Genomic DNA, 57,671 nt, shown 5'->3' with positions numbered 1-57,671 from the left:
TCGCACGGCTTCTTCAGCGGTATTCACCTTGTACATTCTTCAAGACCTTCAATTTGGGGAGGACTAAGCTTTCGAGCCTGGCCGCGACGCGCTCGCAGAGCGGTTCGGATGCGCGATTGGCTCTCGCATCATCGGATGAGCGCATTTCAAAGGTGGAGGATCAGGCGAAGCGACCGCCCGACCCTCCACCGTTGCATCACCGGGTGCCCGGCATCGGATAGTCAGCATCGTTCAGAACCCAGCCGGGCTTGAGCGAAAAGTCCATACGCGGCGGGCAGAAGATATCGACCAGATCGTTATTGCCGTCGCTGCTGGCGCGCGTCGTGTGAATGACCGGCGGCGGGATGACCAGCACCGACGGCGAGCCGACATCGATAGCCTTGTCATCGCGCCAGTCCCCCATATCGGTCGTCCAGGCCCAGCGCAGGTAATGGGTAAAGCTGCCACCGAGTGCCAGCGAGCACTGTTCGAAATCGTCATGATGATGCGGTGACATTTTTGCCGGATCGCGCGGTCCGACCTGTGAGGGAAGCGCGTTCACCATGAATGTCGTGCAGCGGAAGATCCGCCCGAAACGACCGGGCTCGTCTGGAACGTTCAGCGAATATTGGCGAACCTTCCAGCCACCCACCGGTTCGGGCCAGGGCTCGAATGCCGGAATGTGCTGACGCGGCGTATCATAGGCATCGGCATTGGGGCAGGCCTTGACCAGATCCTTTGAGGCGATCGTGAAAAGCCGGGCCAGCTTGCCGCCGGCCGGCAATACGATCCGGCTGTCGCCCGGCGGTATGAACGTGACGGAGTAACCTGCAACCTCGACCTTTTCGTTACCCCACTCGACAACGGCCCTGTCTGCCGGATTGGCGAGATAAAGGACGTATTCGTCGGCCTGTCCCTTGCGCTCCAGAACGGCACCTTCTTTTGTCTCGGAATAGGCGAGAACGAAATTGCAGCCCCTGACATACCAGGTTCGGCTTCCGTCGCGCTCTTCCTGCGGCGCCGTGTCATAAAAGGTCGCCAGTTGCTCTTCTGCAATCAAACCCGTTGCGGGCGGCTTTGCCGCTGCAGCGAAGAGATCGGCGCGCGGGTCCTTGTCCTTGTACATGGTTCACTCCTTCTCTGTTTTTGCTGTAGCCATCATCTGGGTCGCGGATTTGCGCAGAAGCGCCTGATCGGAACCGCAGACGAAAACGCTCACGCCGCTGGCGTGCCATTTGGCGATATGTCCGGCGTCGCCGACGAACAGGCCGATGGCCACGCCGGCCTTTTTGCCAGCCGCAATGATCTGCTCGATGGCAGCGTCCAGTTCCGGCGAGGGATAGGATACCCCCATCGATTGTGACAGGTCCGCCGGACCGATGAACAGAAGATCGACATCCGGTTCGCCGGCGATCTCATCGAGATGGGCGAGCGCGGATTCGTCCTCGATCTGCACCATCACGACGCTCTCCGCGTCGCATTTGGCACGATAGTCGGCGATGCCGATGCCGCCGTAATTGCCGGCGCGGGGAGATGGCGAGAGGCCGCGTTTGCCGCGGGAGAAACGGACGGCATCGCAGACGGCGCGGGCGCCATCGGCATTGACCACATGGGGCACCATAACTCCGGCCAGGCCAAGGTCGAGCAGGGGCGAAATCCAGTCGACCGAGGCTCCCCAGCGGCGCGAGAGCAGGGGCAGCCCGATTGCCTTGCCGGCAAGCGCCATCATATCCACTTGCGCGATACCGATCGGCGCATGTTCCTGGTCGATCACCCCGAAATCCAGCTTTGCATGACCGAGGATTTCGATCACATGGGGAGAGGGAGTCTTGATGAAGGATCCGACCAGCAGCTCCCCGGCGCGTATCCTTGTTCGCAGATTCGAAGTCATTGTTTTCCTCCGTGAGTTTCAGGTGCGGCAATTCTCGATGACGAGGGCAATCCCCTGCCCGTTGCCGATGCACATGGTGACGAGTCCATAACGTCCACCGATGCGCTCCAGCTCGTAGAGAGCCTTGACGGTCAGGATGATGCCGGTTGCCCCCAGCGGGTGCCCGAGCGCGATCGCGCCGCCGTTCGGATTGACTTTTTCTAGGGGAAGATCGAGCAGCCTGTTCACGGCAATCGCCTGTGCGGCAAATGCCTCGTTCGATTCGATCACATCGATCTGGTCGAGATTGATGCCGCAACGCTGCAGAGCCAGCGGCACCGCGTGCGCAGGACCGATCCCCATGATTTCCGGTGGAACGCCTGCGACCGCCCAGGAGAGCAGCTTGCCGCGGGGGCGAAGACCGCGGGCCGCAACTTCGGCCCCGCTTGCCAGCACGACGGCTGCCGCACCATCGTTGATGCCGCTCGCATTTCCAGCCGTCACAGTGCCATCATTGCGGAAGGTCGGTCGCAACGCGGCAAGGCCGTCGAGCGTCGTGTCCCGGCGCGGAGCCTCATCTTCCGTAACGCTCTGCACGCCTTTTCGCGTCTTGACCGTAAGCGGAACGATCTGCGACTCAAAGCGCTGTTCGGTAATGGCCCGGACTGCCTTTTGCTGACTGTCCAGTGCGAAGGCATCCTGCTCGCCGCGGCTGATTTCATACTTGGCCGCGATATTTTCCGCGGTAATCCCCATTCCCCCGCAACCGAACGGATCGGTCAATGATCCGAGAAGCCAGTCGGTCAACGCCGCGTCACCCATCTTCTGGCCCTTGCGATGGTTGGCGATCGAATAAGGTGCGCTGCTCATGACTTCAGAGCCTGCAGCAAGCGAAATGCTGCTCTCGCCGGCCCGGATTATCGATGCCGCCGTGGCAATCGCTTGGGCACCAGACCCGCAGAGCCGGTTGAGCGTAAGTCCGGGTGCCGATGTCGGGAGGCCACTTTCGATGCCGATGACGCGCCCGAGATAAAGATCACGAGGCGAGTTCGGGATGACGTTGCCAGCGACGGCATTATCGATGTCCTGCGCCGCAACGCCCGACCTTTCAATTGCCGATTTTGCGGCAAGCGCGCCGAGTTCGGCTGGGGTGAACGTGCTCAAGGCGCCGCCGAACGTACCGATTGCGGTACGTGCGCCATCAAGGATGAATATGTCCTGTTCCATTTCTAACTCCACTCAGAGGTGACGAAGCAAGCTCGTCTCGAATGCGAATGCGCCATGATCATCAGCTCTTCGCCCATGCCCCGGCCTCGACCAGAGACAGAGGGTCGGCCGGATAAAGCGAGCGATTGACGGGAAGCCTGGCGATATCGAGAACCTGTTTCGCCCAGAGCGACAGATGTGCCTGGCGGTCCTCATCGCTCATGCGGGGGGCGCCGTAGCAGACGAAGGATGGGGCGACTTCGAAGCCCATATATTCCAGGGCGCCGCGCTTGATCGGGCGCAGCAGCTGCTCGATCGGCCCATAGACGCCATCGTCGCTGAAGCGGGCGGGCGTTCCGCCGGTGGTGACGGACATGATCGCATGTCGGCCGCGGAAGAGACCCGTGTCAAAACGATAGCCGTCCACATAGGCAAATCCGTAGGCAAGAACCCGTTCGAGCCAGCCCTTCAGGATTGCAGGCGGGCCTCCCCACCAGAGCGGGAATTGGAAGATGATGACATCGGCGGCGGCAAGCTTTGCCTGTTCCCGTGCGATTTCGGGGACAAAGGATCGATTGCGGACGGCATTGGTTTGTTCGTTCTGGTAGTGGAAGCAATCGGCGTCCGCACGCGCGGTGAAATCGCTGGGTCCCGACGATGCGCCGAAATTCTCGGCATAAAGATCAGAAAGCGAAACATCATGCCCGGCGGCGCGCAGAGCGGTGGTCGCACTTTCCGTCAGGGCGTGGTTGAAGGAGCTTTGTTCCGGGTGAGCGGTGACGATCAGTATATTTCGGTTTTCAAGTATCATGGTGGTCACGCATTTCAGCTGAAGTGTTGAGATCACACCGGTCGCGCGCCGCCGGTTCCCAACGACGTGAGGCCGTTGGGAGGTGTCGGTTCGACGATTGACGGGTTGTCAGAGTTTACTTCGTGGCCGGTGCTACGGGCGTCGCATCGGTTTTTGTATCGACCGCAGTAAGATCCCGACCGTTGGTCTCCGGCAGAATGGCGACGGCAAGCAACACGAAGACGTAGGCCGACATTGCCGTTACACCCATTGCTGTATGCAACGGCATCAGATCAGCGGATGCCAGCATGCCGACGATGGCCGGATAGAATGCACCTGCCGCCCTGCCGAAATTGTAGCTGAAGGCCTGTCCGTTGGCGCGGATGACGCTCGGGAAAAGTTCGGTAAAGTAAGGCCCGAGGGCGCTGTAGATGCCGAGCAGCGAGAAGCCGAGCAGGAAGATGAGCAGCAGAGATACAGCTCCCATTTCCGGCACGAAAAGGAATAACGGGATGATGATCCAGTTCAGAATGGTGAAGACGAAGAAGCTGAGCCGGCGTCCGATGGAGTCGCATAGATAGGCCGCGGTGATATATCCCACGAACGAGCCAAAAGTCAGCACGAAGACATAATAACCGACCATGACCGACGAGATCTGGTAACTGTTCTTCAGGAAGGACGGCAACCACATGACGATCGAAAACGCACCGCCTTGAACCCCGAGCGCAAGCAGCGAGCACAGGATCGTCGTCTTCAGGTAGCGGGGTGCGAAGATGACCAACGGGTTGACCGTTTCGCCACTTGCACGCTGTGCCTTCTTGGCGTTCAAGAAAACTTCCGGTTCTTCGACGCCACGCAATGCCCAGAAAACCCAGACAGCGGGAAGTGCGCCGATCCAGAACATCCAGCGCCAGGCGTTGGACGGCTCAATGGTCGCAAATAGCACCGACGACAGAATAGCGGCAAAACCGTATCCGAGTGCGTAGGCGCTCTGGACACTGCCGACAGCCTTGCCGCGATAGGCGGGACGAATAACCTCACCCATCAGAACCGCGCCAGCCGCCCATTCGCCGCCGAAGCCGATGCCGGACAGGATGCGGGCGATGAGAAGCTGTTCATAAGAATTGGCAAAGCCGCTCGCGATGGTGAAGATGGTGAACCATACGATGGCGATCTTCATCACCTTGACGCGACCGATGCGGTCGCAAAGAATCCCCGCACCCCAACCGCCGACAGCAGAAGAGATCAACGCGGACGTGCCGAGCCAGCCGGCCTCCGCATTCGTGATCGACCAGATCGCAACAAGCGTCGGGATCAGGAAACTGAAGAGCTGGGTGTCGAGCGCATCGGTCGCCCAACCGGCGAAACACGCATAGAACGTTTTTCGTTCTTTGCTGTTAAGCTCATGATACCATTTTAGCATTTTTCCCTCCAAAAAAGCTGCTTCGGGTTCCCGGCCCAAAGCAGACAGCGCGAATAATTTTGAATGCGAACTCAGGCCACTCCCGTGACCTGAGCGCAATTACCAGATGGTCAGCCAGTCAGTCCGAGGACGCTCGCTGCGTTGGTTGCCACCATGTCGTGGATCTGTGCGTCCGAGTAGCCCAGCCTGATGCAGGCGAGGACGCCATTGCGGAAGCCTTCGATCGGGCTGAACGTGCCGACCTGCCCGAGATCGGAGCACAGGATTGTCCGTTCTACGCCGACGATGTCGATATGCGCCTTGAGTTCGTCTTCCGTCCGCGTCTGGAATTTCGAGCCGTTCAGGAAGAATGCCAGGGAATGTTCGACATAGGCGCCCATCTCGGCGATTTCGCGTGCGTCGTCCAGGGAGGCCCCGACGATGTCTTCCGGGTGTGTGAAGATGAGATGCTCGACCCCGCGCTTGAGCGCCTCGGCGAAAACCACTTTCGTTTCGGAAACGTGGATGTGGCCGCTGGCCAGCGCCATGCCGGTTGCTGCGACGACATCGAGAACATCAAGAACTGCGTCGAGAAGCTTGCCGTTGGCATCGAAGAGCGGGACTGCCGTGGCAGGGCGTATTTTCTGAGTCGAAGCCGGATGGACCCAACCCGATGACTTTTCCCACTTCAGATGATTTTCTGCTGCAAGCGTCGGCAGCCAGACGATCTTTCCACCCATCGCAGCCGTATGCTCGACGGCATAGGGATTGAAGCCGCCAACCACGTTGTTCAACGCGATGCCCGAGTAAATCTTCGTCGATAGTTCGGGATGGTGCTTGCGGATCATCTCCGCGGGAACGACGCCGGAATAATCGTGATCCTTGGTAACGGCAGCAACGAAACCGGCCTCGGAGAGTTGCCGCGCCAGTTCCAGATGATCGACCGCCCGGGGAGCGATCGACGGGCCGCTGTGAACATGAGGATCGACCCCACCACGCAGTATTTCGCTAACGCGTGCGTCAAGCTCCAAAGTCGTTGAAGACGTTTCAGTCATGTCTATTCCTCCATTCTCCTCTGGCAGCACACCCACGTCGCCAGCTTGATTGCCGTTCTCCCTGGCAAGTCCTCAAGACACCTGCAGCGACCACTGAGGTCGGTCACCACTTCTCTCGATTGTTCCGCTGAACGAAACGTTGTTCTGATTTATTCGCTTTTCGCACCCATTCGTCAAGCGGCCGGTTGAACGAAGCCCGCGCGTCAAACGGACGCAACCGGCAAAAATTTTGGGATTTTCCGACAAAAGCGAGGCTTGCGGTTTATTAAATTAGAAGCCAAATCTCTTGATTTTTCAGAACTTTGTTCTTACCAATCCGGATATAGGCGTGGGTTTCTACTCCCATGGGCGAGAGTAGATATGGATCTTTTGATGACGTCTTCGGAAGATGTGGCAGGTCACAAAGGCGACCCGATGGGGATGTTCTGGAACGGTCGCCCGGAGAAATTGCTATCGTCTCGTTGCCAGGCGAGGCACTATCCGCAACCAGGTCTCTCGGCCGGATTTTATGGCTGATACTGACGCACCGGCTCGTATCAGGTACATTTTCACCTGATGTCCTACGGCTCCGAAGCGCGAAGTCGTTTCGTGGCTCTTTTGTTATTTTATGGACGTATGCATGAATTTTAGAGGCAGGATAACGGTAAATGACTGATACTGAAGAGAAAAATTCAGATGGCCTCCAGTCCGTCATCCTTACCATGAGCATCATCGAGCAAGTCGTTCGCACGCCCAAAGGTGTAGGGGTGACGAATCTCGCCAATGCGTTGGGGACGAGCAAAAGCCGCATCCACCGCCATTTGCAGACACTCGTTCAACAGGGGTATGTGTTTCAGCAAGACGATTCCGAGCGGTATGAGGTGGGCTCGCGGCTATTGTCTCTCGGTCAGTCGGTCTTCGACAATATGGGACTAATTCGCGCCGCCAACGATCCGCTTCTCGATCTTCGGGATGCATTGGGGCACTCCGCCGTTGCATCCCAATTGACACCCGAAGGCATGCTGGTCATCGCGACTGTCCCCGGGAGAGCGTCGATCGAGATCGGCGTTCGGGTAGGTTCGATCCTGTCGTTTCACGGCTCTGCTCAGGGCAAGGTCGCAACAGCCTTTTCCTCACAGGCTTTCCAAGCGCGCGTGCTGAGAAATCGGCTGGAGCTTTTCACGCCTGAAACGATCGTCTCGCCGACCATTCTGGCGGAAGAGTTTGAAGTCATCAGGCGGCAGGGCTGGGCAGTTGCGCCCAATCAGGCGGCGCTCGGTTTGAACACGCTCGCCAGCCCCATATTCAACGCGTCCGGCATGGTCTGTGGCGCGGTGGGTATTGTCGATATGATCCAGTTTGTCGGCGAAGTCCCGTCGAACGAACATATCGAAAGGACCAAAACGACAGCCGAACGAATTTCGCGGCTTTTGGGTTATTCGGGCTAAAACAGTTTCCAGCACAAACGCGGGATCAGCACGACTGCCGCCGCGCAGTGAAGGTTCACCCCGGATCTCGATTGTCACCGGGGTGTATGTCAAGCGTGATATGCCGCTCACATAGGCGGCACGACGCCATTGGTGCCGACCACGACGCGGGAGCTGGAGATCGTGCCATCCGCAGCCTTTTCGGAAGGAATGAACACGGTCGCGCCGCTTTTGAGATCTGCAACGGCAGCCGTGGCAAACGTCACGACCGGCGTGCCGTCGGGAATCGCGATCTTCTTTTCTCCACCCTTGTAGGTCACGGTGAGCGTATGGCCATCGACCGACTTGACGGCGTTGGCGACCGTGGCATTTGTCATCGAACTGTTGGGCTTCAGATCCCACGCATAGCTGCCTTCACCCGTGCCTTTCATGGCTGCGGGGAAAATCAGCACTTCAAGGGCACCGTTACCGCCATCGGTCGTCGGCAGGGATGCGATACCGACGAAATCGCCTTCCTTGATGTCGTTGACGGATGCCTTCGCCACGCTGGAAATCTTCCAACCGTCCTTGAGCATGATCTTGGCGTCCGTGCCTTCGCGGGTCTTCACGGACAGAATCGAACCATCGAGGCTATCGACCGTGCCGCGGACGCGGATCTGGTCAGCTGCTTGGGCGGAAAAACCGATCGCCGCCGCGATCAGCATGCCTGCGACCAAAGAGAACCCGTTTTTGGATATGGAGGACATATGCTCTTCCTTTTTAAAGTCCCTGACGTATCAGTGCCGACGGATGCGGGATGAAAATCCGCCGGTTTCCACAGAGCAAAACCTTCGCGGCCTGCCCCGCGAACTCTCAGATTCCGGCGTACCACTCGTAACCGCGGTCTTCCCAGAAGCCGCCATTGCCGCCGTAAAGACTGGCCAGATCAGCGACGGCTTCGATGCGCATGAGGTATTTGGCCTGTTTGTAGCCAAGCTGCCGCGCGACCCTCAGGCGAAGTGGCGCGCCATGCGCGACTTCCAGATCACGGCCGTTCATCGCATGGGCGAGAATGGTTTGCGGATGGAAGGCATCGACGAGATCGATGCTTTCGTAATACCAGCCGCTTCCGTCGAGCGTTTTTTCGAATTCGTCGGCACAATGGAAGACGATATAACGCGCCTCCGGCTTGAGACCGACCTGCTGCAACAGCGATCCCAGCGGCACGCCGGTCCATTGACCGATCGCACTCCAGCCCTCAACGCAGTCGTGCCGCGTGATCTGGGTGCGCGACGGCATTGCCTTGAGAGCCGCAAGCGATAGCTTCGTCGGCCGCTCCACAAGCCCACCGACTTCAAGCTGCCATGTCGAGAACTGCCGGCTGAGCAGGTCCTGATATTGCGCGCCGTCAGGCATGCTCGTGCCATTGGCGCGAAAAGTCGGCGAGATATCGGCCATGCCGAACTCGCGCGCCAGCGTGTCGTCGCCGATCAGCGCGCGTTGCGTCTTCATGGTCAGGCCTTCCGCGATCTTCAGGATCGACTGGACTTTCGGGCTTTCGACAAGGGCGTCGCAACCACTGAGGCCGAGCGCGGAGGCGGTGAGCGTCGAACCGATCAGAAACCGGCGGCGGGTGATGATACGGCTCATGGCTGGACCTCCGTCCGATCTTCAATGTCTATGGAATAGCGGCCGGTGATCATCGAGCGCATGTTGTTGAACACGCCCGAGACGAGGACCATCGCGACATGTACGACAACGAAGGCGACGAGCGCGAAGGCAGTGATGAAATGCAGCGTCCGGGCCGATTGCCGGCCGCCGAAGACATCGAGCATCCAAGGCGCGAAGGCATTGAAGCCAGGCGACATGGTGAGGCCCGTCGCGATCATCACCGGTAAAGCCAGGAATATGACGAGAAGATAAGTGAGTTTCTGCAGCGCATTGTAATGGCGGGCCTTCTCACCCTTGGGAAACCGCAAGCGGGCATGATCGACGATCTCGTCTCGAAGGTGGCCCGGCGTGAGCTCGTCCCGCGCAGGCAGAAGGTCCCGGCGGAAATGGCGGGCGACAAAGCCATAGGCCATGTAGATCAGGCCATTGATGACGAACAACCAGGCAAAGAAGAAGTGCCATCGCCGGCCGGTTGCGAGATCCTGGTAGCTGGGCAAGGTGATCCAGGCCGGAAAACCCCGTGCTGTCGCCTGTCCATCGACGGTCGAAACGCCAAGCATACCGGTCGTATTAAAGGAAAAGCTGCCGATCCGGGTAACACCCTTGATGGCATCGCCGTCCTCTGCTGCTTCCATCGACAGAACGGAGGGATCGTTGTCGGCGCCATATTGGCCCCAGTACAGCGCCGGATGCGCGTTGAAGATCTGCAGGCCGCTGAACAGCAATACCGTCATGCAAAGGACGTTGAGCCAGTGCGACAGGCGCACCGTCAGGCTGTGCCGGCGAATGAACACCCGCTTTCCGCCAGGCCTGACGTTTCGTGTTTCGATAGTTGCCATGAGTTCAACTCCGCGCAGATGCTTTTAATCCTGTACGGCGGCGCCCTCGCCCGAGTTTCAACTGCAAGGGCGCCACCCGTTCATTTCATCGCATCGCAGTGCTTCATCATGTTGGACTTCTTCATGCTGTCCTTCTCCATGCCCGCTTTGTGCATGCAGTCGGCTTTGCTGCCCATCTTGGTGCTGCCCATTTTCATGCTGTCGGTCTTCATCATTTCCGATTTCATGCTATTCGGCTTGCTCATGCTGTCCGTGCTGGTCTGCGCACTGGCGCTACCGGAGATGCAGAGGCCGACAAGGATTGCGCCAACACCGGTGGCGAATAGACGAATGGTCATGATTGTTCTCCCAGTTGTACGTGCCCACTGCCTTTTTCGACGAGGGTCACGCAGGGCTCATTCGCCACCGGCTGAGATTGGTTACGGCCATCCATCCACTATCACGCCCATGTGATTGCCGCAGTTTCCTCGCTTTTATTGCAACCGACGTGTAACGGTTTCACCGCGCTGGCGTATGAGCCCTTGAAGACATGAAGCAACTGACTGAGACCGAGCTGAAAGCACTGATGCTCTTGTCCCTTGATGGCGACGAGGTGGCTTATCGCTGCCTGCTCGACATGCTGAGGCACCTTCTCGTGAGCTATTATGGTCGACGCCTGAGCCGTTCGGCGCCTGCCGATGTGGATGACCTGGTGCAGGACACGTTGCTGGCGCTGCACCAGCGCAGGATCACCTATGACCGCGGACGGCCGTTCACCGCCTGGTTCTTCACGATCGCCAGGCACAAGCTGGTGGATCACTATCGTCGGTCGGATGACAAGGCACATCTTGGCATGGAGATGCTGGAGGAGATTGCCGGCGGATATAGTGAAGATGCCGTCTCCGCCAGAATGGACGTCAACCGGCTGCTGGAGAGCCTGCCTGCATGGCAGGGCGAGATGATCCGGCGGGTCAGACTGGAGGGCCATTCGGTATCGGACACGGCAGCGAAAAGCGGGCGCAGCGAGGCTGTCGTCAAGATCAGTGTGTTCAGAGGCATACAGGCGATAGCAGCCAAACTGAAAGGCGAGAGTAGTGACCGATGATTTGATCGACCGGCTCGCAACCGATCTGAAACCAGTCCGCCCCGGAGCGTTGGGACGATTGCTGGCATGCACCCTGCTGCCCGGTCTTATCCTTTCGGCCGCCCTGATTTTACTCGGACATGGGCTGAGGCCTGACCTGGCGCAGGCTCTTCCCACACCGGCATTCTGGGTGAAGTCGATTTATCCGCTCGCCCTGGCATTGATTGGGCTCTGCGCGCTCATGGTCGTCGCCCGACCCGGCGGCGTACCACGAAACGCTGGTTTTGCGTCCCTGTTGATTTATCTGGCCCTTGCGTCGCTCGGCCTCTGGCAATTGCGCCTCTCGCCGTCGAGCGACTATCCGAACCTGATATTCGGCATCTCATATTGGCTCTGCCCATTCATCATCCTCGTCGCGGCCATCCCGGTTTATGGGGCGATCATCCTGTTCCTGCGCCGCGGTGCGCCGACACATATCCGCCTGACCGGCTTCGTCGCGGGTTTGACCGCAGGCGCCATCGGCGCCTGGACATATTCATGGGGCTGCATCGAGAACGGCCTGCCATTCGTTGCTATCTGGTACACATCCGGCATCATTCTAACCGGGCTGATCGGCATGCTGTTGTCGCGCCGGCTGCTTCACTGGTGAGGATCATGGAGCTCGCCTGGCCGCCAATCGCGACCTGACGAGAAGGCAAAATCCGAAGTCTTCATCGAAAGCCTTCTCCTTCCCGATTTCGCCGATGGCCATCGGATGGATGGAACGCCAGATATGCAGCCATGAAAACACAGGTTTTTCATTGGCGCATCCGGTCCGTTATACGCTAAATCTCGCATGGACCTATGCTGGAGATTGATAAATGCGGCGTGATGAAATTGGAGATCTTCTGGCCTTCATGGCCGTTGCCGAAGAACGGAGTTTCACCCGCGCTGCCGCAAGGATGGGTACGTCCCAATCATCTCTCAGTCACACCATCCGGCGCATTGAGGAAAGAATGGGGGTGCGTCTGCTCACCCGGACGACGCGCAATGTCGCCCCGACGGATGCAGGAGAGCAACTGCTCGAAACATTGCGACCGGCATTTGACGACATCGAAACACGCGTCGATGTGATAAGCGCACTCGGAGCCAAACCGGCTGGAACAATTCGCCTGACATCGAGCCGGCAGGCCGCGGTCGGCATCGTCATGCCCGCCGCCAGCCGGTTGATGGCCGAATATCCGGACATCAATATCGAAATCTCGGTGGACCAGAAATTCACCGACATCGTCTCCGAACGTTACGATGCGGGTGTCCGGCTCGGCGAACGGGTGGAGAAGGACATGGTCGCCGTGCGAATAGGCCCTGAATTGCGGATGGCCGTCGCGGGGGCGCCCGGCTATTTCGAAAAACGAGGCAAGCCCCTGTCACCGCATGATCTGATGCAGCATGTCTGCATAAATCTTCGACTTCCCACGCTTGGCGGGCTCTACATCTGGGAATTTGAAAAGGATGACAGACCGCTCAACGTACGCGTTCAGGGGCAGTTTACCTGTAACGATGTGCCCATGCTGGTCGAGGCGGCCGTGAACGGCCTGGGACTCGTCTGCCTGCCAGACGATCAGTTCGGCTCATTGTTCGATGATGGCCGTCTGGAACACGTGCTTGAAGACTGGTGCCCCCCGTTCCCCGGATACCATCTCTACTATCCCAGCCGTCGACAGGTATCCCCAGCTTTCAGATTGCTGATCGAAGCATTGCGTTATCGCGACTAGATGTCGCTCTGTCGGTTTACCTTTGCATTCGCTCCGGGTTTCATCACCGATAAAGCGAAAGTTCCAGAAATTTTGGCAGTGCAGCAAAGAAACTTCCGGGCTTGGCGTTAAAATAGAATAGCAAATCCATAGAAGTTTGCCGCAAGTGGATAGGTTGATGGTCATCGAACAACGGCGAGACCGGACCCATGACGCGCTATCGGACACTTATTGCTTTCAGCCTCGGGCTTTTGGCGACGACGACATTTGCAACGGCCGGCCTTGCCGCAGATGCCCCCGCCAAGGGTGGCACGCTCGTCTATCTCGAGCAGCAGGCCCATACCAACCTTTACCCGCCGGCCGGCGGCTTTTATCCGAATGGCGGCGTCCTCAACCAGGTCACCGACAAGCTGACCTACCAGAACCCGAAGACGCTGGAGATCGAGCCCTGGCTGGCAACGTCCTGGACGGTCAACGACAATGCCACCGAATATACGTTCAAGCTGCGCCCCGGCGTCACCTTCTCCGACGGAACGCCGGTCGATGCGGCAACAGTGGCGAAAAACTTCGACACGTTCGGCCTCGGCAACAAGCCGCTGAAACAGCCGGTGTCCGAAGTGGTCAACAATTACGACCACAGCGAGGTCATCGATCCGCTGACGGTGAAGTTCACCTTCAAGAAACCCTCGCCCGGCTTCCTGCAGGGTACATCGGTGATCGGCTCCGGCATCGTCTCGCTTTCGACGCTGGCCCTGCCCTTCGAACAGCTTGGCGATGCAACGAAGATCATCGGGTCCGGCCCCTTCGTGGTGAAGGCCGAGACGATCGGCAAGTCACTCGATCTGACGGTCCGCGAGGACTATAACTGGGGACCGGCCAAGCTCGAACATCAGGGCCGCGCCTATCTCGACGGGATCAACTATATCGTCACCGCCGAAGACAGCGTGCGCATCGGCGCGCTTCTCGCCGGCCAGGCGGACTTCATCCGCCAGATCCAGGCCTATGACGAAGGTCAGGTGGAAGCCCAGAGCTTTACCATCTACGCACCCGGCACGCGCGGCGTGAACAACTCGATCGTCTTCCGCCCGGACAATCCGCTGGTGTCCGACATCAAGGTGCGCAAGGCGCTGTCGCTTGCGGTCAATCGCGACGAGATCCTGTCGACGATCTTCTCGAAGAACTATCCGAAGGCGACCTCGATCATCGCCTCGACCGCGATCGGCTATGTGGCGCAGGAAGACAAGCTCGGCTACGACCCGGAAAAGGCCGAAGCGCTGCTCGACGAAGCCGGTTTCAAGCTCGGGGCAGACGGCATCCGCGCCAAGGACGGCCAGAAGCTCATCCTGACCTCGTATGAATCGCTGCCGCAGCCGCAGAGCCGTGCGGTGCTGCAGCTGATCGCGCAGCAATGGTCCAAGCTCGGCGTCAAGCTGAACGTGCTGGCCGGCGATGCCGGCAGCAAGGTGGTCGACGAACTCGATCCGCTGAAGACGCCGGTTGCCGTCGCCATGGTCGGCCGCGCCGATCCCGATGTGGTCAAGAGCCAGTATTATCCGACCAACCGTAACCTGCTTTTGCAGAAGGGCGGCGTCAGCGACAAGGTCAAGACCTTCTCCGACGACAGGCTGAATGCCATTCTCGACGAGATCGCCTCGCAGCCGGACCGCGAAAAGCGGCTGAAGGCCGTGGCGGATGCGCAGGCCTACGTTCTCGATCAGGCCTATGCCGTTCCGATCTTCGAGGAACCGCAGGCCTTTGCCGGCGCCCCTTACGTCAAGGGCGTCGCCTTCGAAGCCGTCGGCCGCCCCGCATTCTACAGCACATGGCTCGATAAGTAACAGGGCTCGACAAGTAACAGAACTCCAAACCAACAGGCCTCCCAAGCCAAAGGGATGGCAGCCCACGGGCTGCCATCCGACTTTTCTCGGAGATATCAAATGACACGCTATGTCATCGGACGGATCGGCCAGGCGCTGCTCGTTCTCTGGGCGGCCTTCACGCTGTCCTTTATCCTGTTGCAGGCCATGCCCGGCGATGCGGTGCTGATCAAGTTCCTCAATCCGGAATTCGGCCTGAGCGCAGATCAGGTCGCGGATATCCGCGCCGCCTATGCGGTGGATTCCAACATCGTCGTGCAATACGGCAACACGCTCGTCAATTTCCTCAGGGGCGACTTCGGTTATTCGCTGCAGGCTGGCGTGCCGGTCTCGGCTCAGCTCGCCACCAATTTGCCGCCGACGCTGAGGCTCGCGGGCCTCGGCTTTCTCGCAGCAACCCTGCTTGCCGTCTTCATCGCCTTCCTCTCCTCGATGGCGCCTTTCGCGTGGCTGAGAAACGCCATCCAGTCGCTGCCATCGCTGTTCATCTCGGTCCCGGTCTTCTGGCTGGCGATCATGCTGATCCAGATCTTCTCCTTCCGGTTCCGGCTGGTGTCAGTCATCAACCCCGGCCCGTGGGAAAGCCTTGTCCTGCCGGTCGCAACACTTGCCGTCCCGATCGCCGCACCGCTGGCGCAGATCCTTATCCGCAACATCGACGAAATTCGCACCCGTCCCTTCGTCGCCGTGGCCCGTGCCAAGGGCGCCAGCGAGACGCGGCTGCTCTGGCGGCATGTAGCCCGCAACGCCATTCTCCCGACGCTGACCATTGCCGGCGTGCTGTTCGGTGAACTGATCGCCGGAGCGGTCGTCACCGAAACCGTCTTTGGTCTCAACGGTATCGGCGGGCTGACCGAAAAAGCCGTCGGCAATCAGGATCTCTCGGTGCTTCAGGCCGTCGTCGTCATCTCCGCCGCCGCCTTCGTCACCATCAATCTCGCGGTCGACCTTGCTTATCCGCTTCTCGACCCACGCCTCAGGAACAGGAGCGGTGCCGCAGCATGACCAGCATCGATACTTTTGCTCACCTCACCAGCACGACCGCCGAAGCCTCGCCCCGTCTCGGCAAACGCCGCGGCGTTCTGAAAACTCTGCGCAATTTCCCCTACGGTCTTGCGCTTGCCTGGCTGGTGCTTACGCTCGTACTTCTATGGGCGATCGTGCCATGGATCTTCACCAGCTATGATCCGCTGCAGGGCACGCCCGGCGGGCAGCTCAAGGCACCGTCGGCGCTTCACCTTCTCGGCACGGACTCGCTTGGCCGCGATCTCTTCGCCCGCATCGTTTACGGCGCCGTCCATTCGCTGTCGGGTGCGGTCGCCGCCGTTGGGGTCGGGCTTGTCGTCGGCAGCGGGATCGGGCTGATCGCCGGGTCGGTGCGCGGTCGCGTCGATGAAGTTCTGATGCGGCTGGTCGATGTGCTTCTGTCCATCCCGACGCTGCTGCTTTCACTTAGCATCATCATTCTTCTCGGCTTCGGCACGCTCAATGCGGCGATTGCGGTCGGTGCGACAGCAATCGCCGGGTTCGCCCGCCTCATGCGGTCGGAAGTTGTGCGCGTGCGCAATGCAGAATTCGTCGAGGCGGCCTTCGGCAGCGGCGGCACGTTCGGCAAGGTTTTATGGCGGCATATCCTGCCTAATTCGCTGACATCGGTCGTCGCCTATACGGCCGTCCAGTTCGGCTGGGCTATCCTGCAGATCTCGACCCTCGGCTTCCTTGGCTACGGTGCGCCGCCGCCGACGCCGGAATGGGGCCTGCTGATCGCTGAAGGACGCAATTACCTCGCCACTGCCTGGTGGTTAACCGCCGCCCCCGGCCTGATCGTCGTTGCCGTCGTCCTGTCGGCCAACCGTATCAGTCAATCGATCGGAAGGAGCGCCCGATGAGCATTTCCGCAAATCCCGTTCTGGACGTTCGCGATCTGGACATCTCCTACAGCCACGGCGATGAACGCTCGACGGTTGTCCATGGCGTGTCCTTCACCGTAGAGCCCGGCGAAGTCGTGGCGCTGGTCGGCGAAAGCGGATCCGGCAAGACCTCCACCGCACAGGCGGTCATCGGCCTGCTCGCGGGGAACGGCCGCATCGAGAGAGGTTCGATCCACCTCAACGGCGAGGAGATCAGCCGCTGGAGCGCTCGGCGCCTGCGCTCGATCCGCGGCGCCGTCGTCAGCCTCGTGCCGCAGGACCCCGGCAGTTCGCTCAATCCGGTTCTGACCATCGGCGCACAGGTGCGCGAGATTCTTGAAATTCACGGACGGCTCGATCGTCGCGAAGCCGATCGCAAGGTCATCGAACTCCTCACCAATGTCGGCCTCTCTGAACCGGAACTGCGGGCACGCCAATATCCGCACGAACTTTCCGGCGGCATGAAGCAACGCGTGCTGATCGCCATTGCCATCGCCCTGCGTCCGGCGCTGATCATCGCCGACGAACCGACATCTGCGCTCGACGTCACCGTACAGCGCCGTATCCTCGACCTGATCGACGACCTGCGCCGCGAGTACGGAACGTCGGTCCTGCTTGTCACGCACGATCTCGGCGTCGCCGCGGATCGGTCGGACAAGATCATCGTGCTGCAGGGCGGACGCATTCAGGAACAGGGCAAGACCGCGGACGTGCTCGCCTCGCCGCAAAGCGCCTACACCCGCAAGCTGCTCTCCGACGCTCCATCGCTTGCGGCCGCCAAGCCGCGGCCGCCCCTCAAGCCAGGCCGGCCCACCGCATTGACTGTCTCCAATCTGGTTCAGGATTTCACCCTGCCGACCGGCAGGAATTTTCGCGCCGTCGATGGAATTTCCTTCAGCGTCGCGCGCGGCACCACCCATGCGGTGGTCGGCGAAAGCGGCTCGGGCAAGACAACGACGATCCGCTCGATCGCCGGTTTCCAGAAACCCACATCCGGCGAAATCCGCATCGGCGATCTCGATGTTGCAAGTCTTCGCGCAGAAGCGTTGAGACAGTTCCGACGCAAGGTACAGCTCGTCTACCAGAACCCCTGGGCCTCGCTCGATCCGCGCCAGACGGTGCAGGCGATCGTCGAGGAGCCTATGCTCAACTTCGATTCACTGCCGCGCACCGAGCGTGAGGCGCGCGTGCGTGCCATCATCGAACGCGTCGGCCTTCCGGCGACGGTTCTTTCGCGTCTGCCGCATGCGCTTTCCGGGGGCCAGCGCCAGCGTGTGGCAATCGCCCGCGCGCTCGTTCTGGAACCGGAGGTTGTGGTGCTCGACGAGGCCGTTTCCGCGCTCGATGTCACGGTACAGGCGCAGATCCTCGAACTTCTTGCCGAGTTGCAGCGGGATCTCGGTCTTACCTATGTGTTCGTCTCACACGATCTCGCGGTCGTACGACAGATCGCCGACACGGTTTCCGTTTTGCACAATGGCAGGCAGGTCGATTACGGCACGGTCGACGAAGTCTTCTCCTCGACCTCGACCGCCTATACGCGCGAACTCATCGAGGCCATTCCCGGACGGAAATTTCCACATGCCGAAACATCACGGCAATTCATAAAAGCAGGACCTTTGTCATGACCAGCAAGATTGCTCCCAAACGCCTCGGCTTTTTCACGCGTCTGCTTGACGACGTTGCCGCCGGCGAACGTTATCGCCTGGCGGCGGAACAGATCATCCATGCCGAAGAAAACGGCTTCGACAGCGCCTGGATCGCCCAGCACCACTTCCATGCGGAAGAAGGTGGGCTTCCCTCGCCAGCCGTCTTCCTCTCCCATGTCGCCGCTCGCACATCGACTATCCGCCTCGGCACCGGTGTCATCACACTGCCCATGGAAAATGCGTTGCGGGTGGCTGAAGACACGGCCGTGCTCGACCTTCTTTCTGGAGGACGGCTGGACGTGGGCTTCGGCACCGGCGGCACGAAGGAATCCTTCGAGGCTTTCGGCATCGAGTCCGATCGCCGTGGCGAAGTCTATGCGGAAAACCTGACTGTGGTCCGCGATGCCTGGGCCGGAAAAGTGCTGCACGGCGGAAACCGTCTTTATCCCGATGCGCCGCATCTGCTCGACCGGGTCTGGCTGGCGACCTTCTCCGCCAATGGTGCACGTCTGGCGGGCCTGAGCGGCGATGGCCTGATGCTGTCTAGAACCCAGCCCCGCACGGCCGACAATCCCGATGCGACACTGGACGAAATCCAGAATCCGATCATCGACGCCTATCTTGCCGGCCTGCCGGAGGGCCGTGCGCCACGTATTCTGGGTTCGCGCAGCCTGTTCGTCGCCGACGATCGCAAGCGTGCGCTCGCGTTTGCCGAAACCGGCCTTCGCCGCGTTGCCGATCGTTTCGCGGCTGCCGGCCACCGGATCAACGGAGACACGCTTGAAGACCTGATCAAGGCACTGGATAGCCATGTCGGCACACCTGACGATGTGATCGCGTCGCTGAAAGAGGACAGTGCGCTCGCGCGTGCGACCGACATCGTCTTCCAGGTCCATTCCATCGACCCGCCGCATGCAGAAATTCTGCGCTCAATCGAACTGATCGCCGCGGAAGTCGCTCCCGCCCTCGGCTGGGCACGGTCTTCCGGGCCACAGCTCGTCGCTGCCCAGTAATTGCCGATAATCGAAAGAGACATACATGACCGATACAATCGACGTTATCGACCATCTCGTTGGAATCTCAGCGGGATCGCCCGCCGATGCGCTGCGTGACCGGCGCCCGATCACCAAAGAACATGCCCAGAAAAGCTGGACAGCTCTTTTCGAACCCGTCGACGCAAGCCAAGTATCGCTTGCAGACCGTTTTGCCGTCGCTGTTTTCGTCACAGCACTACACGGTGATCAAGGCATCGCGGAATTTTACGGCAAGACGCTGGCTGATCTTGAAAACGGTGTGGTCCTTCTTTCCTCCGTAAAGGCGCTGGCTGATCTCCATGCGACCAAGGGTCCCTATGGTCATTATCCCGACGGGCCTTTGAGTGCGGAAAATACCGATGGCGCGATCCTTGCTATCGGTGCTGCAGACCGAGCCATCCTCGGGGACCGGCTCGCCGCAGCGCTCGAACACGCTCACCTCCTCACCTTCCACCCGCGCGACGCCAGCCCCGAAGAACTTCAGAAGCTGCTTGATGCCGGATGGAGCACGACAGGTGTCGTCACCCTGTCCCAGCTCGTTTCCTTCCTCGCATTCCAGATCCGCGTCGTTGCCGGCCTTCGGGTCCTGGCCGCGGCCTAACGGAGAATATCCCCATGTCTGATACCGTTATCGAACCCGCCGTCGAAAACCCGCCGGTTGTCTTCACCCAGAACAAAATCGGCTGGACCGCATGGCTACAGCCTTTGGCAGAAGCCGAACTCACCGACCGGCACTATGAGGCACTGGTCGACAAGGCTCGAGCCAAGTCTGCCTATTTCGCGCTTCTGGTCCGTGATCCGGATATTCTGGAGGCACGCACCAAGACGGACAACGACATCTTTTACAACACCAAGGATGGCCTGCCGCGCGCCGAACGAGAATTGGCCGCCACCGCGGCATCACGGCTGAACGGCTGCATTCTCTGCGCCTCGGTCCATTCGCGCTTCGCCTCGCAATATTCCAAGCGCGAAGCTGATGTGCAGAAGCTTCTGGACGAAGGTGTCGATGCGGATCTCGGCGAACGCTGGAATGCGATCGTCTCGGCTTCCGTCGCGCTGAGCGCCACGCCGCCTGTCTTCGGTGCGGAACACGCAAAGCGCCTTCGCGATGCAGGACTGTCCAGCGAAGAAATTTCGGATGTCGTCCATGGCGCAGCATTCTTCAATTGGGCAAACAGGCTGATGCTCTCCATAGGTGAGCCGACGCCCGCCACCTGATTGCACCAAGCTCGCCCATATTACGCATTGCGTGCTCGACGTGGACCGCACCACATTGTTGCCGGCCCACGTCTTTGATTTATATAACGGAAATTGGCCACAGCGAGCTTCCTCCGATTGGGACAAAGCCCCGATGAAGTCACGCTGCCAAATCCCAAGAACAAGCGGCTCAGCACCCTAAATGGAGGCCGAGACTATGAGCTTGGACTGGCAGCGAGCACTCAGGGACATCCATTCGTGACACATCAACACAGGCGGCATGTTAGACCATTCTTGCCATGCCGCCGAGTTGCCGCCATATACGGGCCCATGACGCGTGATTCCAAAATATTCGTAAGCCTTAAATCCACCAAGAAGAAGGCCCCGACACCCACCGAACCTACTGGGCCGAAATGCCAGTGGGACGGTTGCGAGAAGGTCGGGCCGCATCGCGCGCCTGTCGGAGGCGCCGCGGAGGGACTGTATCTTTCATTCTGTCTGGAGCATGTGAGGGATTACAACAAAGGCTATAACTACTCCACCGCCCTCTCCAGCCCGGAAGTTGCCCGCTACCAGAAGGAAGCTGCGGCCGGGAGCCGCGTGACCTCGGGTACAGCCTTCAGCGCGGCAAAGGAGGCCCCACTTCCCTCCACGGCCCCATCCGGTTCGGCAAAATCCGTCAACGCCCGCAAATCTGCAGCTCAGCGCCTTTTCGAGAAAAGGGCCTCTCAGGCACGAAAACTCAAGGTTCTCGAAGCCAAGGCGTTTGAAACCCTTGGACTAGCGCCGGATGCGACACCGGAAGAGATCAGGGCCCGCTACAAAGAACGGCTTAAAATGCACCATCCTGACGCAAACCAGGGGAATCGTAATTCCGAGGATCTGCTTCGGGCGTCCATCGAGGCCCACAAAATCCTTAAGATGAACGGATTTTGCTAGAGGTTGCTTTCACAAGGTTTACCTGAGCCCCAAATTCGGGATATGTAACGATCAAGCGTCTTGCGGCGTGGTATGTGTATGACGAGGCACTTCTGCTTCCTCATATAAAATTGTGGGGCATTGGCCCCAATTGAACAGGGAACTCTGATGGCGACCGGCACTGTTAAATTTTTCAACCAAGACAAGGGCTTCGGCTTTATCACGCCTGAAAATGGCGGCGCGGACGTATTCGTGCACATTTCGGCAGTCGCCTATGGCGCCGCTCTGCGTGACGGCCAGAAGGTAAGCTACGAGCTGGGCCAGGATCGCAAGACCGGCAAGTCGAAGGCTGAAAACGTCAACCCGCTGTAAGCGATTTCGTTGACGGATCATACTGATGATGCCGCGTTGAGAAACGCGGCATCATTTCCTAGGGAGGTTTCAGATGCTTACAGCTTTATGTCGGCGTCAACGAATCCGTTTTTCGTCGTTTGTGCAGGATACGCCGCCATCAGTTGCGTTGCGAATTCCCTGACAACGGAAAAAACCGCAGCGCTTGAAGCGCTTGCCTGTCCGACTTCCGAAAACAGATTTCGATTGCTGGGCTGATACGCTATTGGTGCCCCAAATCACCAGATTTGAAGGGCAGCAGGCATGTTGATCAAGCAAAGCGACTATCACCGGATCTACAGGGTCATCAACAGCCTCCTGGTCAATGAAAATGCCGACCCTGCTACGGCTGCCATGTATTTCAGCACGTTCGGTGCCTTCATCCTCAAACAACACTACAAGCTGGACGCGACGCCGAAGGGCGGTCTTGCGGCCTACAATCTCGATGGCACCGTCATCCTGTTTGCCGATCACCGCGAGGACGGCTTCGTGACCGGTGCCGGAGAAAACTTCCATTGCTGGGTCGAGGCTGATGGCTGGGCGATCGACTTCATGGCGCCGGCATTCTCCGAAAGTGCAAAAGACCTTTCGGTGTCCTCCAAGATGTTCCAGCGCCCCATGTCCGAGATGGCAACGTCGATCAACGATCTCGAACGGTCCGGTGACTTCTTTTATCGCTCCGAACCTGAAGCGACTGCCCGACGTTTCGCGGAGTGGCGCAAGCACGCCATGATCGGAGACCTGGCCACCGTCGCCGCAAAGTGGTTTCGCAAATCGCCGAGGCAGATTCCTGCATCCATTTCCGTTCAGGAGAAACTCGGAACGACCAGGGATATCCCGCTCATTGGAAATTCGCTCGCTGGCGCGTGGTAATGCAGCCCTGAGAGATAACGCGTGATTGACGCGTGCCGATCGTCATGGTCAGAACAGTTCGCCAGGACGAGGAGATGACATGACCGCTGAACGCCACCTGTTGCAGATGCTATTTAGCGCCGCCGTAAAGGCCGCTAATCCGCTCAACGGAATCCGCAAGCACCTGCCGCAGCCACCCGCAAATGGCCGCACGGTCGTCATTGGCGCCGGCAAGGGAGCGGCACAGATGGCGGCGGCGCTGGAAACGGTCTGGGGTGGCCCCGTCCTGAGCGGAGTGGTCGTCACACGATACGGTTATGGCTGCGAAACGAAGAACATAGAGATAATTGAAGCCGCTCATCCTGTTCCCGACGAGGCTGGCCTTGCGGCAAGCCGCCGGCTGGTCGATGCGGTGTCTGATCTGTCGGAAAATGATCTGGTCATCGCGCTGATCTGTGGGGGTGGCTCCGCCTTGCTTCCGTCGCCTCCGAAGGGGCTGACACTTCAGGACGAAATAGCCCTCAACGAGACGCTGCTCGCATCCGGTGCGCCCATTTCGGCCATGAACGTGGTGCGCAAGCATGTGTCGACGATCAAGGGCGGACGGCTCGCCGCAGCAACGAAAGCGCGTGTGGTCAGCCTGATCGTATCGGATATACCCGGCGACAATCCCGCCTTCGTCGCGTCCGGTCCGACCGTGCCCGATGCCAGTACGCGCCAGGAGGCGCTCGCCATTGTCGAGCAATACCGGATGGAGCTTCCGGCGCGCGTCATCGCGCATCTGAATACGCCGGCAGCCGATGCTCCGATGCAGGAAGATCCACGTTTTGCAAGAAACGAGCAGCACATCATCGCGTCTGCCGGGGTTTCGCTCGAGGCTGCGGCTGATCTTGCTCGCAGTCACGGCGTCGAAGCCCATATCCTTTCCGACTCCGTCGAGGGTGAAGCGCGTGATGTGGCTCTCGTGCATGCGGCTATCGCCCGCGAAGTCGCCCTGAAGGATCGGCCATTCACCAAGCCGGCAGTGATCCTGTCTGGGGGGGAAACCACCGTGACAATCCGCTCCAAAGGCGGGAAAGGTGGACGCAACGGAGAATTCGCCCTGTCGTTCGCGCTAGCAATCGGCGGTACGCGGGTCGTGGCGCTTGCCGCCGACACCGACGGGATCGATGGTTCGGAAAACAATGCCGGCGCCTTCGTTGACGGAACAACAGCGCAACAACTGCTGCGCGCCGGCCTCGACGGCCGAACTCTGCTCGAGCGCAACGACAGCTATTCTGGCTTTGCTGCTATCGGCGACCTTTTCGAAACCGGCCCGACCGGGACGAATGTCAATGATTTCAGGGCTATTCTGATACGCTGATCGTTTATTGAAGCGACGGCTTGATCAGGAAATCGTTCCTGTCCGCTGACTTGACCCTGAGCCAGGCTTCGCGGCCGTCGCGAAGTATCCGCATCGGAATTTCGGCACCCGGCGAGCCGCTATCCCATACTTTCCGATAGAAGTCCGCCAATCCATCGACTTCACCGTCCCGGATTTCGGAAATGACGTCGCCGCTTCGCAAACCGGCCTTTGCGGCAGGTCCATCTTCCGTGACGCTCATAACCACAACTTCGCCATTGGTTTCAGCCGAATAGGCCCCGAGCCAAGGGCGCGGCGGCTTGTTGATCATACCCTGACTCAGCACATCGTCGAGAATAGGCTTCAGCAGGTTGATCGGCACGGCCATGTTAATGTCGGCGATTTCACCACCCTTGCTCATCTGCAATCTCAGCGAACCGAGACCGACGAGCCTGCCCTCACTATCGATCAGCGAGGCCCCGCCCCAAGATGGATGGGCAGGGGTGATAAAGATCGCCTCATCAAGCAGATATTCCCAATAACCGGCGAATTCCTGTTTTGCGACGATATGGCCACGAACATACTGCCCCTCACCATCGGCAAACACGATCGCATCTTCCACCGAGGCTTCGTCGGAATTGCCGATAGGGAGTGCCGGCAGGTCGAGCGGCGCAAGTGCCTGGACAAGACCAAAACCACTTTCCTGGTCATAGGCCGTCACATAAGCTGGCACGATGCGACCATCGTGACGCGTCAGCCAGACCTCGGTGGCTTCCGTGATCAGGTAACCGATCGTCAGCACCAGACCGTTTTCGCGGATCACGACACCGCTGCCTTCACGGCGCGTGCCAAGCGTGCCCGCAGTGAAAGCCTTTTCGGGAATGGAGGCGCGGACGGCCACAAGCGACCGCAAGATTTTTTCGAGATCCATGATGCAAATCCTGAAAATAAGCCGGAAAAACATCCCGGGGAACAATGTATCTAGCGCTGAAACGTCACCTGCGCGAAACTGAAGCTAAGCGGCACCTGCCATCCAGGCGAGCAATTTCTTGCAAACAACATCGTCGCGCTCGATAGCCCGACCTTCGCAAGGCAGCCTATCGACCTGATGTATATATTTATCCAGCAGCCTATTTTGAACCCTTGGCAAGCTTGAAAAATCAATCCGGGTATCGCTGTCTGCAGATGATCCGCAGGTTGACGATATACTGATCGATACCTTTGAAAGTGGTGTCTTCAATGACTTGGGGGGGCGTCCAGTTTTGATCGCCTTTGGCGCTGATATGCCCAAGCTCTGCCAAACGAAGCTCGATGAAGCCCGCCCTGAGGCCTTCCCGGATTCGCTGAACCTGCAATTGCCTTTCAACACATGCGCTGCTGCTTGACCAAAAGTACTCGGCTGTATGGCCCGGCCCGGCTAAAGCCAACGAGAGGGCGACAAAGGTAGATAGTTCCGGCCTGGTCTTCATGTTTGCACCGCGGCTATTCCGCAAGATTTTTTTATGGTGACACCCATGTTCGACATTGATGCTCCTTTATTTTTTTGAAAGCTCCCGCAAACAAACTCCGGTCAACCGCTGCATCATCCAGATGCTTTCCAGCGAAAACGCCTATACCCCATCTTGAAAGTGCAGATCCCCGATTTGGATCGGAATAAAACAAATTTCAAGAAGAGTCCCGATTAATCTTGCGTTTCAAACGCCATCAATTCATCATATATTGAATTGGACCGAATTTAAACTCGACAATATCGCCTTATATCAAGAGTTTCACTTCGATTCCGCATAAATTACGTTGCTTGTTACGAATACGTAGACACATCCGTTCCGCTCATGCAGGTCTGATGTTTCTTCTGAAATCGTCGATTGAGAACGCCAAGGCGTCGCGGCACGCCTTAATGACGGGGCGATATGAGCCATGCGGGGCGCATTTCCGATGCGCGTGAATAACTTGTCCAATCAGTGATGGGAGTACATCCTTATGCTGTCCAGCCGCGATATCCTGAATACGGAGTTTGATGTGTGCGTTGTCGGAGCCGGGCCTGTCGGTGTCTGTATCGCCCTCACTCTCGGCCGGGCCGGCATTCGAACAATCCTTCTCGAGCGCGGGGCACGAAACGCGATACCGCCAAAAAAGCAGGAAGGTGTACGGCTGGATGACGCCGTCCCGCACGCGCCCGATCACGATACGCTGGCATTCGGCCTGGGAGGGACTTCAAGCCGCTGGGGTGGGCGATGCGTCGAGCTTGACGATATTGATTTCGAGCATCGCGACTATCTCGGTGAAGAGGCGCGCTGGCCGATAACCCACAGCGAACTGGAGCCTCATTACACTGAGGCGGCACAGCTGATGAAGGCACCTCGTCCGCACAATGCATCGATATCAAACGAAGCATTTATCGAGTCGGTCGAAAGCTGGGCCTTTCCTCGCAACACTGCGACGGCAAACCGAGAGACTCTCCTGTCTTCAAAAGACCTGCACATTCTTCTCGACGCCCAATTGATCAAGTTGAATTTCGATAGCGCAACGAGCAGGGCCGTCTCGGCGACCATCCGATGCGACAGACAATTGGGGACGGTTCGTGCAACCCACTTCGTTCTGGCATGCGGAGGTCGCGAAAATTCGCGCATCCTGCTCAACCTCCAGGCACAATTTCCCGACCTTTTCGCCGGAGAGGAAGGGCCGCTCGGGCGATATTATATGGGGCATCTGACTGGCCAGATTGCCCAGATACGGTTTCAGTCAGACGCGATCGCAGAGCAGTTTTTCTACAAGCGACAACAGGATGGCCGCTTCACGCGCAGACGCCTGCAGCCTTCCCCTCAAACGCAGCGAAATCTGGGCGTGTTGAACACCGTGATGTGGCCGCACAGCTCGGATGTTGGCAAGCTGCCGCCGCGCCAGCCGTTGGCTTCGGCTGTTTTTCTCAGGGAGGTTCTTGCGGGAAAACGCAGTGCATCCCGGCAGGACTGCATCACACATGGCATGTTCCTGATGCGGCATCCCATCAACGGCCTGGCTTCGATCTCCAAGGTTGCACATGACAGGTATTTTTACGGGCTTCCGCACCTCCAGGTGCGCGATGCGCACAACGAATATGGCCTTAGTTACCATGCCGAGCAGGCACCGAGGAGACTGAGCCGCGTTCAGTTGGTCAACGATCCTGATCAGGACGGCCAGTTCGGGATAAGCACCGAATTCAGCTACTGCCCTGAAGATTATCAATCTGTTCTTCGCATCCATCACAGTTTTGACGAGTGGCTGAGAAAAGCAGGCCTCGGCTCACTGCGTTTCTTGGAGGGAGATCTGGAGGAAATGGTGATATCGCAGGCTCATGACGGCTACCATCAGATCGGATTGACGCGCATGGGCAGCAACCGCCAAGACGGTGTCGTCGATGCCGATTGCCGCACCTTTGATATAGATAACCTCTTCGTCGCAGGAAGCTGCGTCTTCCCAACGTCAGGGCAGGCCAATCCGACATTTCCCGCCGTCGCATTCGGGGTTCGACTGGCCCATCATTTGGTGAGCCTCGTAGCACGAGCGCAACCAGCGAAGACTGCTTAAGCGCAGACGTAATGCGACTTAGCCGCTACCGCGATTTGATTGCGAGTGGCCTCTCCTCCAGCAGATCTTCTGCCGCAAGAGAGGCCATCGCTTCATTTATTCGGCTGCAATTGCCGACTGTTTTGCATTGAGAGCTATCAGTCGCTTGGCGCGCTCAAGACTTGCAGGTTGTTCTGCGTGGTAACGGCGGCCGATTTCCATCATCAGCACGGTCCCCGGCAGGAAGCTCAGTTCGGAGAAGATATCTTCCCAGTCGATATCACCCCAGCCGAGCGGCATGTGAAGGTCGCCGATGCCGAGCGCGGTATTTTCCTGCACGTGATACGGCTTGTAGAAAGCCTGCGGGCGGCCGAAACTGTCATGCACATGCAGATGGCCGGCAACCGGCGCCATGGCACGCAGTTCTTCACGGAAGTTCAGGCCACGATAGGTGGATTCGAGATAGGCGTGGCTGAAGTCGATCAGCGCCACGAGGTTTGGATGATTGACCGCCCTGACGGTTTCGGCAATCTGCGTCGGCGTCTGGCGATACTGGCCAAGCTCGGTGGTGAAGATGTTTTCGAACGCGATACGCACGCCGTAGGGCTTGCAGAATTCTGCAAGCTCGAACAGCGCCTCGCGCTCGCGTTTGTCGGCATCGGCGCGTTCTGCCAGCTGGTCCGCACGCAGGTTACCGCCATGCTGGACGAGGATGCGGGCACCGATGCGGTCGCAGACCTGCGCCAGCGCCTTGGCGGCGTCGATCTGGTAACGGCAGGTGTCCGGGTCCATGAAGTTCGAGGAGACGAGGCCGTGAACCGTGTAGCGGAAATCGAACTGCTTGGTGATCGCGACAAGCCGCTCGGCGCGCTCCTCGATGATGCGGCCGCCGGCGATGAGATCGAGACTGGTGAGGCCCAGCTCGACGGTATCAACGCCTATCTCTGCAAGGACGCGCAGTTCCTGTTCAAGGCTCGCCAGTTCGCCGTCTACTGAGCCGGCATTGAAGCCTGTGCCGATGATATTGCCCATGGTGATCTTCCTCTTCAGGCAGGTTCGGATTGCGATTGAATTTTCCCACGCAAGCTAAGCGCGAGGTCAGGGCTGTCGGACGTCAAGTGACCGATGCCGCGTTCCAGCCACGGCCCGATCAACACCTCTTCGTTCAAGGTCCAGACGCAGAGGCGTTCAAGTGGCAGTTTGGAGGTGATGAGGTCCCATTCAGCCGCCATCAGTTCATGATGAATGGCGACGATATCGACGAGGCCGTCGACATTGTCGATAAAGGCCGCAAGCCCGCCCTGCTTTGCCGCCCATTCGGCATTTACCGACACGAGACGCTCGACCTTCGGCGCCACGCGACGGCATTCTTCCAATACCGACACGTCGAAAGAGGTCAGATGGCAGCGATGCGCGAGACCGAAACGTTCAATCTCGGCGACAACCTTCTCCGTGATGCCGGGATAAGGCTGTTTCGCCTCGTCGGACTTGATCTCGACGTGAAGCTGCCGTTCGCCGGCATCGACCAGAATGGCAAGCACTTCGGCAAGCGTCGGCACCGTATCAGCCGTGCCTTCAAGATGCGTCTGCGTGCGGGACTGCGGTGTCAGCTCGCGAACCAGCCCGGTTTTGTCCGTGGTGCGTTCCAAGGTCGCGTCATGGATGACGAGCAGTTCACCTGCGTCCGTCAGGTGCACATCGAATTCGATCGCATCGACGCCGAGCGCCAGCACGTTGCGAAAACCGGTCAGCGAGTTTTCCGGCCAGAGATTACGGGCGCCGCGGTGGCCGGTGATCTTCGTTTGGGTCATGCGAAATTCCTTGGGTCGAAACAGGACAGATTAGCGAAGTGTCGGGTCGAGCTTGTCGCGCAGCCAGTCTCCGACCAGCGAGATCGACAGCGTGGTCATCATGATGACGAAGGCCGGGGCGAGCATGATCCAGGGTGCACGCGTCAGATATTCGCGACCGAAACCGACCATGTTGCCGAGACTGCTTTCGGGCGGCTGTACGCCGAGGCCGAGGAAGGAGAGCCCGCTTTCCATCAGGATGATTTCCGGGAAGGTCAGCGTCATCGATACGATCAGCGTCGAAGCGACGTTGGGCAGGATATGCTTCATGTAGACCCGCGTCGGGGTCGCGCCGAGCTGCACGACAGCCGCGGCATACCCTTGCGCGCTCGCTGAGATCGCCAGACCGCGAGCGATACGGGCATAACGCTCCCAGCCGTAAAAACCCATCAGGCCGATCAGAAGCGGCATGGACGAGCCGAAAAAGGCGAGAACCGCCAGCGACATGATAAGGAACGGCAGCGCCGCCTGGAAATCGGCAAGGACCAGCACGAAATGCTCGACCGCGCCGCGAAACTTTGCCGCCAGAAAGCCGAGCGTCGTGCCGACGACGGCCGAAATGATCGTCGCGCCGAAAGCAATTGCAAGCGAAACCCGGATCGACTGGACGAGCCGCGAGAGAACGTCACGCCCGAGTTCATCGGTTCCCAGAAGATGCGCCGGATTGCCGGGCAGCGAGAGGCGCGCGCGCAGATCCATGGCGGTGATGCCATAGGGACGGACCAGGTCGGCGAAGAAGGCGACGAACACCATGGCGGCAAGCCAGGCAATGCCGAAGCCGACGGAGAAAGGTAGTCTGCGCACCTGCTTGATGAAACGGATAACGAAAGGCATTTCGGACGCAGGCTGACGGGATGTATCGACGATTGTCATATCCGTCTCTCCTTAATGGGCGCTGTGGGCGCGAAGCCGCGGATCGAGCCAGCCATAGAGCAGGTCGACGATCAGGTTCGACACGACCATGGTGGCGGCGATCATCAGCAGGATGCACTGGACGACGGCGAGGTCGCGATTGGTCACCGAGACGACCAGAAGGCGGCCGATGCCGGGCCAGGAGAAGATCGTTTCCACCACGACTGCACCGGCAATCAGCGAACCGACCATGAAGCCGACGATGGTGACGATCGGCACGGCCGCATTCGGCAGCGCATGGCGCCAGACGACATCCTGCCACGCCATGCCCTTGGCGGACGCGGTTCGGATATAGGGCTGGCCCATTACCTCGATCATCGCGCTGCGGGAGAAGCGGGCGAGAATGCCGATGCCGCCGATACTCATGGTCAGCGTCGGCAGAATGCCATGCTGCCAGGTATCCTGCCCACCGGAGGGCAACAGGCCGAGCGTGATCGAGAAGATCAGCACCAGAAGCAGGCCCATGACGAAAGACGGAATGGTGAAGCCGAAAATCGCCGCCAGGATCACACCGCGATCCACCGCACTCTGGCGATGCAGCGCGGCATAGACGCCGGCCGGAATGCCGATAACGACCTTCAGGAACAGAGCCGGGATGGTCAGCTGCAGAGTGGCGGGAATTCGGTCGATGACGAGCTGCATGGCCGAAGCCTTGTCGCGCATGGAGACGCCGAAATCGCCGGTGAAAATCGCCTTGATATAGGCGAGATACTGGATCCACAGCGGCTGATCGAGGCCCCAGGCCTTGCGGAAGGCGTCAACCGATTCCTGGGGCACGTCGGGGCCGAGCATGACCTGCGCCGGATCACCCGACATACGCAGGACCACGAAGGCGAAGGTCAGGACGGCAAGGATGGTGATCATTGCACGAAGAAGGCGGATGGAAGCAAAACGAAGCATATTTATTGGTGCTCCTTACGCGGCGACGGGCTGATCGGCACCGGCCAGCAGATGGCAGGCGGCGGTGCGGCCGTCGGCAACCTGGCGGAGATGCGGCACGCTTGTGCGGCAGATATCGGTTGCCAGCGGACAACGCGGATGAAAGGCGCAACCGGACGGACGATTGGCCGGGTTCGGCGGCTCTCCCTGCAGGATCGTGCGGCCCTTCAGCGGCTTTCCCGGGACCGGAACGCTGGAGACCAGCGCTTTGGTATAGGGATGCAGCGGCGCGGCGAAAATCACATCGGACGAGGCCTCTTCGACAATCCGCCCGAGATACATGACGGCGACCCGATCGGCCATGTTACGCACCACCTTCAGGTCATGGCTGATGAACACCATGGCAATGCCGTTCTTCTCCTGCAGGTCACGCAGCATGTTGACGACCTGCGCCTGGATCGACACGTCGAGCGCGGAAACCGGTTCGTCGCAAACGAGAAGTTTGGGGCGCGAGGCAAGCGCACGGGCAATGACGACACGCTGCCGCTGGCCGCCGGAAAGCTCGTGCGGGTAACGGTCCGCCTGATCCGGCCTCAAGCCCACGGACACCATCAACTCCGCGACGCGGATGGCCCGATGCTCTTTCGGCACAAGCTTGTGGATGGCGAGCGGTTCGCCGATCTGTTCGGCAACCGTCAGGCGCCGGTCGAGTGCTGCGAGCGGGTCCTGATAGACAAGCTGCATTCTGGCACGCAGTGCCCGCCACTCCGGCGTGCCGAGCTTCGGCATCGGCTTGCCGTCGAAAAATGTCTCGCCTTCCTGCGGCGAATCGATGCCGAGCAGCATGCGGCCGAGCGTCGACTTGCCGGAACCGGATTCGCCGACCACGCCAAGGGTTTCTCCCGGCATGACGGTGAGGTTGATGCCATCGACGGCCCGCACCGGGGTCGCCTTGCCGAACATGCCCTGGCGAACTTCGTAGGTCCGGACCAGATCCTTCGCTTCGATCAAGGCGGCATTCGCAGAAGGAGCAATCACGATACGGCCTCCTGAATACGGCTTTCGGCGGCTTGCATAAGACCAGCGGGATGGCCGACCGGGTGGAAACACGAAAGAAGGCGGCCGTCGTCCATTGCGGAGAGATTCGGCCGGCCGCTGCGACAGTCCGCTGCAGCATGCGAACAGCGCGGAGAGAAAGCACAGCCTTCCGGCAGATCGCGCGGATGGGGAACGGTGCCGGGAATAGGGATCAGCCGCTCACGCGGACCGTCGAGACGCGGAATGGCGTCGAACAGACCGCGCGTATAAGGATGCCGCGGATTGTCGAAGAGAGCCGCGATCGTGCCTTGCTCGACGATGCGGCCCGCATACATGACGCAGGCGCGTTCGCAGACCTGGGAAACGGCACCGAGATCGTGGCTGATGAAGATCGTTGCCATGCCGGTCTCCTTGCGAAGCTCGATCAGGAGATCAAGAATCTGTGCCTGGATTGTAGCGTCAAGCGCGGTCGTCGGCTCATCGGCAACCAGCAGGTCGGGCTCGCCGGCAAGCGCCATGGCGATCATCAGACGCTGGCACTGGCCACCGGAAAACTCGTGCGGAAAAAGGTCGAAGCGTCGGCGCGCATCGGGAATACCGACCATGTCCATCAACCTGAGCGCTTCCGCTTTTGCCGCCTTGCCGGTCAATGCGCGGTGGATCACTAGCGCCTCGGTAATCTGACGGCCGATGCAGATCACCGGATTGAGCGAACTGGAAGGGTCCTGGAAGATCATCGCGATACGCTTGCCGCGGACACTTTCGAGAACCGTGCGCGGCCCGCCGAGAATTTCCTGCCCATCGACGCGCACCGAACCGGCAACCGTCGCCTTGCCCGGCAAAAGCCCGAGTGCCGCAAGCCATGTGACCGACTTGCCGCAGCCGGATTCACCGACAAGGCCGATCGCCTCGCCACGGCGAACGGTAAGATCAATGCCATGCAGCACCTTCACACCGTCGAACGCGACCGTCAGGCCGTGCAATTCCACAAGGTTGTCGGAAATCATCGAAGCGTACCTTCATTACAGCAATAGAATACGCCGGCCGCTGGGAGCGGCCGGCGCGAAATGTCGAAGATCAGGCGTTCCAGTTGCCGCTGCGGAAATCCATTGCGAAGGCAGCTGCGGCCTTCCACTTCAGCGACTTCTTCATGCCGGTGAAGACGGCATTCTGGTGCAGGACCTGATAGGCCGGGTCTTCGCGCTCGGCGATTTCCAGCATGCGGGTGATCGCCTTCTTGCGAAGATCACGGTCCGTGGAGGTCTCCATCACAACGGAGAGCTTGTTCATCTCTTCGTTGGTCCAGTCCTTCTTCTGCTGCGCTTCGCCGTTCGGGCCGAACTGGACGACCAGCGGTGTGATCGGGTCGTTGATCGAGTTCGATGCCGACCAGTCACGTACGCCCTTGACACCTGCCGGATCGTGGATCTGCGCCCAGTTTTCCTTCATCTGGATCTCGACGTTAAGACCAACCTGCTTCCACATCTCGACCATGATCTGCGCATTGGCAGTCTGGTTGGTGTAGTAGTTGTTGAGCAGGCGATAGGGGATCGCATCGCCCTTGTAGTTGGCTTCCTTGAGAAGCTTCTTGGCGAGATCCGGATTGAATTCCGGTGCCGCCCAGCCTTCGACATACATGTTCGAAGTCTTGAAGGATTCGAACTGCAGGCCGGCAGGAACGACGGTCTGACCGGCCCACAGGGCTTCAACGATCGCCTGGCGGTCGATCGAGTGGGTCATGGCGCGGCGGACCAGCGGATTGGCGAGAATCGGGTTCTGTGTGTTGAAGGTCGAGATACGATGGTTCCAGATCGTCGAGCTCTGCACTTCCAGGCCCGGAGCTGCCTTGACCGTGGCAATCTGGTCCGGCGGCAGGTCGCAGGCGAAGTCATATTCGCCCGACAGAAGACCGTTGACGCGCGACGCGACTTCCGGAACCTCGACGAAACGGATCTGCTGCAGCGGCGGGCGGCCGCCCCAATATTCATCGAAGGCTACCAGCGTCAGCGAGACGTCCGGCTTGTATTCGCCGACCATATAAGGACCGGTGGTGATCGGCTTGCGTGCCCAGTCGGTGTAGCTCTTGGCTTCGTCCCAGGAACGGCGGCTGGTGATCTGGCTGCCGAAGGAATAGAGGCGGCCTTCAAGCGTCACGTCCGGGGTGGCGTTGTGGAAACGAACGGTGTGCTTGTCGACGACTTCAACACCGGTAAGCGCCGGCCACAGGCGGCGGGCAACGCCCGGAACGATCGCCGGCAGTTCCTTGACGGTGGTCGGCTTGTTGTCGGCTTCGAAAACCGTTTTGCCGCCGACCGGCTCGGTGTTACCGAACACACGCTCCTTGGAGAAGGAAAATGCCACGTCTTCGGCGGTCAGTTCGTCGCCATTGTGGAACTTGACGCCTGGGCGCAGCTTCAGTTCAAGCGTCTTGTCGTCGAGGCGCTTCCATTCGGTCGCAAGACCCGGAACCGGACCCTGATTGCCCATCCAGTCACGGTTGATCAGGCCTTCCCAGAGGTTCGGGAAGAACACCCGCTCGCCGACGTTGGACTGTTCGTTCCAGACATCGAGAGTATTGTTGTTGGTGATCTTCTGGACCGCGATCGTGATCGATGGGCGGGCGCCCTGGCTGAACGACATGCGCGGCAGAACGATGGTGCCGGCTGCGGCCGACATCAGGCCCAGCGCATGGCGACGGTTGATGGATAGCATGAATCTCTCCTGTTGAACCAAATGAACGATATGGGCGCGCGGACGCCTTCGCCGGGCGGAAGGACCTCGGCGTCGGGCGTCGCATGGAAATCGACAGACAAAACTTCGTCAGGAGGTTGCGGTTGATGAAAGCCGCTTTACCGCCCCTCCGACTTCGCGTAGCTCTAGGTTACAAATGTTACGCTGATGTGACATTTGGGAGGAGGTAACGTGTCCAATCAACAGCTCATGGTGAGAGCCTCGTGGCTCTATCACGTAGAGGGATTGACGCAGGCGCAGATCGCCGAGCGCATGCTGCTCACACGCCGCAAGGTCAATGAACTTCTGGCCGCAGCGCTCGATCAGGGCGTCGTCAGGATCAGCTTCAATTCTCCGCTGACCGAAAACGTTGAGCTGGAAGCAGAGCTTCGCCAAAGATTTGGCCTGACCGACGTGGTCATCGTTCCGACGCCTGAGGATCACAAACAGATGGCGACCGTGATCGGTCGCGCTGCAGCAATGTTTCTGGAGCGCCTGATACAGGCGAGCGAACCGGCATCGCTGGGTGTCGGCTGGGGCGCAACATTGCGCGAGACGGTCCACCACATGGCGCCGGCGAACGTGCCGGATGTCAAGGTTCGCTCGATGATGGGCGGTTTGACCCGTGGCTCGGAGATCAACACGTTCGAAATCGTGCGACGTTTCGCGAAGGTCATGAATGCGGAATGCCACTATCTGGCGGCGCCGATCTATGCAGACGACCCGGCCTCTCGGGATACGATCGTCGCGCAAACGGTCTTCCAGAGCCTGCTTCGAGAGGCAACGGGCGTGGATGTGTCGATTCTCAGCGTTGGGGACGTCTCGCCGGAATCGCTGCAAGTTCGATATGGCCTGCCGACCGCGACGGATATTACCGAACTGACCGCCGCCGGAGCCGTGGGTGATCTCCTTGGACGATATCTCGACAGAAGCGGCCAGGAGGTCGACCACCCATTGAACCGGCAGGTTATTTCTCCTTCGATAGCGGACTACCGGCGAATTCCAACGCGGATCATCGCCTCGGGCGGTGCCCACAAAAGCGAGATATTGGGTGCATGCCTTGCCGCAGGTCTCGCCACCACTGTGATTACCGATACTGACAGCGCCTATCGGCTGCTGGGAAGAGATATATCTGAATAGGCGCACGGGAGTTATCGCGTCAATGCGTTCATCTTCAGCGGAGCAGAGTATCGCCAAGCATGCGCATTAATGAATTTGAAGCATAAGTTTATGCGACACCTAGCATCTTATCGAATGGCTGCCTCAGGTCTAAATTTCCATTCACGACGCGTGTGATCGCCCGGCAAAAAGCTGGCCGAAAAACACCCGCTCGCGATGATCGTGAATGGAGACAGGTTATGAAAAAACGCGTTCTTGGAAACGCCGGCCTCGAAGTATCGGCCGTCGGTTTTGGCTGCATGGGGCTGGATTTCGGTTATGCCAACAAGGTCAGCAAGCAGGACGGGATCACTTTGATCCGTCAGGCCGTCGAACGCGGCGCGACCTTCTTCGATACGGCAGAAGTCTACGGCCCCTTCACCAACGAGGAAATGGTCGGCGAGGCTTTGAAGCCTGTTCGCGATCAGGTCGTCATTGCCACAAAATTCGGTTTCAATTTCGCCGACGGCAGGCAGGCCGGCCTGAACAGCCAGCCGAAGAACATCGGGAAAGCGGTGGACGGAAGCCTGAAGCGGCTTGGCGTCGACGTGATCGATCTTCTCTACCAGCATCGCGTCGATCCCAATGTGCCGATCGAGGATGTCGCTGGGGCGGTGAAGGACCTGATTGCCGAGGGCAAGGTCAAGCATTTCGGCATGTCCGAACCGGGCGCCAGTACGGTGCGCCGCGCGCATGCGGTGCAGCCGGTAACCGTGCTGCAGAACGAATATTCGCTCTGGACCCGCGGTGTGGAAACCAACGGCATTCTCGAAACCTGCGAGGAACTCGGCATCGGCCTTGTCCCCTACAGCCCGCTCGGCAAGGGTTTTCTGACGGGTGCGATGAACAAGGATACCAAGCTCGGCGAAGGCGATTTCCGCAACATTCTGCCACGCTTCACCCCGGAGGCAATGGAGAAAAATCAGGCGCTGATCGATCTCCTTAAGGCAATCGCCGATGAGAAGGGCGCCACGCCGGCCCAGATCGCACTCGCATGGCTTTTGGCGCAGAAACCATGGATCGTCCCGATCCCCGGCACGACCAAGCTGCACCGGCTCGAGGAAAATCTCGCATCCGCGGATGTTGAGCTGACATCGACCGAACTTGCCCGGACTGAAAAGGCTGCCGCCGAGATCAAGATCGAAGGCGAGCGTTATCCCGAACATCTCCTCAAGACGACCGGTCTCTGAGACCGTTTCGTCATCTGGCGTCCCGGCAAGAGCAAAACGCTGTTGCTGGGCGCTGGCGCTTATCAAGTAACAGGACACCCCCGCTATCATGCCATCCCAAGCCCAGCTGCGTTCGGCAGGCGGCATCGCCGACGACGCATCGACACCTCACGCGCAACGCTGGCATGTCCTGGCCATTCTCAGCGCGCTCATGGGTTTCGCGTCCATCTCCACCGACTTCTATCTGCCCGCAATGCCGGAAATGGCAAATCAGCTCGATGCCGATGCAGGCAGCGTGGAATTCACGATCTCGGGCTTCCTGATCGGCTTCAGCCTTGGGCAGCTTTTCTGGGGAGCATTAAGCGACAAATACGGCCGCAAAATCCCGGTCGCGATAGGCCTTGTGCTGTTCGTTATCGGTTCGATCGGCTGTGCGATCTCCACAAGCGTCGAGGAGATCATCCTCTGGCGCATCCTGCAGGCACTCGGCGCCTGTGCCGGCGTGGTTCTCTCCCGCGCCATCGTGCGTGACCTCTATCAGGGGCCGCGTGCCGCACAGATGCTTTCAACCCTGATCGCGGTGATGGCGATCGCCCCCTTGCTGGGTCCCATACTTGGTGGTCAGATAGCAGCCTTCGCCGGGTGGCGCGCGATCTTCTGGACGCTGGTGGTGCTCGGGCTTCTGGCGCTTGCCGGCCTGTTCACCTTGCCGGAAACTCTGCCAATCGAGCGACGACGCACGGATCCGCTGATGAGCGCGTTCCGACGTTATGCAGACCTGCTCACTCATAAAAAGATCATCGGTTATGCCGGTGCGGGAGCATTCTTCTATTCGGGCATGTATGCCTATATCGCCGGAACCCCCTTCGCCTTCATCACCTACCATAAGGTACCTGCCGAATATTACGGCCTGCTTTTCGGGGCCGGCATCATCGGCATCGTGATCACCAACCTGATCAATGCACGGCTCGTCCATCACTTCGGCATGAATCGTATTCTCGCAGCCGGTACACTCTTGGCGATGATCTCGGGCATCGTCCTCGCCATAAATTCATATTTCGATCTCGGCGGATTATGGGGGCTTTTCCTACCGCTACTGGCTTTCGTTTCCGTCACCGGCTTTGTCGTCGCCAATTCGATCACGGGCGCGATGGCCGATTATCCAGACCAAGCCGGCTCCGTCTCGGCCCTCGTCGGAGCCATTCAATACGGCAGCGGCATCGCCGGGTCGGGACTGGTCGGCGCTCTTGCCGATGGCACGCCCTGGCCAATGGGCTGGGTCATCGCAGTCATGGGGATCTGCTCCGCACTCTGCGCCTGGTTCGTCATCTCGACCTCATCCAAATCCAGAGAGGAATGAGTTCATGACCGACCTTGAAACGCCTTTCTCGGAATTCACACCCGGCTGCGCCCGTCCGGGCGACAAGATTGGTTTCATCGGGGTCCCGCATGACGTGACATGCCGGCTCATTCATGAACTCGGCATATAGGCTCAATCGGTTTCGGCCATCTAATCCTGCAGGAATTCCAGACCATTTGGAAGCAGGGGCAATCTGTATAGCGGGTCAACTGCGATCACCGTATAAAGAGGAAAATCCGGATGAAAAACATTGCTGCCAGCATCGCCATCTCCACGCTCGCCGCAACAGGCGTCGAGGCGCAGGAGGAACGGCGTCGCGTTGCTCCGCCCGCAGTCTATGACGTCGCGCCGGGGCTCGGCCATTTCACCGATAGCGTTCTTTTCGGTGAGGTCTGGGAGCGGTCAGAGCTCAAACCTCGCGACCGCAGCCTTGTGACGGTATCGGTTCTGGTTTCGACGGGAAAGTCGGCACAGATTGGCAGCCATGTGCGGCGTGCTCTCGATAATGGCGTGAAGCCTGAGGAAATCGGCGAACTGATCACCCAGCTCGCGCTTTATTCCGGCTGGCCCAACGCAATGTCGGCTGTACAGGAAGTCAGTCGAGTTTTCGACGAACGCAAGATTGCGCCGGTGAGAAACAGCGACGCCGCCCGCATCGAACTTGAAGCGGCTGCGGAACAGGCCCGCACGGCAACGGTCAACACGGCGATCGCGCCGACGGCTCCCGCCCTTGCGGACCTGACCAACCGCGTGCTGTTCGGCGATCTCTGGCAACGGCCGGATATTTCGGCCCGCGACCGCAGCCTGATCACGATGGTGGCGCTCGTGGCAATCGGCCAGCCGGAGCAATTGCCCTTCCATGCAAACCGGGCAATGGACAACGGCCTGACCGCTTCCGAGGCGTCCGAAGCGATAACACATGTCGCATTTTATGCAGGCTGGCCGCGTGCCATGTCCGCTGTCCCCGTGCTGAAAGCGGTATTCGAAAGCCGCAATGGCGCAACACAGACACCGCCTTCTCAAACGACTTCCCAAGGAGCAAACATGGACTTTCAGGTCACTCGCGCCAACAGTACCCCCGCGGCAGGGCCGGACGCATACTTCACCGGAGAGGTGAGTGTTTCCAGCCACTACAAGGGCACAGACCCGGCACGGATCAGCGGCGCAACCGTTTCCTTTACCGCAGGCGCTCGCACCGCATGGCACACCCATCCTCTCGGGCAGACGCTCTTTATCGTATCGGGCAAGGGCTGGGTTCAAAAGGAGGGCGGATCGGTCGAAACCGTCGGTCCCGGTGATGTCGTCTGGATCCCGCCCCACCTCAAGCACTGGCACGGCGCTTCCGCCGATGAAGCGATGACGCATTTCGCCATCGCCGAAGCCGAGAACGGCAGTGTCGTGACCTGGATGGAGAAGGTCTCCGACGAGGATTACGGCAAGGTCAGCGTGATAGACTGATGAACCCGGCAGCGGGAGGCGGCAAATCATGTGAAACGGACTGCCAATGGCGTTGGTGCAGCCATGGCGGTTTGTGTGAATTTCCGTCTCTTGACGCTGTGGTCATGCGATAGCGGGGTTGCTTTTCTCGACCAAAGCGCCCCGTTCGACTTTACTCTGCAATACGCTCGATTAGCAGCGCCTTGTAGCGAGCCAGGCTTCCCTGCAGATGGGTGCTCATTGCCTCTCGAGCACCGGTCGGGCCGCCGGCAAAAATTGCGTTGACGATCCGCCCATGTTCCTCCTGCAGGTTGGGGTTCATCGATAGGTTTCCAGACTGGCCGCGGCTCAGGATAATGCCCGGTTTGATCAGTTGCAGCAGCTCGCTGAAGCGTCGGTTCTGGGTAGCTTGCGCAATGGCCAGATGGAATGCAAAGTCGGCATCACGGGTGGACAGCCCCTTTTCGAGATTGGCGCCGATCTGCCGATGCAGGTCGATGATTGCCTCCATCTGACTTGGCGAGCGACGAGCAGCCGCAAGTCCCGCCGCTTCTGTTTCGCAGGCGGCCCGCAGCTCGAGCAGCTCGATTACCGAGGAAATGCGCTCCAGCGACAGGCCGGAAAACGGCGCGCCCTTCAGCTCGGCATTGGTGACGAAAACCCCGACGCCGCGCCGCGCCTCCAGCAAGCCCTCGGAACGAAGGCTGGCCACAGCTTCACGAACGACAGCGCGACTGACGGAATGCAGACGTGTCAGATCGTTTTCGCTCGGCAGCTTGTCTCCCGGCTTGAACTTCCCGGCATCGATGTCTCGCCGCAACGATGCGGCAATTTGCGCCACCAACGACCGCCCGACCAAGTCAACCAATTCCGCTTCCTTGTCCTGTCCCACCCAGTTTCTCCATTTCGAATTCGATTGCCCATCAAAGCAGACAAGTCATGTATCGTTGTCAGATGAGGGATTCGCGAAGCGCTTATTAAAACACAATTCCGAGGCACTCGCAAAACCGAACAGCGCCCTGAATCCCGGTTATTTTCGAGAGAAGTACGCCAGCGTTTTCAGAAAACGATTGACCGGCGGCCAGTTTCGATTTTACGCTTGTCTGACTGCAGCAACTAGTGATCCGACAAGATGCTGTTGAAATTGCGAAACTGCTGCGCCAGCGAATTGCTGTTGCAGCAGAGAAAGTGTCAGGGAGGACATATGAAGATCATCGATGCCAGCGTTCGTACATTTTGGTACACGACGCACGAGGAGCTTGACAGCGACGGCCATGCGCATCCCGGGCCGGCGCGCAAGGTGAAGAAATCGCTGCTGACATTGACGTGCGAGGACGGCACCCAGGGACATGCTTTCGGCAGCCCGGAACAGCTGCGGCCACATATGCTCGAACGTTTCATTCGTGCGGTGGTTGTCGGGCAGGATGCGTTTGCGCGCGAGCGCCTCTGGCAGGACCTCGCCCACTGGCAACGCGGCAGTGGTGGTCAGCTGAGCGACCGCACGCTTGCCATCGTCGATTGCGCGCTGTGGGATCTCGCGGGGCATCTGCTGAAAGCTCCAGTCTACAAGATCATCGGCTCCTACCGCGACAAGGTGCCGGCCTATGGCTCGATCATGTGCGGCGACGAACTGGAAGGCGGTCTGGCAACGCCGGAAGACTACGGCCGTTTTGCGCAGCAGCTCATTGCTCGCGGCTACCAGGCGATAAAACTTCATACATGGATGCCGCCGGTCAGTTGGTCGCCTAACATTGAAATGGACCTGAAGGCCTGTGCCGCCGTGCGCGAGGCCGTTGGCCCCAAAATCCCGCTGATGCTGGATGCCTATCACTGGTATTCCCGCGAGGAAGCCTATCAGCTCGGCAAGGGGCTGGAAGCGCTGAATTTCACTTGGATCGAAGAGGTGATGGACGAGCAGTCGATGTCGTCCTACGCGTGGCTGACCCAGGAGCTGAAAATCCCGGTCATCGGTCCGGAATCCGCTGCCGGCAAATACAAGCAGCGAGCGGAATGGATCAAGGCGGGCGCCTGCGACATTCTTCGCGCGGGCGTCGAAGATGTTGGCGGCATCACCCCGGTACTGAAGACCATGCATCTGGCTGAAAGTTTTGGCATGAACTGCGAGGTTCATGGTCATGGCGCAGAAAATCTCGCCATCTCGGCGGCCACCAAGAACTGCCGCTGGTACGAGCGTGGCCTGCTGCATCCCTTCCTCGATTATGATGCATGCCCGGAATATCTCAATGCGATCCCCGATCCGATGGATCAGGACGGGTTTGTCCCATTGTCTCAGGCACCCGGGCTCGGGGAGGATATCAACTTCGAATATATCGACGCCAATCTGACACAGTAAACGCAACGAAGGACCGGACTGTGGCGCGGCCTGGAGGAAACTTGCCGCGTCGATCAGGGTCAGAACGGGAGGAGAAACATGAAAAACCGCAGCCTATCGATCGCCACAGCCATCGTTGTAATGGCAAGCGCGCTTGGCGCGAATCTGGCGCAAGCCGAAACACCGGTCAACCAGCTGGTTGTCGGTTTCTCGATGGCAAATATCCTGACGCTTGATCCGGCAGGCTCCTCCAGCAAGGAGAGGGTCCAGGTGCTCACCAACATCTACGAAGGGCTGGTGGGAAATGATCCTGCCGATCGGACGCAGGTGATACCGTTGCTCGCCGAGCGTTGGGAGGTGTCTTCGGATCGAAAGTCGATCCGCTTTCATCTGCGCCCGGACCTGAAATTTGCATCGGGGAACCCGGTATCGGCTGAGGACGTCGTCTGGTCGCTCACGCGTGTGCTGAAACTCAATCTGGCGCAGGCAACCAACCTGCGCCTGCGCGGCTACGCCAGTGACAATGCAGCCGAGAGCTTCAAGGTCGTGGACGAGAAGACTATCGATATTGCGATTCTTCAGCCGATTGATCCACAGATCGTCCTGCTGACATTGGCCATGCCCGGCACCGGCAGTGTGCTGGACAAAAAGGAAGTGTTGAGCCACGAAAAGAACGGCGACATGGGTGCCGGATGGCTGACGACCAATTCTGCCGGCACCGCCGCCTTCACGGTGCAATCGATGCGACCGAACGAAATGGTCGTGCTCACCCGCAACGACAATTACTGGGGAGCGGCCCCGGCCATGCGCCGGGTGTTGATGCGGCATATCCCCGAGCCGCAAAGTCAGCGCCTGCTGATCGAAAAAGGCGATCTGGACATCGGCTATTCGCTTGGCGCTGCCGATCTGGAAGCCCTGAAAGCCGACAAGGGCATCAAGGTCACGACATCGATCGGAAACGGCATCTATTATCTCGCCATGTCGCAGAAGAACAAGGATCTCACCAATCCCAAACTGCGGGAGGCGATCCTGAAGCTCATCGATTTCGACGGTCTCAACAGAACGGTGATGGCGTATTTCGGCACGCGACATCTGAGCCCGATCCAGGCAGGCCTGAGCAAGACCCCATATGATCCGGAACTGAAAATGGACGTCGAAGGCGCCAGGAAGCTTCTTGCTGAAGCCGGATATGCCGATGGAATAGACCTTACGGTCCGCACCTTGTCCGAACCCCCATTCGACAATCTCGCCATCGTCCTGCAAAGTCTGCTGGCCCAGGGCGGTATCAGGCTCAAGATCCTGACCGGCAGCGGTGAGCAGGTCTATGGGCCGATGCGTGAACGCAATTTCGAACTGATTGTCGGGCGCAGTGGTGGCCAGATTTCGCATCCCGATGGCGATATGCGCAGCCTTATCTACAATCCGGACAACCGGGACGAGGCCAAGCTGACAGGCCTCGTGGGCTGGCGCACCTCGTTCAAGGATGACACCCTGAACTCGAAAATCGACGCCGCCCTGGCCGAGACTGATCCTGCCAAGCAGGCAAAGCTCTATTACGAAATCGAAAAGCTTTATGCAGAAGGTATTCCCGCGATCCAGCCGCTTTCTCAGGTGACGGACTCGGTCGCTCTGCGTGCAGACATCGAAGGTTTCCGAATAAGCCCGATCTGGCAGACCAAACTCGATACGGTCAGCAAACGGCGTTGATTTTGCCGAAGCCAAAGCCTGCGCGGCGTCTCCGTCGCTCAGCGCTCCAACCACTAAGGCACCGTTACAGACGCTGACGGAGTGATCTTGCCCCGAGCACTTACTCTCGTGAAAATGAGAGGGCCGAGCAGGCATCCTGCAGATGGTGGCATTCGCTTCATATGGCCGCAGGCAGTCGAAGACTCATACATATGAATCTCGATGTCCGATTCAGCTCTTTGTGCAGTTATTCAGAAATTTACCACTGTCGAAAGTGCACGTGCGGAAGCTCGATTACCCCCGGGAAAGCGAGCTGCTCCGCCAAGCGCGACCAAGTCGCCTCATGTTGTTGATTGACAGTTATCGTAGGACATCATATCTCTTGATACGGTTTTTACTGCCTTGGAGGAGGCGGTCGTGATTGGAGGATCTATGACGATGAAACCATCCCATAAGCTACTTGCTGCCTTTCTGTTTGGCTCAACCCTGCTTTCCCAGCCTGTTTACGCTGCTACGCCTGCGACCACATTGGTTGTCGGTTTTTCCATGAACAACATCCTGACGTTGGACCCTGCCGCGATTACCGGCAAGGAGACCGTGCAGGTGCTTGCCAACATATATGATAACCTCGTTTCGCTGAATGCCGTCGATCGCGCCAAGGTCGATCCGCAGCTTGCCGAAAGCTGGACGATCGCCGACGACAATGGCTCGATCACCTTCAGATTGCGTGACGGCGCCAAATTCGCCTCCGGCAACCCGGTCACCTCCGCAGACGTCGTCTGGTCGTTCAAGCGCCTGATGAAGCTGAACCTGGCACAAGCCTCGTTCCTGAAAACACACGGTTTTACCGGCGCTAACGCCGACGTCAGCTTCACTGCCCCCGATGCACGGACCGTTATCGTCACCCTGCCCAAGAAGCTCGATCCGCAGATCATCGTGCAGACGCTCGGCATTGTCGGTCCCGGCTCCGTTCTCGACAGCAAAACCGTGATGGAGCACGACAAGAACGGTGATCAGGGCGCCGCATGGCTGACCAATAATTCAGCCGGTTCCGGTCCATTCAAGCTCGGCCAATGGGCTTCGAACGAACGCGTCATCCTCGATCAGAACACTGAATACTGGGGTGACCGCCCGGCGATGAAGCGCATCATGATGCGGCATCTGGCCGAATCCCAAAGCCAGCGCCTGATGCTGGAAAAGGGTGACATCGACATTGCTTTCTCGATGTCGGCAGCCGACCTGAAGGCACTTGAAACGGACGAAGACGTCAAGATCCAGACCAATGGCGGCAGCGGCTTCTATTACCTTGCAGTGTCGATGAAGGACGAGAAGTTCCAGAACCCGAAAGTGCGCGAGGCGCTGCGGTATCTGATCGACTATCAGGGTCTGAACGGCAGCGTTCTGCCTTACTTCGGCAGACTGCGTGACCGCCCGATCGCGAGCGGTATTTTCGGCGCGCTGCCGAATGCTGGTTACAAGCTGGATGTGGCGAAGGCGAAGGCGCTGCTGACAGAAGCCGGATATCCGAACGGCTTTTCGACAACATTGCGCGCCATCTCCGACGTACCGTTCATGAGCACCGCAACGGCCATCCAGGCGACACTTGCGCAGGGCGGCATCAAAGCGGAAATCATCACCGGCACAGGCGACCAGATCTATGGCGCCATGCGCGAACGCAAGTATGAACTGCTTGTCGGTCGCGGCGGCGGTGGCCAGCTGCCGCATCCCGACAGCAACCTGCGCGCTACTGTCTACAATCCGGACAATTCGGACGCGGCCAAGCTGACGAACTTCCAGGGCTGGCGCACATCCTTCTACGACGAGAAGATCAACAAGATGATCGACGATGCTCTCGTCGAAGGCAACAAGGACAAGCAGGTCAAGGATTACGAAGCGATCCAGACCTATTACGCCGACATGATGCCTGCCCTGCAGCCATTCTCCGAAGTTGTCGACAGCGTCGGCTTCCGGGCCGATATCAAAGGCCTGCAATTGAACCCGTCCTGGTCCACCCAGCTGCGCACGGTCACCAAAGAGCGGTAGCACGCGTGTGGCCGAGGTGCCGCTCGCGTTCTGCCGCAGCGCCTCGGCCTCCTACTGGATTGCATATTGAGGAAGCTCCATGAAATCCGAGAGTATTACTGCCTTCGGGCGACAGGCCGGAACAATTTTCGTTACGCTTTTCGGTCTGCTTGTCCTGACCTTCTGTATCGGTCGGATGATGCCCGTCGACCCCGTCCGCGCCATTATCGGCGAGGAGGCGGATCAGGCGACCTATCAGATGGTGGCGGAACGTATTGGCGCCAACCTGCCGATTTACCAGCAGTTCTTCCGATACGTGAACGACCTGCTGCACGGCGATTTCGGCACCTCGATCCGCACCGGACAACCGGTCATCAACGATATCCTGCATGTCATGCCGGCGACCATCGAGCTTGCCACGTTTGCGATCCTGTTCGGCGCCGGCCTCGGCGTGCCGCTCGGTATCCTCGCGGCCGTCCAGCGCAACAAGCCTGTCGATCACATCATCCGCTTCCTCACGCTGATTGGCCATTCCATGCCGATCTTCTGGACCGGTATGATCGGCCTGATCATCTTTTATGCCGTGCTTGATCTCGTCGGAGGTGGCGGCCGCGTTTCGGATTTTTATATCGGTCTCGTGCCGGATACGACCGGCTTCCTGCTGATCGACAGCCTGATCGCCGGAGACTGGGAAGTATTCTGGGATGCCGTCAACCACCTGTTGTTGCCGGCCAGCATTCTCGGATATTCCTCACTGGCCTACATCACCCGCATGACCCGCAGCTTCATGCTGGATCAGCTGAACCAGGAGTATATCACGACGGCGCGGGTCAAGGGTCTCTCCAAGCGGCGAACCATCTGGCACCATGCATTTGCCAATATCCGCGTTCAGCTGGTCACCATCGTGGCGCTGGCCTATGGCGGCCTCCTCGAAGGTGCGGTGCTGATCGAGACCGTGTTTTCCTGGCCGGGTTTTGGCCAGTACATCACCAACAACATGCTGATCGGCGATATGAACGCGGTCATGACCTGCGTGCTTCTGGTCGGCATCATCTTCATCGCGCTCAATCTTCTTTCCGACGCGCTGTACAAGATCTTCGACCCAAGGACGCGATGACATGGCCATACATACGCTCAACACTCGGGATAACGCTATGCCGGCTTCGCTTTCGAACCCGAACTCGTCCGTGAGAAGGCTGCTTGCGGTCATTCGCGAACTGCTTGGCAACCCGTCTTCCGGTTTCGGTCTGATCGTGATCTCTATCCTGCTTCTGACGGCGCTCGTCGCACCGCTTCTGGCGCCTTACGATCCGAACATAGTCAACCTCGACAATGTGCTGCAGCCGCCAAATGCCGCGCATTGGTTCGGCACCGATGAACTCGGCCGCGACATCATGAGCCGCATCATTTACGGCTCCCGCATCAGCCTGACGATCATTACGATCGTATCGGTTATTGTCGGCCCGGTCGGGCTGCTGGTCGGCACCACTGCCGGTTATTTCGGCGGCTGGTACGATACGGTGATGATGCGCATCACCGACATCTTTCTCTCCTTCCCGAGCCTCATCCTGTCGCTGGCTTTCGTCGCGGCCCTCGGGGCGGGTTTGGAAAATGCCATCATCGCCATCGGGCTGACGGCCTGGCCGCCGATCGCCCGTCTGGCGCGCGCCGAAACGCTGACGTTTCGCAATGCAGATTATATCTCTGCCTCGCGCATGCAGGGCGCTTCCAGCTTGCGCATTATCCTCAAGTCGATCGTGCCGATGTGCATGCCTTCGGTTCTGGTGCGCATCACGCTTTCGATGGCGTCGGTGATTCTCACCGCCGCCGGCCTTGGCTTCCTGGGGCTTGGCGCTCAACCGCCACTGCCGGAATGGGGCGCCATGATCGCCATAGGTCGCCGCTACATGCTCGACAACTGGTGGCTGGTCGCCTTTCCCGGCGGGGCCATCCTGCTCGTCAGTCTTGCCTTCAATCTTCTGGGCGACGGCTTGCGCGACGCGCTTGATCCGAAACAACACTAGGAGTGACAGCGATGGACGATAATCAAACTCTCCTCAACGTCGAAAACCTGCATGTCAGCTATCGCAGCGGCAAGACCTATAACACCGTGGTCAAGGGCGTTTCCTTCAATCTTGGTCGCGAACGCCTCGGCATTGTCGGCGAATCCGGTTCAGGCAAATCGACGATCGGACGCGCGCTCCTGAAACTTCTGCCGACGGCGAAGATCGAAGCGGATCGCATGGATTTCGGCGGCATCGACTTGCTTGGTGCCAGCGAAAAACAGATGCTCTCCATCCGCGGCAGGCGCATTTCGATGATCCTGCAGGATCCGAAATTCTCGCTCAATCCGGTACATACGGTCGGTGACCAGATCTCTGAGGCCTATCGCGTTCACTACAGCGTCTCGGAGCAAGTGGCCAAAAAGAAGACGCTGGACATGCTGGAAGCGGTTCAGATCCGAGATCCAGAGCGTGTGTTCGGGCTTTACCCGCACGAGATTTCCGGCGGTATGGGACAACGCGTCATGATCGCCATGATGCTGATCCCCGAACCGCAGATCATCATCGCCGACGAGCCGACCTCGGCGCTTGATGTGACTGTGCGCATGCAGGTTTTGCAAATTCTCAACGAGCTCGTCACTCACAAGGGCATAGGCCTGATCATGATCAGCCATGACCTCAACCTGGTGCGCAATTTCTGCGACCGGGTTCTCGTCATGCGCTATGGCGAGGTGGTGGAGGAGCGCGCTGCTCGGGACATGAAAAACTGCACGCACCCCTACACGAAAGGCCTGCTGGCAGCTCAGCCGCATATCGGCGGCAGCCGCAAGCCGCTACCGGTTCTCAACCGCCAGCCGCAGGCACTCTCGCATCAGGAGGTGAGCGCATGAGCGCGATTGAAGTCAGCAAGGTTTCCATCAGTCTCGGCCGCGGCGCCGCCAAACGCCGTATTCTCGGGGACGTCTGTTTTTCGGTTGCCGCAGGCGAATCCTTTGGGCTCGTCGGCGAGTCCGGCTCGGGCAAATCGACGATCCTGCGCTGCATTGCCCGCCTTCTGAATTCATGGGATGGCGATGTGCGGCTGGAGGGCACTTCCGTCAGCGAGGTGCCCTTCGCAGACTATTGCCGCGCGGTGCAGATGGTCTTTCAGGATCCGTACGGCTCGCTCCACCCACGCCAGTCCATCCGCACCGCGCTGCAGGAGCCGCTGCGCATTCACCGTATGGACCGGCAGGTCGAGCGGATGGAACGGGCGCTGATCGACGTCGGCCTCAATCCGGATTTTCTGGTGCGTTACCCGCACGAACTGTCGGGCGGTCAGCGTCAGCGCGTGGCGATTGCCCGCGCACTTATTCTCGAACCACGTATCCTGCTGCTTGACGAGCCGACTTCGGCTCTGGACGTATCGGTACAGGCAGAAGTATTGAATCTGCTTGCCGACTTGCGGGCAAAACGCAATTTGACCTATCTGTTTGTCAGCCATGATCTTGCCGTCATCGACCATATGTGCGAGCAGCTGGCCGTGATGCAGAATGGCCGGATCGTCGAGGTGATGAGCCGCGATGTACTGGCAACCGGACAGGCAAAAGATCCCTATGCCCGCGAACTTATTCAGGCCAGCCTCGAATACGACCATGCGGTTTGACTCTTAGATCGGAGGCCTTTGCGATGAGTGTTGATGCTTCGCCCACTACCTTTGCCCGCCGGGAAAGCTTGAGCTCGCAGATCGCGCGTGTGCTTTCCGAGCGTATAAAACAGGACGAATATCCGCGCGGCTCCAAGCTTCCGACAGAAAAGGCATTGATGGAAGAACTTTGCGTCAGTCGCACGGTCGTGCGTGAGGCTGTCGCCAACCTGCGTGCCAGCGGACTGGTGTCCATTCAGCACGGCATCGGCGTATTCGTTCGTGACGATGCGGGCGTCACCCCGTTCCGACTTAACGGTGCCGACCTGATGCAGGCCGGTAATATGATAAAGGGCCTGGAACTGCGCATCGGCATCGAGTCGGAGGCCGCGGCTCTAGCGGCGGAGCGCTGGGATGCGAACGATCTCAAAGCCATGAAGGCCGCCTGCGACGTGATGGATAAGGCCGTCAAACACGCGACGCGCGACACGATGGCGGATTTTGAATTTCACTGTGCCGTGGCTGCAGCCAGCCACAACGAGCATTTTTCCGGCATATTCAACTATCTGGGCGAGACGCTGATGCCGCGCATGCGCCGCACCACGCATGCTGTCGATGACAAAACGCTGTCCGCCCATCTTGCGCGCGTCAACAAGGAGCATCGAGCCATTCTTGCGGCGATTGAGGCACGCGACCCCGATGCCGCCCGCACGGCCATGCGCGCGCATCTAATCGCTAGCAAGGATAGAACCCTCGCCAGAATGCGGCAGGACTGATGATCGACGTGGACAAAATCCAAGGTGGAGTTCGCTTCATCACGTTCTCTTGACGACCATCAAAATAATAAAAGGACAAATTCCCGCATAAACTGCCGGCCGGTTCGCAAAACTCAATTCTTTCCCTGAGGTTATCGAATACCGTCATCCTGTATTGAAGAGGAAACGTCGCATCTCTGGCGACGTATTTTCAAAACATTGACACAGGTTGCGCCGCGCTGGGCGCTTCGGCGGTTCTTTATGCAAATTGTTTCACAGCTTCGGCTCATCGAAATATTTGCAACATCATGCGCAAGGAATGAAGGCGATTTATCGCGCCGGTGCTTGGTGGTTGCGCCTGTCGCTTGCGGACACCGGATTGCCTGAGGCATTTTCGGAGGAGTTTGCCATGAAGGGTTTGATACCGCGCCGGAATTTTATCCAAACGACAGGTCTCGCATTGGGCGCTGCGGCGCTCGGAAACCTGTCGCAAACAAGCCAGGCTGCCGCGCAGGGCGCCGGATCGCAGGCCCTGCACCAAAATGAGGCTGAACTGATGATTGATGCGGAGAACATGTGCGGCATTGCCCGCAGATTGCGCGACCACACCACGTTCGGCTGGAATTTCGATCGCGAAAAACATGATTTTCCCGCTTGGCACGCGCAGACCCTCGACAGGGTACGCGCCACGATCGGTGTTGCCGATCTTCCTCCGGCAAAAGCGTCGGTTGTTTCGGAATGGACGGATGGCGATTGTATCGGGCAGGAACTGAAACTTGTCTTTTCTTCCGGAGAAACCACCCTCGCCTACCTGCTGCGGCCACGAACCTCTGAACCGACGCCCGCCGCACTTCTTCTGCATGACCACGGTTCGTTCTTTTCCATCGGCAAGGAAAAACTGATCCGGCGTGCGGATGAAAACCCCGCACTGCTGGCCGACATCGAGTCCTGGGGCAGCAAAGTTTATGGCGGTCGGGTTTTCGGTAACGAACTCGTTCGACGCGGGTACACCGTGCTTTGCGCCGATGCGCTCGGCTGGGGCAGCCGCAAGGGGAACGGCTACGAGGCACAGCAGGCGCTTGCCGCCAACCTGATGCAGTTCGGCATATCCTACGCCTCCGTCATTCTTTCGGAAGATCTGGAAGCATTGGCATTGCTGCGCGATATGCCTGGCGTCGACAAGACGCGTGTTGCCAGTGTCGGCTATTCCATGGGCGGCTTGCGCGCCTGGCAAGTGGCAGCGCTTTCCGATGACGTTTCTGCTTGCGTAGCGGGCGGCTGGATGGGAACCCTGCAAGGCCTGATGCAGTCGGGAAACAACCAGTTGCGCGGCCAGTCGGCCTATTCCATGCTGCATCCTCAGATCGGCGGGAAACTGGATTATCCGCATTTTGCAGGGCTGGCTGCACCGGCTCCGGCATTGATCTTCACCGGCACCGATGACCGGAATTTTCCCGCAAGTGTCGCCAGAGAGGCCTATCGGCAGCTGGAGGACATATGGGGCGCGTCCGGCAGCCCCGATCATCTCGAAACGCGGCTCTGGCCCGGCGGTCATCATTTCCCGGTCGATCAGCAGGATCACGCTTTCGACTGGTTGTCCCGTCATGTCTGACACGGTGCCCGGCTCTCTCCGAGCCGGGCACCGCATTTGGCGGCTCAGCCAACGAGATTGGCGTTGATGAAATCGAAATTGATGTCTTCGCCAAGACCCGGCTTGTCCGAGATGTGCACGAAGCCATCTTCATCCATCGGATCGACGAGCGCGTTCAGATACTCGAAGCCGTCGTCGTATTCGAGGAAGGGATGCAGCAGGCCGCGTTCGTACCATTTGGCATTCTTCACGCAAGCCGCGACAATCAGGTTCGGCGCGCCATTGCCGTGGATTTCGCAGTTCATGCCAAAAGATTCTGCCAGATGCATGCACTTCATCGCCGGACTGATGCCGCCGTTATCGTGGACACCGGCGCGAAGAATGTCGCAAGCCTTGGATGTGATCCATTCGGCACGGCTGAATTGCTTGCCATGTGCGCTTTCCGGTCCAAGCACAGGAATATCGAGATTTTCAGCAAGCCAGGCATAGGAAGCCGAGCTCTGCTCATCCATTGGTTCCTCGATCCAGGCGAAATCGAGCTTTTCCAGCCCCCTGCCAAGCTCAAGGGCTTCGGTGCGGGTGTACCAGTGGAACGCATCGATCATCAGGTCGATGTCCGGGCCGACAGCTTCGCGCACGGCGGCACAGGCCTTCAGGTCCATCTTGACATTGGGCGCCCAGGAGACCGGCGGCATCCATGTGTGCAGCTTGATGCCCTTGTAGCCGCGTTTGACCAGCTTTTCAGCAAAGCGACCATAATCCTCCGGCGTAGCCAGACCGTTTTCCAGCTCGTCGCCGCACATGATCGAGCCATATGCCGGGATTTTTTCGCGATAGCTGCCGATCAGCTTATGGACCGGCATGTTGAGCTTGCGGCCGGCCAGATCCCACAGTGCACAATCAACGATTGCCAATGCACGATCGGTCAACTGCATGGCGCTGCCACGCTGCCAATGCGCCAGATCCTGCCACAGACGTTCGCGGGCAAACGGATCTTCGCCGATCAGCACCTTTTTCACGAACTTGTCGATGACATGGGGGCGGATGACTTCCGGCGGACTGAAACAATACCCTTCCGTCCCATCGTCGGCGACGATTGTGAGGATGGCCATGTCGACCTTGTGCGGCGGGCCGGGATGAGCATGCCCGGCTGTATCCTGATGCCGGCGGGTCGTATGGGAAAACACCCGAACGTTGACGTCTACAATCTTCACGATTTCCTCCTCTCGCGGCGTAAGCCACTACGCCACACTTTTGTTGTCTCGCCTCGCATTCCTGCGCCAAAAAGGTCGGAAATGCGCTCGCTCCAGCGAACCGGCAAAGTCATCATACATCCTACGTCCTATCATTCTATAGTTATCGATAGGAGGATCAACGAATTTTTCTCTGTATTCTTGATAGGAAGCAAAGCGCCGCGTTTTTAAATCCACGAAATGGTGGCAACCGGGCAGCAGCCGGTCGCGTCCTTCTCACCGGGTGCCTGAGCAGTTGCCATGCCTCGCCTGATAATGGACAAAAGCGGCTATACGCACTAAGAATATCGCATCGTTCGCATAGGTTCAGGGCGCGACCGGCTGGGAGATATCCGCTCTTGCCCCAAGCTGGAGTGTGCCATGTCCGCCTCGCCCGATGCGATTTCCCCGACGGATGCTGCGGCTCCCTATTCTACTCCCCTTGCTAGCCTGACCCGAGCGATAGGCGCAATGGGCCGCGCCGAAAGCCAGGATGCGGTGATCGAGACCCTGCGCTCCACGGCGCGGTCGCTCGTCGGCTGTGAAGGAATAGCGATCATTCGGCGAGAGGGCGATTTGTGTCATTATGTCGAGGAAGATGCGATCGGTCCGCTGTGGAAGGGACACCAATTCCCCATGTCGGCCTGCATCAGCGGCTGGGCGATGCTCAACCGGCGAACCGTCGTCATCCCTGACATTTCAAAGGATGAGCGGATTCCTTTCGAATTATATGCCGACACCTTCGTCAAGGCTGTTGCCATGGCTCCGGTGAAGGCCGCCGATCCCATCGGGGCGATCGGTGCGTATTGGTCGCACACCTACACGCCGGCCCAATGGGAGCTGGATGTTCTCGAAGCGCTGGCCGAGGCCGCCGCGACCGCCATGGACAAGGCGAGTGCCATACGGGAGCTTTCCAAAGCTCTGGAAACGCCTGCCGAAGCTGGGGCAGATACCGAAGAGAGCCTCGCGCGGGATATCGCAAAGGTCGAATGCATCGCGGCCGTTCCGACCATCCTTGATGTCGTGCTTCAGATGACCGGCATGGGGTTTGCCGCTGTCGCCCGGGTCACGGAAGACAGATGGATTACCTGCCGGTCGCTTGATCATGTCGGCTTCGGTTTGAAGCCCGGCGACGAGCTTCCTGTCCAAAGCACACTCTGCGACGAGATCCGTGGACACCGTGAAGTCATCGTATTCGACGATGCTACCGTCGATCCGGTCTATCGCGATCACCACACTCCGCGCATCTACGGCCTGCGCAGCTATATTTCCGTGCCCATCATTCTTGCCAACGGCCAGTTCTTCGGAACCTTGTGCGTAATCGATCCCAATCCGGCGAAGGTGAAAAACCCGCTGGTCATCAACACTTTCAAGCTGTTCGCCGACCTGATCGGACAACATCTCGACGCCGACGATCGCCTCAAGGCAACCCGAAGCGAGCTCGAACGGGAAAAGGAAATATCAGAACTGCGCGAGCAGTTTATCGCCGTGCTTGGCCACGATCTGCGAAACCCGATCGCGGCCGTCGATGCAGGCACATCGCGCCTTTTGAAAGAAGGATGGACCGAACGGAGCCCGCTCGTTCTCAAGCTGATGAAATCCAGCATTTCGCGGATGGTCGGCCTTGTCGATAACGTCATGGATCTGGCCAGGGCACGAATGGGTGGCGGCATTTCGCTAGAAATCGGCAACCATGACGCTGCCGTGATCCTTGGTCATGTTATCGACGAAATTCGCTTGGCGCATCCCGGCCGCATCATCGAAGCGGATTTCAGATTGCCCGAATCGGTTTCCGTCGATCCGCTTCGCCTGGCGCAGATGTTCTCCAATCTGGTTGCCAATGCAGTCACGCACGGCGTTGAATCCGAGCCGGTGCGTGTGGTGGGAGCGGTGAGCAAAGGGCAATTCGAGATTGCCATCAGCAATGGGGGAACGCCCATATCGCCGGAAGTTCTCGGGCGGCTTTTCCAACCGTTTCGACGAGGTGATCTGCGCCCGAGCATGCAAGGGCTGGGTCTCGGCCTCTACATCGCAGCCGAGATCGCAAAGGCACATAAAGGAAAAATCAGCGTCCGCTCCGACGAGGCCGAGACGTGTTTCACCTTCTCGATGCCCGTTGAGAACAGGGATCTCATCTGAATTCCGGCCTGCCGGGAAGGCAATTGTTACCGCTGTGCGGCCGTCAGCTTGCTTAGTTCCTGTGCCAGCTGGTCCTGCGTGTAGGGCTTTCCGAGCCTTGCGACATCCAGATCAATCCCAGTCGGAAGCTCGGCATATCCCGATGCGATAAGGATCGGCAGCTTTGGAGCGATGACGCGAGCCGCTTTCGCCAGATCGCCACCGGTCATGCCCGGCATGGAATAGTCCGTGATCATCAGGTCGAAACCGGAGCCGTCGCCCAAACATTCCAGCGCCTCGGCTCCGGAATGCACTTCGACAACCTCATGGCCGAGATCCATCAGCATATCGGCTGAACTCATCGCAATCAGAACGTCGTCGTCGACAAGCAAGATCCGTTTTGGTGCGTCCGCGACGTCGGAAGCCATTGTCGTCACTTCAATATGTTCCGAATGTGCTGCCTGAGATGTAGACACCGGCATCCACAATTCAGCCGTCGTCCCTTTGCCGATCATGCTTGTCAACTTCAACTCACCTTTCAATTGCGATGCCAGGCCATGGATCATCGAAAGACCGAGCCCGGTTCCCTTGCCCAGTTCCTTGGTGGAAAAGAACGGCTCGATGGCTTTTTGAAGCGTCTCCTCGTCCATGCCATGGCCCTCGTCTGCGACCGACAGAACAATGTACTTGCCGGCCGCAAGTTCGTCCGACTGCGAAAGCTGCTCGGCCTCTTTCAGTTCGACGCGTATTACGCCTCCACCGGGCATTGCGTCGCGCGCGTTGACGGCAAGATTGAGCAAGGCCAGTTCAACCTGGTTTGCGTCCGCCGATACAAGCGGAAGATTGTCCGGCGTCGATGTCTCGACGATGATCGTCGAGCCGACGGACCGCTTCAGAAGGTCTTCCATCCCGAGCACGAGCGCTCGCATGTCGACCGGGTCGATTCGAAGATCCTGTCTGCGCGAAAACGCAAGCAGCCTCTGGGTAAGGGAGGCGCCACGTTTTGCTCCTTGCTGAGCCCCCTCAATCAGGCGGATCGCCTTTGCATCATCTCCGGCATGTTTGCGAAGCAGCTCGAGATTGCCGAGTACCGCCATCAGCAGGTTGTTGAAATCATGTGCCACGCCGCCTGTGAGCTGGCCGATCGCTTCCATCTTCTGGGCTTGCCTAAGCTGCTGCTCGGCCCGCTCCCTCTGGTTCACTTCGGCCATCACCGCCGCGTGGGCCTGTTCCAGTTCGCGTGTCCGTTCGGCAACGCGCTCTTCGAGGATTTCGTTCAACTGCCGCTGGTGTTCCTCCAATTTCAGGCGCTCGGTCACATCTGCCGAAACGCCGACCAGCTTGATGGCGTGCCCCATCCGATCCTTGTAAAGCTGGGCTCGGATTTCCGCCCAATGGGTCGAGCCGTCTCTCCAGATTGTTCTATATTCAATCGAATAGTCCGCACCGGTTTCAATCGTCGCCCGGATTGCAGCTTGCATGCGGTCTGCGTCGTCTGGGTGGACTGCTGCCAAAAGATCCGCGTAGGAAAACTGCTCGTGACGGCTACGGCCGAAAATTGCCCTGCAGGTCGGTGACGTCGCCAGTTCACTGGTCGCGAGGTCGAGTTCCCAGGCACCAAGCCGCCCGGCGCTGAGAGCCGTCTGAAGGCGACGTTCCCCTTCATCCAGCGCTTCAATTCTGGATCGAGCCTCATATTGCCGCCGGCGACCCCGCATCGCGGACCTGGCGACGCTGATGAACGTTGTCGCATGAAACGGCCGCTCGACGAAGCTGACATTGCCCAATACCTCGGACAATCTGGCAGCCGCCGGATTGCGTTCGGGACCGCCTCCCCGGCTCATCAGGATGGTGAAGGGGAGGTCAGACCAGCTTGCCTGCGCTTCTATCCAGGTGGAGATCGCACGCAGATCGGCGGAACGAAGAGCCTCCTCGGTCACCACTGCAAAGGCAACATCATCGCCTAGACCGGCCACGAACGATGCTAGATCCGGGGCTGTCCTGGATTTGATCCCGGCCTCTTTCAGGAGTGACGCTGCAATCTGTGCATCGCGGCCGATTGGAGCG

Annotated in this window: 54 protein-coding genes (2 of these 54 cut by a window edge); 31 read left to right on the top strand and 23 right to left on the bottom strand. The window is 59.0% G+C overall.

The genetic code is table 11. The features are described 5' to 3' along the window. The 7 genes from FHP24_RS13410 to FHP24_RS13380 form a co-directional block, all read right to left on the bottom strand. Positions 1–36, bottom strand: partial view of a CoA transferase subunit A gene (locus tag FHP24_RS13410; protein WP_139676685.1) — the 5' portion only. It extends 624 nt beyond the left edge of the window; only the first 36 of its 660 coding nucleotides appear in the window; it begins with the start codon at positions 34–36; its stop codon lies beyond the left edge, outside the window. 160 nt (positions 37–196) lie between these two features. Continuing rightward, positions 197–1,105 carry a hypothetical protein gene (locus tag FHP24_RS13405; RefSeq protein ID WP_139676684.1) on the bottom strand — a complete coding sequence of 303 codons (909 nt, stop codon included), beginning with the start codon at positions 1,103–1,105 and terminating at the stop codon, positions 197–199. A gap of 3 nt (positions 1,106–1,108) precedes the next feature. Beyond that, positions 1,109–1,870, bottom strand: coding sequence for an HpcH/HpaI aldolase family protein (locus FHP24_RS13400; protein ID WP_139676683.1), 762 nt, complete (start codon positions 1,868–1,870; stop codon positions 1,109–1,111). A gap of 18 nt (positions 1,871–1,888) precedes the next feature. Next, entirely contained in the window at positions 1,889–3,076 is a 1,188-nt protein-coding gene (locus tag FHP24_RS13395) for an acetyl-CoA C-acyltransferase (protein ID WP_139676682.1), read from the bottom strand. A 61-nt stretch (positions 3,077–3,137) separates the two neighbouring features. Further along, positions 3,138–3,866: an NAD(P)H-dependent oxidoreductase gene (locus FHP24_RS13390; RefSeq protein ID WP_246091757.1), complete on the bottom strand. Its 729-nt coding sequence runs from the start codon at positions 3,864–3,866 to the stop codon at positions 3,138–3,140. Positions 3,867–3,981: 115 nt separating this feature from the next. Beyond that, positions 3,982–5,268: an MFS transporter gene (locus FHP24_RS13385; protein WP_139676680.1), complete on the bottom strand. Its 1,287-nt coding sequence runs from the start codon at positions 5,266–5,268 to the stop codon at positions 3,982–3,984. 110 nt (positions 5,269–5,378) lie between these two features. Then, on the bottom strand, positions 5,379–6,302 hold the full coding sequence (locus FHP24_RS13380; protein WP_139676679.1) for a DUF6282 family protein: 924 nt from the start codon (positions 6,300–6,302) through the stop codon (positions 5,379–5,381). 647 nt (positions 6,303–6,949) lie between these two features. Here FHP24_RS13380 and FHP24_RS13375 point away from each other — a divergent pair. Next, positions 6,950–7,729: an IclR family transcriptional regulator gene (locus FHP24_RS13375; RefSeq protein WP_139676678.1), complete on the top strand. Its 780-nt coding sequence runs from the start codon at positions 6,950–6,952 to the stop codon at positions 7,727–7,729. 107 nt (positions 7,730–7,836) lie between these two features. Here the strand turns inward: FHP24_RS13375 and FHP24_RS13370 are convergent, their stop codons facing one another. The 4 genes from FHP24_RS13370 to FHP24_RS13355 form a co-directional block, all read right to left on the bottom strand. Continuing rightward, entirely contained in the window at positions 7,837–8,454 is a 618-nt protein-coding gene (locus FHP24_RS13370) for a hypothetical protein (protein WP_139676677.1), read from the bottom strand. A 106-nt stretch (positions 8,455–8,560) separates the two neighbouring features. After that, complete coding sequence (locus FHP24_RS13365) at positions 8,561–9,337, bottom strand: molybdopterin-binding protein (RefSeq protein ID WP_139676676.1); 777 nt, start codon at positions 9,335–9,337, stop codon at positions 8,561–8,563. Continuing rightward, positions 9,334–10,197, bottom strand: a complete 864-nt coding sequence (locus FHP24_RS13360) for a cytochrome b/b6 domain-containing protein (RefSeq protein ID WP_139676675.1) — start codon at positions 10,195–10,197, stop codon at positions 9,334–9,336. The genes FHP24_RS13365 and FHP24_RS13360 overlap by 4 nt, the downstream gene beginning before the upstream one ends. An 80-nt stretch (positions 10,198–10,277) precedes the next feature. After that, positions 10,278–10,535 carry a hypothetical protein gene (locus tag FHP24_RS13355; protein WP_139676674.1) on the bottom strand — a complete coding sequence of 86 codons (258 nt, stop codon included), beginning with the start codon at positions 10,533–10,535 and terminating at the stop codon, positions 10,278–10,280. Positions 10,536–10,726: 191 nt separating this feature from the next. Here FHP24_RS13355 and FHP24_RS13350 point away from each other — a divergent pair, with 191 nt between their 5' ends. From FHP24_RS13350 to FHP24_RS13285, 14 genes are all read left to right on the top strand, one after another. Continuing rightward, complete coding sequence (locus FHP24_RS13350) at positions 10,727–11,281, top strand: sigma-70 family RNA polymerase sigma factor (RefSeq protein ID WP_139676673.1); 555 nt, start codon at positions 10,727–10,729, stop codon at positions 11,279–11,281. Then, positions 11,271–11,909: a DUF1109 domain-containing protein gene (locus tag FHP24_RS13345; protein WP_139676672.1), complete on the top strand. Its 639-nt coding sequence runs from the start codon at positions 11,271–11,273 to the stop codon at positions 11,907–11,909. Before FHP24_RS13350 ends, FHP24_RS13345 begins: the two co-directional genes overlap by 11 nt. 211 nt (positions 11,910–12,120) lie before the next feature. Beyond that, on the top strand, positions 12,121–13,014 hold the full coding sequence (locus FHP24_RS13340) for a LysR family transcriptional regulator (protein WP_139676671.1): 894 nt from the start codon (positions 12,121–12,123) through the stop codon (positions 13,012–13,014). A gap of 188 nt (positions 13,015–13,202) precedes the next feature. Beyond that, positions 13,203–14,831 (top strand): TIGR04028 family ABC transporter substrate-binding protein, encoded by a 1,629-nt coding sequence (locus FHP24_RS13335; protein ID WP_139676670.1) that lies wholly within the window; start codon positions 13,203–13,205, stop codon positions 14,829–14,831. Between the two features lie 99 nt (positions 14,832–14,930). Further along, the gene (locus FHP24_RS13330) at positions 14,931–15,875 is read left to right on the top strand and encodes an ABC transporter permease (protein ID WP_139676669.1); all 945 of its coding nucleotides are present in this window, start codon (positions 14,931–14,933) and stop codon (positions 15,873–15,875) included. Further along, positions 15,872–16,759 (top strand): ABC transporter permease, encoded by an 888-nt coding sequence (locus FHP24_RS13325; RefSeq protein ID WP_139676668.1) that lies wholly within the window; start codon positions 15,872–15,874, stop codon positions 16,757–16,759. The genes FHP24_RS13330 and FHP24_RS13325 overlap by 4 nt, the downstream gene beginning before the upstream one ends. Next, entirely contained in the window at positions 16,756–18,408 is a 1,653-nt protein-coding gene (locus FHP24_RS13320; RefSeq protein WP_139676667.1) for a dipeptide ABC transporter ATP-binding protein, read from the top strand. The genes FHP24_RS13325 and FHP24_RS13320 overlap by 4 nt, the downstream gene beginning before the upstream one ends. After that, positions 18,405–19,442 (top strand): putative FMN-dependent luciferase-like monooxygenase, encoded by a 1,038-nt coding sequence (locus FHP24_RS13315; RefSeq protein WP_139676666.1) that lies wholly within the window; start codon positions 18,405–18,407, stop codon positions 19,440–19,442. The genes FHP24_RS13320 and FHP24_RS13315 overlap by 4 nt, the downstream gene beginning before the upstream one ends. 25 nt (positions 19,443–19,467) lie before the next feature. Continuing rightward, positions 19,468–20,064, top strand: coding sequence for a CMD domain protein (locus tag FHP24_RS13310; RefSeq protein WP_139676665.1), 597 nt, complete (start codon positions 19,468–19,470; stop codon positions 20,062–20,064). Positions 20,065–20,078: 14 nt separating this feature from the next. Next, positions 20,079–20,681 carry an alkylhydroperoxidase domain protein gene (locus tag FHP24_RS13305; RefSeq protein ID WP_139676664.1) on the top strand — a complete coding sequence of 201 codons (603 nt, stop codon included), beginning with the start codon at positions 20,079–20,081 and terminating at the stop codon, positions 20,679–20,681. A gap of 309 nt (positions 20,682–20,990) precedes the next feature. Then, positions 20,991–21,599 (top strand): J domain-containing protein, encoded by a 609-nt coding sequence (locus tag FHP24_RS13300; protein ID WP_139676663.1) that lies wholly within the window; start codon positions 20,991–20,993, stop codon positions 21,597–21,599. Positions 21,600–21,746: 147 nt separating this feature from the next. Further along, entirely contained in the window at positions 21,747–21,950 is a 204-nt protein-coding gene (locus FHP24_RS13295; RefSeq protein WP_112456227.1) for a cold-shock protein, read from the top strand. Between the two features lie 282 nt (positions 21,951–22,232). Continuing rightward, positions 22,233–22,841 carry a DUF2026 family protein gene (locus FHP24_RS13290; RefSeq protein WP_139676662.1) on the top strand — a complete coding sequence of 203 codons (609 nt, stop codon included), beginning with the start codon at positions 22,233–22,235 and terminating at the stop codon, positions 22,839–22,841. 79 nt (positions 22,842–22,920) lie between these two features. Continuing rightward, positions 22,921–24,183, top strand: a complete 1,263-nt coding sequence (locus tag FHP24_RS13285) for a glycerate kinase type-2 family protein (RefSeq protein WP_139676661.1) — start codon at positions 22,921–22,923, stop codon at positions 24,181–24,183. Positions 24,184–24,187: 4 nt separating this feature from the next. On the opposite strand, the gene FHP24_RS13280 is transcribed toward FHP24_RS13285, so the two are convergent. Both FHP24_RS13280 and FHP24_RS13275 read right to left on the bottom strand, forming a co-directional pair. Next, positions 24,188–25,093: a S1C family serine protease gene (locus FHP24_RS13280; RefSeq protein WP_139676660.1), complete on the bottom strand. Its 906-nt coding sequence runs from the start codon at positions 25,091–25,093 to the stop codon at positions 24,188–24,190. Between the two features lie 229 nt (positions 25,094–25,322). Next, positions 25,323–25,631 carry a hypothetical protein gene (locus FHP24_RS13275; RefSeq protein ID WP_139676659.1) on the bottom strand — a complete coding sequence of 103 codons (309 nt, stop codon included), beginning with the start codon at positions 25,629–25,631 and terminating at the stop codon, positions 25,323–25,325. Between the two features lie 511 nt (positions 25,632–26,142). Here FHP24_RS13275 and FHP24_RS13270 point away from each other — a divergent pair. Further along, positions 26,143–27,729, top strand: a complete 1,587-nt coding sequence (locus FHP24_RS13270) for a GMC oxidoreductase (protein ID WP_139676658.1) — start codon at positions 26,143–26,145, stop codon at positions 27,727–27,729. Positions 27,730–27,825: 96 nt separating this feature from the next. Here FHP24_RS13270 and FHP24_RS13265 read toward each other — a convergent pair whose 3' ends face one another. The 7 genes from FHP24_RS13265 to FHP24_RS13235 form a co-directional block, all read right to left on the bottom strand. Beyond that, entirely contained in the window at positions 27,826–28,740 is a 915-nt protein-coding gene (locus FHP24_RS13265) for a TIM barrel protein (RefSeq protein WP_139676657.1), read from the bottom strand. A gap of 14 nt (positions 28,741–28,754) precedes the next feature. Further along, positions 28,755–29,519 (bottom strand): glycerophosphodiester phosphodiesterase family protein, encoded by a 765-nt coding sequence (locus tag FHP24_RS13260; RefSeq protein WP_139676656.1) that lies wholly within the window; start codon positions 29,517–29,519, stop codon positions 28,755–28,757. A gap of 30 nt (positions 29,520–29,549) precedes the next feature. Next, positions 29,550–30,392 (bottom strand): ABC transporter permease, encoded by an 843-nt coding sequence (locus FHP24_RS13255; RefSeq protein ID WP_246091755.1) that lies wholly within the window; start codon positions 30,390–30,392, stop codon positions 29,550–29,552. A gap of 51 nt (positions 30,393–30,443) precedes the next feature. Continuing rightward, positions 30,444–31,370, bottom strand: a complete 927-nt coding sequence (locus FHP24_RS13250) for an ABC transporter permease (protein ID WP_139676654.1) — start codon at positions 31,368–31,370, stop codon at positions 30,444–30,446. Positions 31,371–31,385: 15 nt separating this feature from the next. Then, on the bottom strand, positions 31,386–32,312 hold the full coding sequence (locus FHP24_RS13245) for an ABC transporter ATP-binding protein (RefSeq protein WP_139676974.1): 927 nt from the start codon (positions 32,310–32,312) through the stop codon (positions 31,386–31,388). 71 nt (positions 32,313–32,383) lie between these two features. Then, positions 32,384–33,394 carry an ABC transporter ATP-binding protein gene (locus tag FHP24_RS13240; protein WP_139676653.1) on the bottom strand — a complete coding sequence of 337 codons (1,011 nt, stop codon included), beginning with the start codon at positions 33,392–33,394 and terminating at the stop codon, positions 32,384–32,386. A gap of 70 nt (positions 33,395–33,464) precedes the next feature. Next, a complete protein-coding gene (locus tag FHP24_RS13235) occupies positions 33,465–35,099 on the bottom strand; it encodes an ABC transporter substrate-binding protein (protein WP_139676652.1) in 1,635 nt (544 codons plus the stop codon). Between the two features lie 210 nt (positions 35,100–35,309). Here FHP24_RS13235 and FHP24_RS13230 point away from each other — a divergent pair, with 210 nt between their 5' ends. From FHP24_RS13230 to FHP24_RS13215, 5 genes are all read left to right on the top strand, one after another. Next, positions 35,310–36,257 carry a sugar-binding transcriptional regulator gene (locus tag FHP24_RS13230; RefSeq protein ID WP_139676651.1) on the top strand — a complete coding sequence of 316 codons (948 nt, stop codon included), beginning with the start codon at positions 35,310–35,312 and terminating at the stop codon, positions 36,255–36,257. Positions 36,258–36,475: 218 nt separating this feature from the next. Further along, positions 36,476–37,465 (top strand): aldo/keto reductase, encoded by a 990-nt coding sequence (locus FHP24_RS13225; RefSeq protein WP_139676650.1) that lies wholly within the window; start codon positions 36,476–36,478, stop codon positions 37,463–37,465. Positions 37,466–37,553: 88 nt separating this feature from the next. Beyond that, positions 37,554–38,804 carry a multidrug effflux MFS transporter gene (locus tag FHP24_RS13220; protein ID WP_139676649.1) on the top strand — a complete coding sequence of 417 codons (1,251 nt, stop codon included), beginning with the start codon at positions 37,554–37,556 and terminating at the stop codon, positions 38,802–38,804. A gap of 4 nt (positions 38,805–38,808) precedes the next feature. Then, on the top strand, positions 38,809–38,934 hold the full coding sequence (locus FHP24_RS29220) for a hypothetical protein (RefSeq protein ID WP_281287423.1): 126 nt from the start codon (positions 38,809–38,811) through the stop codon (positions 38,932–38,934). Positions 38,935–39,044: 110 nt separating this feature from the next. Then, positions 39,045–40,262, top strand: a complete 1,218-nt coding sequence (locus tag FHP24_RS13215) for a (R)-mandelonitrile lyase (RefSeq protein ID WP_139676648.1) — start codon at positions 39,045–39,047, stop codon at positions 40,260–40,262. Between the two features lie 151 nt (positions 40,263–40,413). Here the strand turns inward: FHP24_RS13215 and FHP24_RS13210 are convergent, their stop codons facing one another. Then, on the bottom strand, positions 40,414–41,133 hold the full coding sequence (locus tag FHP24_RS13210) for a FadR/GntR family transcriptional regulator (RefSeq protein ID WP_246091739.1): 720 nt from the start codon (positions 41,131–41,133) through the stop codon (positions 40,414–40,416). Between the two features lie 312 nt (positions 41,134–41,445). On the opposite strand from FHP24_RS13210, the gene FHP24_RS13205 reads away from it, so the two are divergent. The 9 genes from FHP24_RS13205 to FHP24_RS13165 all read left to right on the top strand — a co-directional run bounded on the left by FHP24_RS13205 (position 41,446) and on the right by FHP24_RS13165 (position 52,275). Next, on the top strand, positions 41,446–42,594 hold the full coding sequence (locus FHP24_RS13205; protein ID WP_139676646.1) for a mandelate racemase family protein: 1,149 nt from the start codon (positions 41,446–41,448) through the stop codon (positions 42,592–42,594). A gap of 78 nt (positions 42,595–42,672) precedes the next feature. After that, positions 42,673–44,280, top strand: a complete 1,608-nt coding sequence (locus tag FHP24_RS13200) for an ABC transporter substrate-binding protein (RefSeq protein WP_139676645.1) — start codon at positions 42,673–42,675, stop codon at positions 44,278–44,280. Between the two features lie 417 nt (positions 44,281–44,697). After that, positions 44,698–46,302 carry an ABC transporter substrate-binding protein gene (locus FHP24_RS13195; RefSeq protein WP_246091738.1) on the top strand — a complete coding sequence of 535 codons (1,605 nt, stop codon included), beginning with the start codon at positions 44,698–44,700 and terminating at the stop codon, positions 46,300–46,302. 79 nt (positions 46,303–46,381) lie between these two features. Further along, positions 46,382–47,398 carry an ABC transporter permease gene (locus tag FHP24_RS13190; protein ID WP_139676644.1) on the top strand — a complete coding sequence of 339 codons (1,017 nt, stop codon included), beginning with the start codon at positions 46,382–46,384 and terminating at the stop codon, positions 47,396–47,398. Between the two features lie 37 nt (positions 47,399–47,435). Next, positions 47,436–48,305, top strand: coding sequence for an ABC transporter permease (locus tag FHP24_RS13185; protein ID WP_139676972.1), 870 nt, complete (start codon positions 47,436–47,438; stop codon positions 48,303–48,305). 11 nt (positions 48,306–48,316) lie between these two features. After that, positions 48,317–49,174 (top strand): ABC transporter ATP-binding protein, encoded by an 858-nt coding sequence (locus FHP24_RS13180; RefSeq protein WP_139676643.1) that lies wholly within the window; start codon positions 48,317–48,319, stop codon positions 49,172–49,174. Then, on the top strand, positions 49,171–49,929 hold the full coding sequence (locus tag FHP24_RS13175; RefSeq protein WP_139676642.1) for an ABC transporter ATP-binding protein: 759 nt from the start codon (positions 49,171–49,173) through the stop codon (positions 49,927–49,929). The genes FHP24_RS13180 and FHP24_RS13175 overlap by 4 nt, the downstream gene beginning before the upstream one ends. A gap of 23 nt (positions 49,930–49,952) precedes the next feature. Next, on the top strand, positions 49,953–50,684 hold the full coding sequence (locus tag FHP24_RS13170; protein ID WP_139676641.1) for a FadR/GntR family transcriptional regulator: 732 nt from the start codon (positions 49,953–49,955) through the stop codon (positions 50,682–50,684). A 388-nt stretch (positions 50,685–51,072) separates the two neighbouring features. After that, the gene (locus tag FHP24_RS13165) at positions 51,073–52,275 is read left to right on the top strand and encodes a dienelactone hydrolase family protein (RefSeq protein ID WP_246091736.1); all 1,203 of its coding nucleotides are present in this window, start codon (positions 51,073–51,075) and stop codon (positions 52,273–52,275) included. Between the two features lie 44 nt (positions 52,276–52,319). On the opposite strand, the gene FHP24_RS13160 is transcribed toward FHP24_RS13165, so the two are convergent. Further along, on the bottom strand, positions 52,320–53,468 hold the full coding sequence (locus tag FHP24_RS13160; protein WP_139676639.1) for a mandelate racemase family protein: 1,149 nt from the start codon (positions 53,466–53,468) through the stop codon (positions 52,320–52,322). A gap of 399 nt (positions 53,469–53,867) precedes the next feature. On the opposite strand from FHP24_RS13160, the gene FHP24_RS13155 reads away from it, so the two are divergent. Next, on the top strand, positions 53,868–55,625 hold the full coding sequence (locus FHP24_RS13155) for a sensor histidine kinase (RefSeq protein ID WP_139676638.1): 1,758 nt from the start codon (positions 53,868–53,870) through the stop codon (positions 55,623–55,625). 26 nt (positions 55,626–55,651) lie between these two features. Here the strand turns inward: FHP24_RS13155 and FHP24_RS13150 are convergent, their stop codons facing one another. Continuing rightward, a protein-coding gene (locus FHP24_RS13150; RefSeq protein ID WP_246091753.1) for a hybrid sensor histidine kinase/response regulator crosses the window boundary here: on the bottom strand, positions 55,652–57,671 show its 3' portion. 50 nt of this gene lie beyond the right edge of the window; only the last 2,020 of its 2,070 coding nucleotides appear in the window; its start codon lies off the right edge, out of view — the gene reads right to left on this strand; it ends in the stop codon at positions 55,652–55,654.

Source organism: Aliirhizobium smilacinae, assembly GCF_006335145.1.
Lineage (GTDB): Bacteria > Pseudomonadota > Alphaproteobacteria > Rhizobiales > Rhizobiaceae > Neorhizobium > Neorhizobium smilacinae.
This window is presented reverse-complemented; position numbering and strand designations above follow the sequence as displayed.

Excerpts from the sequence above, each read along its gene's own strand:
- FHP24_RS13405 (WP_139676684.1), bottom strand. The coding sequence starts at position 1,105 with ATGTACAAGGACAAGGACCCGCGCGCCGATCTCTTCGCTGCAGCGGCA.
- FHP24_RS13400 (WP_139676683.1), bottom strand. The coding sequence starts at position 1,870 with ATGACTTCGAATCTGCGAACAAGGATACGCGCCGGGGAGCTGCTGGTC.
- FHP24_RS13395 (WP_139676682.1), bottom strand. The coding sequence starts at position 3,076 with ATGGAACAGGACATATTCATCCTTGATGGCGCACGTACCGCAATCGGT.
- FHP24_RS13390 (WP_246091757.1), bottom strand. The coding sequence starts at position 3,866 with ATGATACTTGAAAACCGAAATATACTGATCGTCACCGCTCACCCGGAA.
- FHP24_RS13385 (WP_139676680.1), bottom strand. The coding sequence starts at position 5,268 with ATGCTAAAATGGTATCATGAGCTTAACAGCAAAGAACGAAAAACGTTC.
- FHP24_RS13380 (WP_139676679.1), bottom strand. The coding sequence starts at position 6,302 with ATGACTGAAACGTCTTCAACGACTTTGGAGCTTGACGCACGCGTTAGC.
- FHP24_RS13375 (WP_139676678.1), top strand. The coding sequence starts at position 6,950 with ATGACTGATACTGAAGAGAAAAATTCAGATGGCCTCCAGTCCGTCATC.
- FHP24_RS13370 (WP_139676677.1), bottom strand. The coding sequence starts at position 8,454 with ATGTCCTCCATATCCAAAAACGGGTTCTCTTTGGTCGCAGGCATGCTG.
- FHP24_RS13365 (WP_139676676.1), bottom strand. The coding sequence starts at position 9,337 with ATGAGCCGTATCATCACCCGCCGCCGGTTTCTGATCGGTTCGACGCTC.
- FHP24_RS13360 (WP_139676675.1), bottom strand. The coding sequence starts at position 10,197 with ATGGCAACTATCGAAACACGAAACGTCAGGCCTGGCGGAAAGCGGGTG.
- FHP24_RS13355 (WP_139676674.1), bottom strand. The coding sequence starts at position 10,535 with ATGACCATTCGTCTATTCGCCACCGGTGTTGGCGCAATCCTTGTCGGC.
- FHP24_RS13350 (WP_139676673.1), top strand. The coding sequence starts at position 10,727 with ATGAAGCAACTGACTGAGACCGAGCTGAAAGCACTGATGCTCTTGTCC.
- FHP24_RS13340 (WP_139676671.1), top strand. The coding sequence starts at position 12,121 with ATGCGGCGTGATGAAATTGGAGATCTTCTGGCCTTCATGGCCGTTGCC.
- FHP24_RS13335 (WP_139676670.1), top strand. The coding sequence starts at position 13,203 with ATGACGCGCTATCGGACACTTATTGCTTTCAGCCTCGGGCTTTTGGCG.
- FHP24_RS13330 (WP_139676669.1), top strand. The coding sequence starts at position 14,931 with ATGACACGCTATGTCATCGGACGGATCGGCCAGGCGCTGCTCGTTCTC.
- FHP24_RS13325 (WP_139676668.1), top strand. The coding sequence starts at position 15,872 with ATGACCAGCATCGATACTTTTGCTCACCTCACCAGCACGACCGCCGAA.
- FHP24_RS13320 (WP_139676667.1), top strand. The coding sequence starts at position 16,756 with ATGAGCATTTCCGCAAATCCCGTTCTGGACGTTCGCGATCTGGACATC.
- FHP24_RS13315 (WP_139676666.1), top strand. The coding sequence starts at position 18,405 with ATGACCAGCAAGATTGCTCCCAAACGCCTCGGCTTTTTCACGCGTCTG.
- FHP24_RS13310 (WP_139676665.1), top strand. The coding sequence starts at position 19,468 with ATGACCGATACAATCGACGTTATCGACCATCTCGTTGGAATCTCAGCG.
- FHP24_RS13305 (WP_139676664.1), top strand. The coding sequence starts at position 20,079 with ATGTCTGATACCGTTATCGAACCCGCCGTCGAAAACCCGCCGGTTGTC.
- FHP24_RS13300 (WP_139676663.1), top strand. The coding sequence starts at position 20,991 with ATGACGCGTGATTCCAAAATATTCGTAAGCCTTAAATCCACCAAGAAG.
- FHP24_RS13295 (WP_112456227.1), top strand. The coding sequence starts at position 21,747 with ATGGCGACCGGCACTGTTAAATTTTTCAACCAAGACAAGGGCTTCGGC.
- FHP24_RS13290 (WP_139676662.1), top strand. The coding sequence starts at position 22,233 with ATGTTGATCAAGCAAAGCGACTATCACCGGATCTACAGGGTCATCAAC.
- FHP24_RS13285 (WP_139676661.1), top strand. The coding sequence starts at position 22,921 with ATGACCGCTGAACGCCACCTGTTGCAGATGCTATTTAGCGCCGCCGTA.
- FHP24_RS13280 (WP_139676660.1), bottom strand. The coding sequence starts at position 25,093 with ATGGATCTCGAAAAAATCTTGCGGTCGCTTGTGGCCGTCCGCGCCTCC.
- FHP24_RS13275 (WP_139676659.1), bottom strand. The coding sequence starts at position 25,631 with ATGAAGACCAGGCCGGAACTATCTACCTTTGTCGCCCTCTCGTTGGCT.
- FHP24_RS13270 (WP_139676658.1), top strand. The coding sequence starts at position 26,143 with ATGCTGTCCAGCCGCGATATCCTGAATACGGAGTTTGATGTGTGCGTT.
- FHP24_RS13265 (WP_139676657.1), bottom strand. The coding sequence starts at position 28,740 with ATGGGCAATATCATCGGCACAGGCTTCAATGCCGGCTCAGTAGACGGC.
- FHP24_RS13260 (WP_139676656.1), bottom strand. The coding sequence starts at position 29,519 with ATGACCCAAACGAAGATCACCGGCCACCGCGGCGCCCGTAATCTCTGG.
- FHP24_RS13255 (WP_246091755.1), bottom strand. The coding sequence starts at position 30,392 with ATGCCTTTCGTTATCCGTTTCATCAAGCAGGTGCGCAGACTACCTTTC.
- FHP24_RS13250 (WP_139676654.1), bottom strand. The coding sequence starts at position 31,370 with ATGCTTCGTTTTGCTTCCATCCGCCTTCTTCGTGCAATGATCACCATC.
- FHP24_RS13245 (WP_139676974.1), bottom strand. The coding sequence starts at position 32,312 with ATGTTCGGCAAGGCGACCCCGGTGCGGGCCGTCGATGGCATCAACCTC.
- FHP24_RS13240 (WP_139676653.1), bottom strand. The coding sequence starts at position 33,394 with ATGATTTCCGACAACCTTGTGGAATTGCACGGCCTGACGGTCGCGTTC.
- FHP24_RS13235 (WP_139676652.1), bottom strand. The coding sequence starts at position 35,099 with ATGCTATCCATCAACCGTCGCCATGCGCTGGGCCTGATGTCGGCCGCA.
- FHP24_RS13225 (WP_139676650.1), top strand. The coding sequence starts at position 36,476 with ATGAAAAAACGCGTTCTTGGAAACGCCGGCCTCGAAGTATCGGCCGTC.
- FHP24_RS13220 (WP_139676649.1), top strand. The coding sequence starts at position 37,554 with ATGCCATCCCAAGCCCAGCTGCGTTCGGCAGGCGGCATCGCCGACGAC.
- FHP24_RS29220 (WP_281287423.1), top strand. The coding sequence starts at position 38,809 with ATGACCGACCTTGAAACGCCTTTCTCGGAATTCACACCCGGCTGCGCC.
- FHP24_RS13215 (WP_139676648.1), top strand. The coding sequence starts at position 39,045 with ATGAAAAACATTGCTGCCAGCATCGCCATCTCCACGCTCGCCGCAACA.
- FHP24_RS13205 (WP_139676646.1), top strand. The coding sequence starts at position 41,446 with ATGAAGATCATCGATGCCAGCGTTCGTACATTTTGGTACACGACGCAC.
- FHP24_RS13200 (WP_139676645.1), top strand. The coding sequence starts at position 42,673 with ATGAAAAACCGCAGCCTATCGATCGCCACAGCCATCGTTGTAATGGCA.
- FHP24_RS13195 (WP_246091738.1), top strand. The coding sequence starts at position 44,698 with ATGAAACCATCCCATAAGCTACTTGCTGCCTTTCTGTTTGGCTCAACC.
- FHP24_RS13190 (WP_139676644.1), top strand. The coding sequence starts at position 46,382 with ATGAAATCCGAGAGTATTACTGCCTTCGGGCGACAGGCCGGAACAATT.
- FHP24_RS13185 (WP_139676972.1), top strand. The coding sequence starts at position 47,436 with ATGCCGGCTTCGCTTTCGAACCCGAACTCGTCCGTGAGAAGGCTGCTT.
- FHP24_RS13180 (WP_139676643.1), top strand. The coding sequence starts at position 48,317 with ATGGACGATAATCAAACTCTCCTCAACGTCGAAAACCTGCATGTCAGC.
- FHP24_RS13175 (WP_139676642.1), top strand. The coding sequence starts at position 49,171 with ATGAGCGCGATTGAAGTCAGCAAGGTTTCCATCAGTCTCGGCCGCGGC.
- FHP24_RS13170 (WP_139676641.1), top strand. The coding sequence starts at position 49,953 with ATGAGTGTTGATGCTTCGCCCACTACCTTTGCCCGCCGGGAAAGCTTG.
- FHP24_RS13165 (WP_246091736.1), top strand. The coding sequence starts at position 51,073 with ATGAAGGGTTTGATACCGCGCCGGAATTTTATCCAAACGACAGGTCTC.
- FHP24_RS13155 (WP_139676638.1), top strand. The coding sequence starts at position 53,868 with ATGTCCGCCTCGCCCGATGCGATTTCCCCGACGGATGCTGCGGCTCCC.